Here is a 56,688-nt window from a genome sequence, read left to right as displayed (position 1 = left end):
ACCTTTCCGTCGGTGCGATTGAAAACCGACGCATAATCACTGGAATTCAGTAAGCGCGAAGACTTGGGAAACCCGAGTAAGGGGCTTGAAGTGAGAATTTCCGATGATTGGGCGGAATCTGTCAAAGGTAGAGGAAGAGAGTGGCTGCATGCGGGACTTGCGACTAAACAAATCCCGCAATCAATCAGGCTGCCAGGCTCTTGCGGCCCTTAGCGCGACGTCGTGCCAGAATCTTGCGGCCGTTTTTGGTTGCCATGCGGCTTCTGAATCCGTGTGTACGTTTGCGTTTCAGTACGCTCGGCTGAAAAGTACGTTTCATTTTTCAATCCTGCCCTGTGTCGTCGATGAGAAAACTTGCGATGCCCGCCCGGCGCAAATTGCTCTCGAAGGTGGCGGGTACAAAAATGAGGCGCGAATTCTAATTAATTTTGCTCTTCAACACAATTGTTTCTGCATGTAATTTGTTGAAATTTTAGTCGGTGTTGTGCGTCTATATAACCAACAAGTTACAACCAGTTTATTAAAAATTTTTCCACAGACTTATGCACAGGTGGTTGTGGGTAAGATGTTCCGGAAAAAAATTTTCCGATTAATTGATGCCGTATATTTCCATTAAGTTATTGAAATATAATAATAAGTTGGTTTTATATTAGTTTTCCCCAATGTAATATTTTTGTGGATAAAACTGATAATGGGGGTAGAATAAGTACGTTCCGTTTTATTTTTTGCTGAATTTCAACATCGATGATTTTTTGATTATCGTAATTGGAAGGGGGAGATTTTGTCCGAAGCAGTCTGGAAAAAGTGTGCTGACTTGCTTAAAAGTGAGCTGCCTATTCAACAATTCAATACCTGGATTCGGCCGTTGAAGGTCGATACAGACTGCCCTGGTAACAACTTGAAGTTGCTGGCGCCGAATCGTTTTGTTCTCGATTGGGTCAACGATAAGTTCCTGGGAAGAATTCAAGAGCTTGCAGGTGAATTTGGCGAGCAGAGAGGCCTTTCTGTTGAAGTGACAGTTTCAAGCAGTCAGTCACCTGCGCGCTACTATCGTCGCGAAAGTCAACAGCGGCCCGATAGGTTGTCCTCAGCGACAGTGGGAGCTTCATCGGTATCACAAGAATCCGGCGCTTTGGATACCTCGGTCAGTGAGTTGGTCAGTCCAAGTTTGGATCCTTCTACGTCGATCGAAAAAGCTCCAATCAGTCGCGCAGCTCCGGCACCTAGGGTTACCGCGGTAGAGGTGGAGGGTGGTTTAAAGCACCGTAATTACCTCAATGAGAGTTTTACATTTCCCAGTTTTGTAGAAGGTAAGTCAAACCAACTTGGATTGGCTGCTGCACGGCAGGTCGCTGAAAATCCCGGTGGAGCTTACAACCCTCTATTTATATACGGTGGTGTTGGTCTTGGAAAGACGCACTTGATGCACGCTGTAGGAAATGAGCTGGTAGATCAAAACCCCAGCGCGAAGGTTGTCTATTTGCATTCTGAGCGTTTTGTAGCGGATATGGTAAAAGCACTGCAGCTGAACGCGATCACCGATTTTAAACGCTATTATCGATCTGTAGACGCGCTCTTAATCGATGATATTCAGTTTTTTGCAAATAAGGAAAGGTCACAGGAAGAGTTTTTTCACACCTTTAATGCGCTTTTGGAAGGTGGCCAACAGATCATCGTTACCTGTGATCGTTTTCCAAAAGAGATCAACGGTCTGGAAGAGCGTCTTAAATCTCGTTTTGGCTGGGGGCTGACGGTTGCGATTGAGCCGCCTGAGCTGGAAACCCGCGTTGCAATTCTTATGAAGAAGGCAGAGCAGTCGAATATGTTTCTGCCCAATGATGCCGCATTTTTTATCGCTCAGAGAATTCGGAGTAACGTCCGTGAGTTAGAGGGCGCGCTGAAGCGGGTTATCGCCAGCGCGCATTTCACAGGGCGTCCCATTGATGTTCCTTTAGTTCGAGAGGCGCTTAAAGATTTATTGGCGCTTCAGGACAAGCAGGTCAGTATTGATAATATTCAGCGAGTGGTCGCGGAGTACTACAAAATCAAAGTCAGTGATTTGCATTCTAAGCGCCGAAATCGATCGGTTGCCAGGCCGAGGCAAGTAGCTATGGCGTTAGCGAAAGAGTTGACGAACCACAGTCTGCCAGAAATTGGTGATTCCTTTGGTGGGAAGGACCATACAACAGTTTTGCATGCCCATCGAAAAATCAAAGAATTGAGGGAGGAGGATGCAGATATTCGCGAAGATTGGAAAAATCTTATGCGCTCCCTAACCACCTGATCCGTACCATTCGTCAGTCGACCGTTGGTCTATCTTCTTTATATAGTTACTTAGCGATAGAGATTGTTCATGAAATTTACCGTATCCAGAGAATCATTACTTCGACCTCTGCAATTGGTTTCTGGTGTCGTTGAGCGGCGCCAAACACTTCCGGTTTTGGCAAACGTACTCATAGAGCTGGACAGTCATTTCCTTTCTTTAACCGGTACGGATTTAGAGGTGGAAATTAGAGCGTTGATTGGCGTTGAAGACTCTGGACTGGATATTGGCTCAGCGAAGATGGGACGTATCACAGTACCAGCAAGGAAGCTGCTCGATATCTGTCGTTCGTTACCCGATGATTCCGATATTCATTTTTCTGTTGATAATCAGAAGGCTCTGGTTCAGTGCGGGCGTAGTCGTTTTACTTTAACCACGCTGCCGGCTGACGATTTCCCTAAAGTCCAACCAAGTGAAGAGGATTTTACATTTGTATGTCCTCAGAAAACGCTGAAGCGATTGATCGAGCGAACCAGTTTTGCAATGGCGCAGCAGGATGTGCGCTATTACCTCAACGGCATGTTGTGGGAAATTAACCAAGGTGGATTAAGAGTTGTTGCAACGGATGGCCACCGTCTAGCGATGTGCACGAACGATATTGACGTCTCAGAGGATATCAAAAAGCAAGCAATACTGCCTCGTAAGGGCGTTTTAGAGTTGTCTCGTTTGCTGGCGGAAGAGGGCGATGCAGAAGTTTCTCTTGGTTCTCATCACATTCGAGTGAACAGCAACGAATACATTTTCACATCAAAATTAGTGGATGGAAAATTCCCCGATTATGAACGCGTGCTTCCCGTTGGAGGGAATAAGCTGGTATTTGCGAACCGTGATCTGTTGAAGCAAGCGTTGGCTCGAGCATCCATTTTATCCAATGAGAAGTATCGTGGTGTACGTTTGCTGGTGAGTAAAGGGCTTCTAAAAATCGTTGCGAATAACCCGGAGCAGGAGCAAGCAGAAGAAGAAGTGGTCGTCGACTATAGTGGTTCAGAGATAGAAATTGGCTTCAATGTTAGTTATCTACAAGATGTTGCGAATGTTCTCTCCTCAGAAAATGTTCAGATCTCACTTTCCGATTCAAACAGTAGTGCTCTTCTACAGGAACCCGATGAAGACAGTGATTCTCTTTATGTTGTTATGCCAATGAGGCTGTAACTTTTTAGGCCTGCAGGAAGTTTTTTTCTGTAGGCCTCACCTCTGATTTTATGCATCTTAAAACCCTATCTATTTCAAGCTTTCGTAACATCTCCCATCAGAACTTCGAGTTCAGCCCTCAGTTAAATCTAATTTTCGGTGCTAACGGTAGTGGTAAAACCAGCCTTCTTGAAGCTGTAAATCATATCGCTACTGGTCGTTCTTTTCGTACTCGAAAAAACAAGTCAATCATAAATTTTCAGTCGGATGCTTTCAGTTTATTTTCAAAAACTGTTTCGCAGTCTGGCTCCGTGATACCTGTCGGTATTCAGAAAGCAAAAGATGGTTCAACTATAATAAAAAAGGCGGGGAAAAAATGTTTGTCTTCCGCTGAATTGGCGATAGATTTACCCATTCGTTTGTTAAATGAATCATTGTTCGACTTGGTTAGTGGTGCTCCAGCGGTTCGGAGACAGTTCTTAGACTGGTTAGTGTTCCACGTGGAACATGAGTTTCACAAAGAGTGGGTTGCCTATGAGGGCGCGTTAAGACAGCGTAACTCTTTGCTTAAAAGTGATAAAATATCCTATAGGCAACTGGAACCATGGGACAAGACGCTGGCTCTGGCTGGATTAGGTATCACAGAAAAGCGCCTAAGGCGTTTTTTAGAGCTCCGAGATGCCTTCTCAGCCTTGGCTGGCGTACAAGACACCGTATCTGACATCACATTGGAATTTGAAACTGGATTTGGTAGAGCTTTAACTGCTGATGCCGTGAAACAACTTCGGGAGCTTTCACAGTCGGAACAACAAAGAGTTTATCTCGAGTTGTTTAGGGAAGGCTACGAGCAGGATCGAGCAAAAGGCTTTACCGGAAAAGGTCCCCATAGATCAGAATTCAGAATTAAATACCAAGGTGTACCTGTCGTAGATTCTCTATCGCGAGGGCAGCAAAAGCTCTTTGTCTGTGTGCTTCTCTTGTCAAAAATCAAAGTTTTGACAGAAATGACGAGTAAGCGCTGTGTGTTGTTAATCGATGACCTGTTGGCTGAGCTCGATGATAATTTAGCGCAGATGGTTGCTCGATGGTCAATGGAAACCAAATGCCAGGTGTTTTGCACTGGGATTGAGTCGGCTAGATTACAAGAGATATGGCATCTAGCCCTAGGATTAGAAAATAGTTTGGAATCAAAGTGGATTCCCAAAATGTTCCACGTGGAACATGGTCAATTTAACCCTGTAGAGTGGAGCTTCTCCTAACTACACTTATTAGCTTCTAGCTGGAGTGGAAAATATGTCCGATACCCCTACTTACGATTCGTCCAGTATTAAAGTCCTGAAAGGGCTGGACGCGGTTCGTAAGCGCCCGGGAATGTATATTGGTGACACAGACGATGGTACAGGTCTTCACCATATGGTATTCGAGGTCGTGGATAATTCTATTGATGAAGCCCTCGCAGGTTACTGTACGGAAGTGAAAGTCACCATTCACACCGATGAATCAGTCTCTGTATCGGATAACGGAAGAGGAATTCCTACCGAAATTCATGAAGAGGAGGGGGTTTCCGCTGCAGAAGTAATCCTTACTGTCCTGCATGCGGGTGGTAAGTTTGACGATAATACGTACAAAGTATCTGGCGGATTGCACGGTGTAGGTGTCTCCGTAGTGAATGCGCTGTCTGAGCACCTACAGTTGGAGATTCGGCGAGGTGGAAAGGTGTTTGAGCAGGTGTACCGTCATGGTGTCCCTGACGAGCCTTTAAAAGTGGTTGGGGAAACAGAAGCAACAGGCACAAAAATCCGCTTTAAACCCTCAGCTGAAACCTTTTCGAATATTGAATTCCACTTCGAATACCTGGCGAAGCGTTTGAGAGAACTGTCATTTTTGAATTCTGGTATCAAAATTCAATTAAAAGATGACCGCAGCGGTAAGGAAGAGATCTATGAATATGAAGGTGGTTTAAAAGCCTTTGTAGAACATCTAAACAAAAACAAAACTCCGATTAATAAGGTAATGCACTTCACTCGAACACGTGAATCTGAAGATGGAGTCGCCGTTGAAGTTGCCTTGCAATGGAATGATTCATTCCAGGAAAACCTGTTTTGCTATACAAATAACATTCCTCAAAGAGATGGCGGTACGCACTTGGCAGGCTTCCGAGCAGCATTGACGCGTAGTCTGAATAGTTATATCGAGCGCGAAGGCTTGGGGAAAAAAGAGAAAGTTGCGACTACCGGAGATGACGCCAGAGAAGGGCTTACTGCTATTATTTCCGTGAAGGTGCCCGACCCTAAATTCTCTTCGCAAACAAAAGACAAGCTGGTTTCTTCAGAAGTGAAGACTGCAGTTGAACAAGAAATGAGCGCAGCCTTCAACGATTACCTACTTGAGAACCCTCAAGAAGCAAAAATGATTGTGGGCAAAATGCTTGAAGCCGCTAAAGCGCGTGAGGCCGCTCGTAAGGCCCGTGAAATGACGCGAAGGAAAGGCGCCCTAGACATCGCTGGATTGCCTGGAAAGCTTGCTGACTGCCAGGAAAAGGACCCTGCGCTATCAGAGATATACCTCGTGGAGGGTGATTCTGCAGGGGGGTCAGCCAAGCAGGGCCGCGCCAGAAAAACACAGGCAATTCTTCCTCTGAAGGGCAAGATCTTAAACGTCGAGAAAGCTCGGTTTGATAAGATGCTGTCCAGTGCAGAAGTCGGAACGTTGATTACTGCTTTAGGGTGTGGCATTGGCAATCAAGATTTTAATCCGGATAAACTTCGCTACCACAGCATTATCATTATGACGGATGCGGACGTTGATGGTTCTCATATTCGAACGTTGTTGCTGACCTTTTTCTTTCGTCAAATGCGAGAGCTTGTCGAGCGTGGGCACATTTATATCGCTCAGCCACCTCTTTATAAAATCAGTAAGGGAAAGCAGGAGCAATATTTAAAAGATGACGAAGCTCTTACAAATTACCTGACTCAGGTGGCTTTGCAAGGCGCTGCACTTCACGTGAACCAAGAGGCGCCTCCAATTATCGGAGAAGCTTTGGAAACCTTGGTAACCGAGTACCGGACAGTGATGAATCGTATTGATAAATTATCACGAATTTATCCTGCCGATATGTTGGAGCATATGATTTACCTTCCGAAGCTGGAAGAGGGAGATCTCGATAATCGGGAGCGTGTGTCGCAATGGAGTGAAAAGCTGCTGGCCCGATTAACCCTAAATGCGGTCGGTACACACAGATATGAAGTTGAAATTCACGAAGACTCAGAAAGAAATCTCTTCTTACCTGTTGTCAAAGTTACTCTACATGGCGTGCCGAATAATTACATTCTCAACCGAGATTTCTTTATCTCAACAGACTATCGGACCCTCGTCGCACTCGGTCAAAAATTAGAAAATTTGATCGAAGAGAGCGGTTATGTTCAGCGTGGAGAGAAAACCTTTGAAACGACCAGTTTCAAAGCAGCTCTCGAATGGCTTTTGTCTGAGTCGAAGAAGGGTTACAACATTCAGCGCTACAAAGGCTTGGGTGAAATGAATCCAGAGCAATTGTGGGAAACCACTATGGATCCTGAAACCCGACGCATGCTTCAAGTAACCGTTGAAGACGCGATCGCGGCGGATCTTATTTTTACCACGCTCATGGGCGATCAAGTAGAGCCTCGTCGAGACTTTATTGAAACAAATGCTTTGGCCGTAGCGAATCTCGACATTTAACCTATGCTCAAAGCTAGCTGGAGTAATAGGACTCTCTAGTTAGATGATGAGGCAAAAACTCTGTGAGGGTGACTTCACAGAGTTTTTTATGTGTATAAAAAACAGCATGGCATTACGCCAAGTGCTTTCTATTGATCCTTCCATTTTGCATCAAATTATCAATCTTCTATAGCATCCGCTCGTCAATTCCAGAGCGCGAAATCGCCCAGTTTGAACTAGTATTAAACGATGTGAATACAACACTCTAGTCGTTTAAAACACGCGATGATACGTCATCGATTCCTGCTACCCCTCAGTGAATAATTAAATTGAGGCATACATGTTCAACAAAAAATTGAAGTCTGACTATAAGGCAGCGCTCGAACAACTCGACGAAGTTAACCAGATTTATAAGAGCTTAAAGTCAGAAATGATGCACTGGGAACTGGATGGCTCCGGGGTTATTCGTTCCGCCAACAACTTGGTGGGGCAGGAATTGAACATCAGCGCAGGACGAATGACAGGCGGGCATTTCACTGAGCTAGTGCCCGATGCCAATAAATCTACGAATCATTTTCGCGAGATGTCTTCGGCAATTCAAAGCCAGCGACATTGGAGCGGCGCGGTAGAAATGGCGATGGGCAAAGACATCGCTTGGGTAAGAGTTATTGTTCAACCGGTGGTTTCTGAAACGAGTGGATGTAAGCGTATTGACGTGTTCGGTAACAACTTAACACGCACCATTTCAAACTCGCGTGAAAACGAGGATATTCTCGGGGCTTTGAATCGCTCTATGGCGGTAATTGAATTCTGGCCATCAGGTAATATTGTAACTGCCAACAGCCTCTTTTTACAGACGGTTGGGTACTCATTAAGTGAGATCGAAGGACAGCATCACCGTATTTTTTGCTCTCAGGAGGAGGCAAACAGTGCGGGTTATAAGCAGTTTTGGGAGCGTTTAAATCGGGGGGAGTTCTTTTCTGATCGCTATCAACGATATGACAAGCATGGCCAATCACTATGGCTGGAGGCGTCTTATAATCCGGTTTTCGATAAGCAGGGTCGTTTATACAAGATCGTGAAATTTGCTACCAATATTACTCGCCAGGTTGAACAAGAAAAACGCGTTGCTGAGGCTGCTCACCTTGCTTCAGAGATGTCTAAAGAAACTGGGCAGTACTCCCAGAAAGGCAAGCAGTTGATGATGGAAACCGTGAGTTCGCTGGGTGATCTGAGTAATCAAATGCAAATGGCCTCGGATAAAATCGGTGCGTTAGAGGCTCAGTCAGGGGCCCTCAGTCAAATGGTAAGCGCAATCAGTGCCATTGCAGATCAGACTAACTTACTTGCTTTAAACGCCGCTATTGAAGCAGCTCGAGCGGGTGAACAGGGTAGAGGGTTTGCCGTGGTCGCCGATGAGGTTCGAGAGCTGGCGTCGCGAACGACGCAGTCGACTAAAGAAATTATGAAGGTCTTTTCGGAAAACGATAATTCCACGAAAGATGCGGTGATTACGATTCGAGATGGTTTGGCGATCATGGAAAAAGTCAGTGCCCATATCGAAGAGACCAAGCACTCAATCGTTGATATTGAATCCGGATCCAGACAAGTTATCGAAGCTGTCGAAAAACTCTCTTTTGGCTAAGTTTAATGGATGGAAAGCGAGGCCCGAAAGGGGCCTCCATCGTCCCTTAATTTGCGCTGGCGAGATACGAGATATCAGCAATATCAAGGAACATTGCACGTAAGCTACTCAATAAGCGCAGCCTGTTATTTCTGACAGTGGTATCGTCAACCATGACCATGACTTTATCAAAGAACTGATCAACAGGGTCTCTCAAACCTGCCAGCAAATTGAGGGCACTTATGTAGTCGCCTTTGGCAAGTAGGCCTGAAAAACTCCCACGTACTTCCATTAATGCATCGGACAACGCCCGTTCTTCGTCTTCGCTAAACAAGCTTGTATCGAATTCGCCTGAGAAGGCTGAACTGTCCTGCTTTGCCAGAATATTAGAGACACGCTTATTGGCTGCGGCAAGTGCAGCGGCTTCAGGTCGTTGTACAAACTGATTAACTGCCTGAATGCGACGATCGACATCTGAGGGACGAGTTAACTTTAAAGACAATACTGATTCGTAGACGCCAAAACTAATACCTTTCTCGTCATACCAGTTGCGAAGACGATCAAGTATGTAGCTGATGCCATCGGTCACGGCTAGCTCTCTGTCTATCGTTTCTCCGTGTAGATTTGCTGAAGCTTCCAGAAGGCCCTGGAGATCGATGTTGAGGTCTTTTTCGATGATTAGGCGCAACACACTGACGCTGGCACGACGTAGCGCAAAGGGATCTTTAGAGCCGGTTGGCTTTTGTCCCAACCCCAGAATACCAGTAATGGTATCTATCCGATCACAAATAGCGACAATACAGCCGGGCATGGATTCCGGTAGGTCATCACCCGCATACTTAGGCAGATAGTGTTCTTGAATACCCGTGGCGATCTCGTCGCTGAGTCCCTGATTTCGTGCGTAATAGGCGCCAGCGATGCCTTGCATTTTATCAAACTCACCAACCATAGAAGAGACCAGATCAGCTTTGCAAAGTTTGGCCGCCTCCGTTGCAACTCGTTGGTCACAATCAAGCTCGTTTGACAATTTACTGGCCAGTTGACTCACCCGTTCGGTTTTATCGTAAACGGATCCAAGCTTTGCCTGAAATACGACGGTTTTCAGACGTTCACGGAAATCGTAAAGGCTGGTCTTTTTATCGGTTTCAAAAAAGAATGCGGCATCGCTCAGGCGCGGGCGAATCACTCTTTCATTTCCGTCAATGACCTGTTGAATATTCTTACTATCGATATTCGAGACGGTGATAAAGTTGGGAAGCAGACTGCCGTTCTCATCGAATACAGGAAAATATTTTTGGTGCTCCTGCATGGAAGATATCAAAGCTTCCTGAGGAACTTCCAAAAACGTTTTATCGAAATTCCCTGTGATGGCAACGGGCCATTCGACCAAAGAAGTCACTTCTTCAAGAAGATCCTCATCAATCTGTGCGACACCGTTAATGTTCTTAGCCTGTGTTTCGACCTGTTCGCGAATCATCTGTTTGCGTTCGTCATAATCGGCAATCACTTTACCTTGGTCCTTTAGGAGACTCAGGTATTTTTGTGCGTTATCGATTACGAGTTTTTGGTTGAAATGAAAACGATGTCCAAGGGTGGTATTCGAGGACTGTAAACCAAGAATTTCTGCGTTCACAACGTCTCCGCCATACATCATCACCAGCCAATGTACCGGTCTTACAAACTGAGTGCGGTTGGCACCCCAACGCATGCGCTTGGGAATAGGAAGTTGATCTAACGAATCACTGATGATCTGGGGAAGTATTCCCGTAGCCTGGTCGCCACCCACCTGAGTGCGGAACAAAAGCTTGTCCACCTTGCCGTCATTTTCGTGTGCTAAATCGGCCAGTTGGACGCCATTCTTTGCGGCAAAAGCTTCTGCTGCGCGGGTTGGGTTGCCGTCTTTATCAAAAGCAACTTTGAGAGGCGGCCCCCATATTAATGCCTCGTCCAGAGGGGTCTTTTCTTCCAGCGCGGAAATAATGACGGCTAGGCGCCGCGGCGAGGCAAAGCCTTTGGCGGAGGCGTATGCCAATTTGTTTTTATGTAGCCCTTCAATAATGCCGTTGGTGAAGGCATTCATCAGATCCTTCAGGGCCGTTGGTGGTAACTCTTCGGTTCCCAATTCGACGATAAAATCCTGGGCCATGTTATTTATCTCCTTCCAACGCTGCCAGTACCTGGGCTTTTACCGAATCTTCCGCGAGAGGAAATCCGAGTGACCGGCGCGCCGCGAAATAACATTCAGCGACACTTCTGGCCAATGTTCTGACTCTGAGTATGTATCGTTGACGTTCGGTAACAGAAATCGCGTTGCGGGCATCTAGGAGGTTAAATGCATGAGAGGCCTTCATGACCAATTCATAAGCAGGTAGCGGCAGGTTGTTTTCAACCAAACGCTGACATTCTTTTTCGCAGGTATCGAAGGTCTGCAGATAAAAATCAACGTTGGCGTATTCGAAATTAAAGGTGGACATTTCCACCTCATTTTGGTGAAAAACATCACCATATGTGACCGGCTTGCCGTCGGGATTATATGTCCAGATAAGGTCGTAGATCGAATCGACCCCTTGGAGGTACATGGCAATGCGCTCAAGGCCATAGGTTATCTCGCCGGTTACCGGGAAACACTCCAATCCGCCCACTTGTTGAAAATAGGTGAACTGAGTGACTTCCATGCCATTGAGCCAGATCTCCCAGCCCAGGCCCCAAGCTCCCAAGGTTGGGGATTCCCAGTTATCTTCAACAAAGCGAATATCATGAACCAAGCTGTCGATACCGAGTTCTTTTAATGAACCAAGATAGAGTTCTTGAAAATTGTCCGGAGATGGCTTGAGTACGACCTGAAATTGATAGTAATGCTGAAGCCGATTTGGATTTTCACCATAGCGACCATCAGTAGGGCGGCGACTGGGCTGCACGTAAGCCGCATTCCAAGTTTCAGGCCCAATGGCCCGAAGGAATGTAGCAGGGTGAAAGGTTCCCGCACCAACTTCCAAATCCAGTGGCTGCAGTACGACGCAACCTTGACGAGCCCAGTAGTTTTGCAGTGCGAGTATCAAGCCTTGGAACGTAGAAACATCTGGCGTATTGGTTTCGGACACAGCCTCGAAATCCTCTTGGTTGTGGTCTAAGGTTCTGCAAGCAGAATCCCTTTAACCCGTAAATTTCAGGGGCGTGATTATAGCGTTCGCAGGCATTCATCTCCATGTTTGCCGGCTGATTACCGGATAAGTCGGTGACGTTTTTGACAAGTGTTGAGGGCAACATAGCCTTTCTATAAGCTCTGCTACTTCTACAATGCTGCCGGATATCCGATGACTGTTCATCAAATCGAGTCGATTAAAGAAAAGCTCGCCGTTGGGTTACTGCGAGCCAGTGCGCACTTGCCTTTGGGGGTAGCTCGTTGCATCGGTGCAGCAATCGGTCGGCTTAATGCCCTGTTACATACTCAAATGTATTGGGTAACCCTGGAAAATCTTGAGCTTTGCTATCCAGAAATGTCGGCATCAGAGCGGCAGCGACTCGCGGTGAAGAGCTTGCGGGAAACCGGCAAGTTGCTGTGCGAGACAGGGTCAATTTGGTTGCGAGATTATCAATGGACGGCAGATCGGATTCTTGAGGTTAAAGGGGAGGCCAAAATTACCGCCGCACTCGAGAGCGGAGAAGGACTTCTGGTATTGGCACCTCACATTGGCAACTGGGAAGTGCTAGGACTCTATCTCGCTAAGTTAGGTCCTATCGTAAGCCTATATCAACCTCCTGATATGGCAGCGTTTGAAGCCATTATTCGAGGTAGTCGGGAAAAATCCGGCGCCAAGCTCGTACCTACAAATCGCCGTGGTGTGACAGAACTATTAAAAACATTAAAGAGTGGCGGCTTTACCGGTATTCTGCCGGATCAAGTGCCTGACAAAAATGCTGGCGGGGCATTTGCTCCCTTTTTTGGTCATCCAGCACTTACGATGACATTGGTTCACAGTTTGAGAAGTCGTGCTAAGTGCCGGGTTTTGACGGCCGTGGCGGAGCGGGTCGATAAAGGTTTCCGTATCCACGTGATGGACCCAGATCCGGGCATTTATTCCGAAGAAGAATCTGAGGCTTTGGCAGGGTTAAATCGCAGTGTTGAAAACTGCATAGACCTGTGCCCGGAACAATATCAATGGGAGTACAAACGTTTCCGTAAACAGCCTGATCAGCGCAAGATGTATAAAAAACGCCGGTGAGTATCAATTCCGCCAGAACATCGGGCTGAATAGAACAAGCAAGGTGAATACCTCGAGACGACCCAACAGCATTGCGAAACAGAGTATCCATTTGGCAGCATCACTGATGTTGCCATAATGTGCGGCAACCTCGCCCAGTCCAGGGCCCAGATTATTGATACAGGCGCCGACGGCGAAAAATGCGGTAATCACATCCAAGCCTGTACCAACCAAAAGTAAAAACATCACCATATAGGCAAACACGTAGACCGACAAAAATCCCCATACCGCATCTACAATTCGATCGGACACACTGGTTTCGCCGAGCTTAATGGGAAAAATACCATTGGGATGAATCAGCCGGTGAATCTCCCGCAATCCCTGCTTAAAAATTAACAAAACTCGAATGACTTTCAAACCACCTGCGGTTGATGTAGCACATCCGCCCATAAACGCAAAATACAGCAACATAAAAGGCAGAATACTGGGCCAGACGCTGAAATTTGTGGTCGAATATCCCGTTGTGGTGAGGATAGATACCAGTTGAAAAACTCCATGAAATAAACTGTCTCGGAAATCAAAGATGGAGTAGTAGTAGAGTAGACCAACCGTCAGGACACAGCCGAGCAATATTGCTGCGATGTAAAATTGAAATTCCGGATCTTTCAAATAGTGGGTAAATTGCTTGGATTGCCAACTGTAGAAATGCAACGCGAAATTCACGCCGGATATAATCATGAAGAAGACAGCAATGGCCATGATCGCTTCATTCTGAAAATAACCGATACTGGCGTCGTGCGTGGAAAAACCACCAATAGCAACGGTACTGAAGGCATGGCATATCGCATCGAACAAGGACATGCCTGCAACCCAATAAGCAATACCGCAGGCGCAGGTGAGGCTGAGATAAATTAAAAAAAGCGCCTTTGCTGTTTCTGTTATGCGGGGAGTTAGCTTGCTGTCTTTTACCGGCCCGGGTGTTTCTGCTCGATACAGCTGCATACCACCAATGCCGAGCATCGGCAGAATGGCTACTGCAATCACAACAATACCGATGCCTCCAAGCCAATTTAATTGTTGTCGGTAGTAGAGAATGGACGGTGAAAGCTCATCCAGTCCGGTGATTACAGTTGCTCCGGTTGTCGTTAATCCTGATAGCGATTCAAAAACTGCATCGGTTACGCTTAAATCCAGATCATTGGAAAATATCAGTGGCAGAGAACCAAAGACGCCCAAGACAGACCAGAAGAGGGCTGTAATTAAAAAGCCGTCTCGAGTTCTCAAATCCTGTGCTTTTCGGTGAACAGGGAACCAAATAATAAGCCCGGTAATAAAAGTAATTGCAAAGGCAAGCCAAAAGGCAAATTGATTTTTGTCTTCGAACCAAATGGAAACAAGAATCGGCGGGAAGAGGGTAAGGCTGAATAGCATCAGCAAGACCCCGAGAATTCTGGCGATAACCGATAGATGCATAATTAAAAGAAGGCAAATCCGACCTGAAAGAGTTTTTCAATATCTTTCGTATGCTTTTTATCGACAAGGAAGACGATTACATGGTCTTCGGATTCGACGACAATATTATCGTGCGCAATAACTACCTCGTTGCCTTTATCACTTTCTCGGACAATTGCACCGATGGTTGCGCCTGCAGGCAGATCAATATCTTCAATGGCTTTACCAACCACTTTGGAGGTTTTTGCATCGCCGTGGGCAATAACCTCAATAGCTTCCGCAGCGCCTCTACGCAGAGAATGCACATTGACAATATCGCCTCTCCTTACATAGGTCAGCATGCTGCCAATAGTCGTTTGTTGAGGAGAAATGGCAATATCGATTTCTCCGCCTTGAACCAGATCCACGTACGCAGGATTGTTAATCAGCGTCATAACTTTGCGAGCGCCTAATCGCTTCGCCAGCATTGATGACATGATATTAGCTTCATCATCATTGGTCAGCGCCAGAAACACATCGGTATCCTCGATGTTTTCTTCCATTAGCAGTTCTTTATCTGAGCCGCTTCCCTGCAGAACAATCGCTTGACGCAAATTTTCGGAGAGGAACTTACAGCGCTCTTTGGTCAGCTCAATAATTTTGACGCGATAATCGGTTTCGAGACTGCGGGCAAGACGATAACCAATATTGCCGCCCCCTGCGATGAAAATATGTTTGTACTGTGTTTCGATTCGTCGCAGCTCGCTCATCACCGCACGGATATCAGTGCGAGCGGCGATAAAGAAAACCTCATCGTCGGCTTCAATGATGGTTGAACCCTCAGGGGTGATGGCTCGATCGCGTCGGTAAATTGCGGCTACTCGTGTATCGACACTTGGCATGTGTTCACGCAAATAACTGAGCTCTTGACCGACAAGTGGACCTCCGTAGTAGGCTTTTACTGCCACGAGTTGTACCTGGCCATCAGCAAATTCGAGTACCTGAAGTGCGCCCGGGTGTTCGATAAGCCTGAAGATATAGTCAGACACCAAACGCTCAGGGCTGATGATAACATCGATGGGAATCGCATCAGGTCGGAAGAGCTCGGGTTTGGCGAGGTAGGCATTTGAACGAATTCGGGCAATCTTGGTAGGCGTCTTATAAAGACTGTGTGCAACCTGACAGGCGACCATATTGAGTTCGTCATCGCTGGTTACCGCAATCAATAAGTCGGCATCTTCGATACCAGCTTGGAGCAAAATGGCAGGATGTGCGGCTTCGCCATTGACGATGCCGATATCGATACGATCAACCAGCTCTCGAAGACGGCTTTCGTCTTTATCAATGATGGTGATGTCATTTGCTTCGTTTGCGAGGTTTTGCGCCAGTGATCCACCGACCTGGCCAGCGCCCAAAATAATAATTTTCATTACTCAGTCAGAACGTTTCCGGTTGGGTGGCAACGACCACACATGAATTTTCAGCAATGAGCTGCTGTCGATCAGCCTTTCCTAAGACAAGCATAATAAAAACCATCGTGACCTGCAGGCACTGGGAAAAGTTGCCTTCCATAGGGTTCTTTTATTCCCCACGGAGCATCTATGGGTTCTTCAATGGCGTCCGTGGTCTGAGTTAAAAACTTTTCGATGACCAGGGCATTTTCAGTCCGAATTATTGAGCATGTTGCATAGACAAGTCGGCCTCCATTTTGAAGCAGCGGCCAAAGTGCTACGAGCAGTTTTAGCTGCAGCTGCGCAAGCTTAGCAATGTCTGTCGCTTTGCGCAGTAGCTTAATGTCTGGATGACGTCTTAATACGCCGGTTGCCGAGCAGGGAGCGTCCAAGAGAATGCGATCAAACGGCTTGCCGTCCCACCAGGATTCAATATCGAGAGCGTCAGCGCAGATAAGCTCAATTTCGGTCGTTCCTGCGTTGGCTTTGAGTCTTTCAAAATTGTCTTCAATTCTTTGAAGACGTCGCTGATCGACGTCAAGAGCAACTAAATTTTGCGAAGATTCTGGAGGGCTACGGCGAGCCATACATTCCAGTATATGTCCGGTTTTACCGCCGGGGGCAGCACAGGCATCTAAAATACGCTGGCCACCATCGGCGACCAGTAAATCGGCAGCCAACTGTGCAGCTTCATCCTGTACGCTGCAACTTCCCTCGAGAAATCCAGGTATCTCACTGACGTTACAGGGTTCGCTAAGCAATAATCCATAGGGAGAATAGGGAGTTGTCTGGCTGTCGATCCCTACGGCTGAAAGTTGGTCTTGGAGTTGCTCTCTGGAGTGCTGCTGAAGATTTACCCGCAGGGTCATTGGCGGTTGTTGATCATTGCCAGAAAAGAGGGCGTCAGCGTGTGACGGCCAATCCTGGCTGATTTGCTTGCGCAACCAATTGGGATGATTGCTGGTGAATGCTGGACTGCTTTGGAGTTCTGTTTCTAGAGCCTTGCCGTCCCGTTGGTAACGTCTCAAGACTGCATTTACAAGCTTCGCCGCCCAGGGTTTATTGAGCTGGCGACAGAGGTCGACACTGGTGCTGATCGCCGCGTGATCCGGTGTCCTCAACTCCCTCAATTGGAGCAATCCTAAAATGAGGACCCATTCAATATCTCTGTCTTTCTCTTTGAGCGGTTTGTCTACTAATCGCTTCAAAATAGCGGTAAGCCTTGGATACCAGCGGCAGGCCTCATAGCAAAGATTTTGCAGATGAGCGCGTTCGTCCTGTGGCACTGTATCTAGGGCAGGCGGAAGTAGTGATGCCAATGAGCCCTTGCCGGATGTCAGTGCCTGCAGAGTTGTAACGGCTGTGAGCCGCGCATTCGTCACAGATTAATCCGCCTGAGTGGCAATGGGTTGGCCGATAACAAAGCGATCTCGGTAGCCATTGACAATGGTAGCCACCGGTTGACTCTTTTTGCCGGGCATTTGCAGCGCCTGAAGACGAACAAGACCGTCACCTGTGGCGACGTCAATTCCTGCGTCTGTGATGTTTACGATGGTTCCAGGTAATGCGCTGGTCGCTTCGTTTAAGAGACTGGCCTCCCAAACTCGGATGGCATCTTGTTTCTGTTTAAAAAAGGCGACAGGAAAGGGGTTAAACGCTCTGATTTTCTGCTCGATCGTGATTGCCGGTTGTTGCCAGTAAATTTCGGCCTCGGCTTTCGTTAGTTTCGATGCATAGCAAGCCTTTGTATTGTCTTGATTACTCGCCTGTAATGATCCTGTTTTCATCAACGATAGGGTTTCCAGCAAGGCTGGAGGCCCTAATTCTGCGAGCTTGTCTTCCAATGAAGACGAGGTTTCCTGTGGCTCGATCGCGCATTCCTGAGTCAACAGCATAGGGCCGGTATCAAGACCTGCTTCCATCTGCATGATGGTGACACCGGTGGAGGTGTCGCCGGCTTCAATGGCACGCTGAATTGGAGCAGCCCCACGCCAACGCGGTAGTAATGAGGCATGCACGTTGAGGCACCCATGCTTGGGAATATCGAGAACTGCTTGCGGTAACAGCAGCCCGTAGGCGACTACGATCATGACGTCAGCATCGTAGCTCGCCAATTGATCCTGTGTCTGCGCATCTTTTAATGACACCGGTTGTTCAATACTGATGCCTTGCTGTTCTGCCAGTTGCTTTACCGGACTGGCAAGAAGCTTCTTACCGCGTCCAGCACGTCGGTCTGGTTGCGTGTAAACCGCAATAATCGTGTGGGAACTGTCTATTAAGCTGGAGAGGTGTTTCGCAGCAAATTCAGGTGTGCCGGCGAAGATGATACGCATAATGGTTTTCAGATTTCTGCAGGTAGTAGGGGCAAGGGGCGATTGCAGAGAGCAATGCCCGCTGATCGAGATTTAGGCGCGCTGACGCTGAGATTTTTCCAGTTTCTTACGAATACGCTGACGTTTGATGGGCGATACATAATCCACAAACAATTTACCCGCGAGGTGATCCATTTCGTGTTGAATACAGGTTGCCAGTAAGCCATCTGGCTCCAACTGGAAGGTGTTCCCGTCTCTGTCCAGAGCCTCAACGATGATATTGGCTGGTCGCTCTACGGTTTCATAGAATCCCGGTACTGACAGACAGCCTTCATCATAAGGGGCTACAGACTCGTCCAGTACGGTAATTTTGGGGTTGATGAAAACCAGGGGATCGCTTTTATCCTCTGAAATGTCCATCACGATCACTTGTTTGTGAACATTGACTTGTGTCGCCGCCAAGCCGATACCAGGGGCGTCGTACATTGTTTCAAACATGTCGTCGACCAATTGACGGAGATCATCATCGACCTCATCCACGGGAGTTGCGACGGTGCGCAGACGGGGATCGGGGAATTCGAGAATTGTTAGGATCGACATAAGTTTGTGACCGATTTCTGATATTTGCCGGTAATGATTGATTACCATTCCCTGACTCTGGCCGGTAATTTCCTTCTGCTTATGGAATAGCAAGGGAAATTTTCGCTGACCTGTCTATATGCGACTACTATTAAAGTGGCAACACTTCCGGAATGGTTGTCTGTGACATTCGGGTCGCCATGAAGCGGAATTCCATGGGTTGCCAGCACAGGATTTGAACATTATACCTTTTTCGGCGAGGACACGCCGAATAAACAGGACGGGTTTCTATGAAAAAACTGATGGTCGCGCTCTTGTTCTCGGCGCTGTCCCTGTCGTCGCAGGCAGAAGAGCTGCGTTTGAAGCAGTCTCATCCGGACGAATATACAGTCAAGAAAGGTGACACTCTCTGGGATATTTCTGAAACATTTCTGCAAAATCCCTGGATGTGGCCCGAGATATGGCATGTTAACCCTCAAATTGAAAATCCTCACCTGATCTATCCCGGTGATAGAGTGCGTTTGGTGTATATGGATGGCAAACCACGTCTAATGTTGGACCGTGGCACGCGCGTCGTTAAGTTGTCTCCACAGGCCCGTGAATTGCCATTGGATCAAGCCATACCGGCTATTCCACTTGATGAGATCGAACACTTTTTGTCGAAAAGTCGTGTGGTCACCAATGCGGAAATGGACGCGGCGCCGTACGTATTGACGGGTTCAGAAGAGCATCTGATCGTTGGTGCTGGTGACCAGCTCTACGCTCGAGGCGACTTCAATAATACGATCAATACTTTCGGTGTCTATCGAGGCGGACAGCAGTTTATTGACCCTGAAACCAAGGAAGTGCTTGGCCTGCAGGCGTTGGATATCGGTACCGTTAAAAAACAGGCTGAAAATGGCGATGTGGGTACGTTTGAAGTAACCCGCACAACAGAAGAAATTCGCATCAGTGATCGCCTACTTCCTCGTGAAGAGCGCGCCATTGAGACCGTTTTTTATCCCTCCAGTCCAGATCAGCAAGTTGAAGGTGTCATTATGGCTGTTGAGGGTGGAGTATCTCAGGTTGGCCCGATGAACGTGGTCGCGATCAACCGCGGTACTCGTGAAGGGTTAACGGAAGGTAATGTGATGGCCATTTTCAAAGAGGGTGGTGTCGTGAAAGATCGCATTGCTGGCGATGTCGTTCGTCTGCCAGATGAGAGAGCGGGTTTGCTGATGGTCTTTCGTACGTTCGAAAAAATGAGCTTTGCTCTGGTCATTGAGGCGTCGCGCCCGCTGGCCGTAGATGATCGCGTTAAAAATCCCTGATTAGTTCCTTTTAGGCTCAGGGATGAGGTAAGCAGCTGTGGGTGAGTATCAACTAAACTCGCCGTTGCTGATCCTTTTTCTACTGTCATGTCCCAGATTTGGTGTGCGCAGTTATTGGAAGCTGCGCAAACACTTTCCTCAGTTACAACAAATTTTTTCACAGCCTGATGATGCTTTGGCATTGGTTCCCGCCGCCTCCCGTTCGCGTATCCAAGGTCTTTTGACTCATGGTGATGCGAGTACTGACTGGCGCCAGTTGGTTGAGCAGACGCAGGAGCACCTCTCTGACGGGGTAACATTAATCAGCCATGAGCAGAATTCTTACCCACCTCTCTTGCAACAAATTTCTGATCCACCGCCTTTTCTATTTCTGCGCGGTGCTGTTGGTGTACTGCAACGACCGCAGCTGGCATTTGTCGGTAGCCGTAATGCCAGTCCTGGCGGCCTAAAAAATGCCCATAACTTTGCACGCGCTCTTGCCGCTGCGGGTCTAGTGATCACCAGTGGTCTCGCTCTTGGGATTGATGGTGCTGCTCATGCAGGAGCATTGGCCGCGGGAGGGCAAACCGTCGCGGTGATGGGGACAGGTATCGATCGTATTTATCCTCGCAGGAATCACCGGCTTGCGCAGGAAATTGTCGCAACGGGTGGGTTGTTGGTATCAGAATTTATGCCGGGTACCTCGCCAGTAAGCGCTAACTTTCCAAGAAGAAATCGTATTGTGAGCGGCCTTAGTCTGGGTGTCTTAGTGGTTGAAGCGGCGCTGAAAAGTGGATCTTTGATCACGGCGCGATTGGCGTTGGAGCAAAATCGGGAGGTATTTGCGATCCCGGGATCTATTCACAATCCCCAGGCCCGCGGTTGCCACGCACTGATTCGTGACGGAGCAACCTTGGTGGAATCCGCGCTTGATATTGCCCAACAGCTAGGTCATTGGACGGAGGTTGAGATTGCTGCGACGGATGCTTCACAAGCTTCTGTGGATAAGTCGCCATTGCTGGATTCCGAGGCCGAGAAAACCCTGTGGCCACAGCTGAGTTTTGATCCTCAAAGTGTTGATGAACTGGTTGAACAGACGGGGCTTGGCGTTGGTGATGTTATGGAGTGTCTAATGGGGTGGGAACTGGAAGGGTATCTGATTCAAACCGACTCGGGCTATACGAAAGCTTGAGACAGTTGAGTCCCCTAGCACTATGAGTTAATTTCCTGCTCTTTTTGAAGAGTTTGCAGAGATGACAGTCCATCAATGGTTAGATAATGCACGAGCTCACCAAGCGGCGCAGAGTCTTCTTCGGGGAGACGTTATTGCTTATCCAACAGAAGCTGTCTGGGGGCTGGGATGTTTGCCAGAATCTGAGAGTGGTATTCGCACAATCCTGTCGATGAAAACGCGGGCACCCAGCAAAGGATTGATAATGGTTGCCGCTCATCAGCGGCAATTGGGCGCTTTGTATTCGGATCTGACGGATGAGCAGAAATACCGTTTGGATTCGTCTTGGCCTGGCCCGAATACCTGGCTGATTCCAGATCCGAAGAACCGTGTATCTCCGTGGATTAAAGGGGATCATTCAGCTGTTGCAGTGAGGGTAAGTGCTCACACTTTTGTGGCCGCTCTCTGTATTTTGGTTGGTGGTCCCATTATATCGACGTCAGCAAATCCTCAAGGCGCCAGTCCAGCACGCCATCAATGGCAGGTAATGCGCTATTTTCGTCAGTTTTTAAGATCCGGCGAATTGAGTGTTGTGGCGCCAGGTCGAGTGGGCAGCTCGTCCAGTCCGTCGCAGATTCGTGATCTTGTCTCTGGGGATTTGATTCGACCGGGCGGGTAAATTCGCCATAGGTTGTTAGAGCGTCTCTGCGTTAAAGAACCTCCGACTTTCCTGAATCTGCTATCATTTGTAGCCGTTTTTACGCGACCTTGTGACCAGGGTACTTCTAAAAGCTCATCGTTGAATGTCGATGCTGATACTGCTGGAGATTAATTAAGCTGTGGATTTTCCCGATAAACATTTAGTGAGTGAGTACTTGCTTTCGCTGCAGGATTCAATATGTCAGGGGTTGTCTGACGTAGATGGTGAAAAGGGCTTTGTTGAGGAAAACTGGCAACGACCAACGGGAGGCGGTGGACGCACGCGAGTCCTCAGTGATGGCGGGGTGATCGAGAAAGGCGGCGTTAATTTCTCCCATGTTAGTGGTTCGGCGTTGCCAGCTTCTGCGACGGCAAATCGACCAGAATTAGCAGGGCGCTCATTCGAGGCGATGGGCGTATCTTTGGTTATTCATCCGAAGAATCCATACGTACCCACGAGCCACGCGAACGTACGTTTTTTTATCGCCGAAAAAGAGGGTGCGGATCCAGTATGGTGGTTTGGCGGCGGCTATGATCTTACACCTTACTATGGTGATGCTGACGACTGCCGTCACTGGCACAGAACGGCGAAAAACGCCTGCGATCCTTTTGGTGATGGACTTTACGGTCGTTTCAAAGAGTGGTGCGATACGTATTTTTATTTGCCGCATCGTCAGGAAACCCGAGGCGTTGGAGGGTTGTTTTTCGACGATTTCAATGAATTGGGTTTTACTGAGAGCTTTAATTTCATGAAGTCGATCGGCGATAGCTATTTGCCAGCCTACCTGCCAATCGTGACTCGGCACAAAGAGAAAGCTTTTGGAGAGCGCCAGCGGGATTTTCAGCTTTACCGGCGAGGTCGCTATGTTGAGTTTAACCTTGTCTATGATCGTGGCACGTTGTTTGGTCTTCAGACCGGCGGACGTACCGAGTCGATTTTGATGTCTCTGCCGCCCCTGGTCCGCTGGGAGTATAACTGGACTCCCGAAGATGGCTCCGAAGAAGCCGATTTACAGGCCCTTTTTTTGGGTGCCAGAGATTGGCTGTCAGAGTCGTTAGATTAAGGGGTAGGCGTTATGGACCGCTATCTTGTGGTGGGAAATCCTATTGCCCACTCCAAATCACCGCTGATTCATTCGCTTTTTGCTCAGCAAACCCAGCAGCAGATGCACTATGATCGACTTTTGATTGAGCCGGGCGAATTTAACGAAGACGTTCGCCAACAGCTTGCAGCAGGGTGTCTTGGCTTGAACGTGACTCTGCCGTTTAAACAAGATGCTTTTACTTTGGCAGATAGTTTAAGCGAGGCCGCGCGACAGGCCGGTGCAGTTAATACGCTTTCGCTATCTGACGATAATCGTCTGTTGGGCCACAACACAGACGGCATTGGTCTGGTTATGGCCCTACGCCAATTGCACGGTTGGCAGATTTGCGGGCGTAAAGTGTTGATTATTGGTGCTGGAGGTGCTGTTCGAGGTGTCTTGGGGCCACTTCTTGCTGAGGCGCCATCACTCTTAACAATCGTCAACCGCAGCGAGGCGAAAGCCGAGCAATTGGCTGAAACTTTTGCATCGCCCACTGTATCCTCGGCTGGCTTTCAGAGCCTGGGTGCTGACGTCTATGATCTGGTCATCAATGGCACTTCCGCCAGCCTCAGTGGAACTCTGCCGGATCTTCCTTCTTCTGTCATTGGTCCATATACCTGTGTATACGATATGGTCTATGGGGATGAACCCACCGTATTTTTAAGGTGGGCAGAAAGTTGCGGTGCCGTTTCTGTTGCCGATGGACTGAGTATGCTTGTCGGACAGGCTGCAGAATCTTTCCATATTTGGCGGGGTGTACGGCCGGAAATTCAGCCGGTTGTTAATGCGTTACGTCGACACGCCGATTGATGAATCAAGATATTGGTCTTTGAGTTTGACGTAATTGTTCGCTGAATAGGTGAAATAAGAAAGTTCTGATTCCTTCAGGGCTCGCGCCTGCTTGCAGGGTTGACCGATGTAAAGATAGCCACTGACGAGTCGTTTGCCTGGCGGGACAAGAGTACCGGCGCCTATGACGACATCGTCTTCGATTACGGCACCATCGAGAACAATGGACCCAATTCCGATCAGTACACGGTTGCCTATGCTGCAACCGTGCAGCACTGCCGAGTGGCCGACCGTGACATCGTCACCAATCGTCAGTGGCCAGCCTGCTTCGTTATAGGGGCCGGCGTGGGTAATGTGCAGTACGGTATTGTCTTGAATACTGGTGCGGGCCCCGATCTTGATTCGATGCATATCTCCACGGGCTGCAACTTGCGGCCAAACGGAACTGTCGTCACCAATAGTGATATCGCCGATCAATCTGGCACTGGGATCCACAAAGACTCTCTCCCCGAGTGTAGGGGTTTTGCCGTTAAAGCTCTGAATGGCGGGCACGTTGGTTCTCCTTGGCAAATCACACCTAGTGTCTGAACAAATGAATTTTCCGGCAAGGTAACTTGAAGTTGGGAAAACTGTCCACACCTGTAAATAAATATGTGTCTGCCGTGTATTATGAATACATGACTCTAGAAAAGGTTTTTGTCCATGGATAATCCGTTGTTACAGGCCTCTGTCCTGCCTAAATTTCAGGCTATTCAAGCCGATCATGTCGTACCTGCGATAGAGAAACTCATAGCAGACTGCCGTGCAAAAATGTCTGAAGTCATTGCTGCCAATCAGAATGAAGACGTCAGTTGGGAGACCCTGGTTGCGCCTTTAGAAGAACAAGGCGACCTTCTCAGTAAAGCCTGGTCTCCGGTCGGCCATCTGAACGCCGTTATGAACAACGATGATTTGAGGGACGCCTACGAAAAGGCCGTGGCGATGATGACCGCCTACGGCACCGAAGTTGGACAAAACGCTGACTTATATCGTGCTTACCAAGCGCTTCAAGAAAGCGACTCTTTTAAAACGTTAAGCACTGAGCGAAAAACTGCCGTGGAACAGGAGTTGAGAGATTTCAGGTTAGCCGGAGTCGATTTACCGACCGCAGAGAAAAAAGAATACGCGGACATTCAGCAACGCTTGTCAGAATTGAGTACACGATTTGCCAATCAGGTGATGGACGCGACTCAAGGTTGGACCAAACATGTAACAGACGACAGTGCTCTGGCCGGCCTTCCTGAAAGTGCGAAGGCGCTAGCGGCTCAAGCGGCTCATAGAAAGGATTTGCAGGGGTATTTGGTGACACTGGATATTCCGTCTTATTTGGCGATTATGAAATATGCTGACAATCGCGCGCTCCGTGAAGAAGTTTACAGTGCCTACGTCACCCGAGCGTCGGACCAGGGGCCAAATGCTGGGCAGTGGGATAATTCCCCGCTGATTGATGAAATTTTATCCCTGCGACATCGAGCGGCCAAATTGTTGGGATTCAACAATTACGCTGAGCGATCGTTGGCGACAAAAATGGCGGAGACACCAGAGCAGGTCGAGACATTTTTGTTGGAATTAGCGGCAAAAAGCCGCGCGGCTGCGCAAGAGGATATGGCGGAGCTTACTCAGTTTGCAAAGCAGGAAGACGGACTGGAAGAACTGCAGGCTTGGGATGTGAGTTATTACAGTGAAAAATTAAAACAGGAGAAATATTCTGTTTCTCAAGAGGAATTACGTCCCTATTTTCCTGTTGACCGGGTACTAACGGGTTTGTTCGGTATCGTCGAAAAATTGTTCGACGTATCAGTGGTTCCGGCGAAAGCTGAAGTTTGGCACCCAGATGTAAAATTTTTCGAGTTGCAGCGAGATGGGCAGACCATTGCCAGCTTTTATTTTGATTTATTCGCCAGGGAGAATAAGCGCGGTGGAGCCTGGATGGATGAGTGTCGTAATCGCCGGCGAACCGAGGAGGGAACACAGCTGCCTGTCGCTTATATGGTGTGTAATTTCGCACCGGGCACAGGTGATCAGCCGGCATTGTTGACTCACGATGAAGTTCTGACGTTGTTTCATGAATTTGGGCATGGTTTGCATCACATGCTAACGCGTATTGAAACCTCGTCGGTGAGCGGTATTCATGGTGTTGCCTGGGACGCGGTGGAGTTACCCAGTCAGTTTTTGGAAAACTGGTGTTGGGAGGCGGAAGCTCTGGCGTTAATCAGTGGTCATTTTGAAACGGGTGATCCTCTGCCTTCAGAGATGCTCAACAACCTCTTGAAGGCTCGTAATTTTCAATCGGGAATGATGATGCTTCGGCAGTTGGAGTTCGCCTTGTTTGATCTGCGTTTGCATCGCTTTTATAACCCGGAAGCGCCCGAATCACCTCAATCGGTGATTGATAACGTACGTAGCGACGTGGCCGTCAGTATTCCTCCGTCGTTTAATCGCTTTCAAAACAGTTTCACTCACATTTTTGCCGGTGGTTATGCGGCTGGATATTACAGCTACAAGTGGGCGGAAGTTCTTTCGAGTGATGCATTCTCAAAATTTGAAGAAGAGGGGATCTTTAACCCGGATACCGGCCGGAGTTTCCGTGAGGAAATTCTCGAAAAAGGCGGTTCTGAGGATGCCATGTCACTGTTTATAAATTTCCGTGGGCGTTCACCAAGTCCCGATGCGTTATTGCGCCACAGTGGTATCGCAGGGGAGTGATTGATGTCTGATTTGCCAGTACGTAAACGGTTTATTGCCGGGGCGGTGTGTCCGAAATGTGAAGCGATGGACACGATTCGCGTCTATCAGGAAGAGCAAAAAGATTACCGAGAGTGCGTCCAGTGTGGCTTTACGGATCGCTTACATTTTCAGCCACAAGTAAGAGAGCTGGAAACGCGCGTTAATCAGACAGAAGAGCAACGCAAAGAAGCGGTACAAATATTGGAATTACAACCCCTCTCTAAAAAAGCTGATTCTGACAAAGGTAACGAGTAATTTAGAGGTAAGGCAGGATGCAACCTCATTAGTGAATGGGGTTGTGACTTCCGTCGGTGTGATCATCTAGATGGCCAAACTCAAGGGTAATGGCCAAATCTTCTGTAAGGCAAGGCCACTCATCGAGTTCTTTGCTCCAGCCCTGAGATTCCCGTTGTTTGGCGTATTCCTGAAACTGCTGTGACTCGAAAATTTTTTCTTTTTCGATACAGAGTTCTAAGGCAAATTGCACCGCCATATCTAACTCATTGGCGTAGGACTCACCCAATACGCTATGTACAATTAGATTGGCTCGTGTCATGTCCATGGGTGCTAAAGGGATGCCCGCCTTTCCTAGAAAGCGATCGTTGATTTCTTCCATCAACCGGTGTGCCAGATAGGCTTTACCCAGTAGCGCAATCATGCCACTGTTGGCTTCCAAAGATTCGGGGGGATTGACAAAAAAATCCTCAGCAATTTTCAGAAAGGTATCCGTATAGTCGGATATATTTGCCTGTCGGGTGACATCGATAATGGCCTCCATAAACATGGGGACCAAGTCGATATACCGGGTGACAAATTCAAAAAGCGCGACGGCTTCTCGATTGGCAGGCAAGTGTATGGAACCATGCAGTGTTGGTGCCAAATGTTGTAACCTGTGGGTCAGCTGTTGCGTGTCACGCTCCTGGGTTTTGGCAAGCTGGATCGTGTCGCGCAATGCCGTGAGATTTTGAGTATCCATAGATCAGTTACTGGCTCAAACAAATAATCTCTGGCGCACACCTGCAAATAAACTGGCTAACGTCATACTTCAAGATTCCCTAACTCTACGCTAAATCAAACTTTGATTCCATCGTATGTAACTATAGATGCCAAACAGCATGCCGTATACTTCCTTTTCATTTCAATGTGTATATTTGCTTTTCAGTGGCGGCAATTTCATTTATGGCAAATTAGCCATGCTTTTTTATTCGTGTGTAGGTGTACGACTTTTCAGTATGTTTTCAAATATTTGGAATGTTGGCCGAAATGGACAGAACTGAATGAAATAAAAGCGTTGACTCCAGATCGACCTTGTAGCTACTCTAGTAGACGAAAGGGTGGGAGGAAGCGCAGTTTCCAGGCTTCGAAATTTGCAAGCGGATACGTGGATAACGATGTACCTTGCAGAGATCAATAATAATAGAAGTAGCCAGTTTCACCGTTGATCCTTTAACGTATTCAGCCGTATGTCACAGCCAGTCGTGCTGTGCCCGCAGGCATATCTTGCAGAGTGATTCTGCCCCGACGTTGTAGAACTATTAGAACCATAAAAAGCGTTATCTACACGGAGATCTGTGCCGATGTTCACCAGAGTAGGACAGCAGCTTGCCTGTCTGCTGTGTTGTTGCGTTGTGTTTGGGGCGGAGATGGCGATCGCTGCAGAGAGCGGTGGTAGCTGGGGGATGAACATGACCGAGGGGGTCACCCCGGTCAGTCGGGAAATCTATGGCCTGCATATGAATATTCTCTGGTGGTGTATTGCCATCGGAATAGTCGTATTTGGCGTCATGTTTTACACGATGATTGCCCATCGCAAATCTGTTGGCGCAAAAGCGTCAAATTTCCATGAGAGTACCACTCTCGAAATCATTTGGACGATCGTCCCGATTTTAATATTGGTCATCATGGCGATCCCCGCGACAAAATCTCTTCTTAAAATCTATGACACGTCTGAAGCCGATATGGATATCGTCGTAACCGGCTATCAGTGGAAGTGGAAATACGAATATCTGGGTGAAGACATTTCTTTTTTCAGTAACCTCAGTACGCCGCGTGGTGAAATCGAAAATGTCGAGCAAAAAAACGCGAACTATCTGCTTGAAGTCGATGAGCACCTAATCATACCCGTTGAACGTAAGGTCAGATTTTTGGTTACTGCCAGCGATGTTATTCACTCCTGGTGGGTACCAGATCTTGCCGTAAAACGCGATGCCATTCCTGGTTACATTAACGAATCCTGGACCTATGTGGAAAAGCCCGGAATATATCGTGGTCAGTGCGCAGAATTGTGCGGTAAGGATCATGGTTTTATGCCAATTGTCGTTGAGGCTCTACCTCAAGATGAATACGACCAGTGGCTTATGGCCAAGAAGGAAGAGGTTGCAAAAATGAAAGCTCTAACCGAAAAAGAGTTTTCTTTCGACGAGCTCTATGCCCAAGGCGAATCTGTCTATAACCGAGTCTGTGCTGCCTGTCATCAAATTAATGGTGAGGGCGTGCCGCCAACATTTCCTGCGATGAAAGCAAGTCCGATTGCTACGGGTGATATTAGCGCGCATCTGGATATGGTCGTTAATGGTAGTAAAGCAAATCCAGCAATGCAGGCATTTGGTGGTCAACTTTCCGAAGTGGATCTCGCCGCGGTCATCACATACGAGCGCAATGCCTTTGGCAACAATATGGGTGATTCAGTTCAACCAATCGATGTTCTCAAGTTCAAAGAGGGAGGACAGTAAGATGGCGCATGGTCCTGCGAAAGGTGTAACCCGTTGGTTGTTTACGACAAACCACAAAGACATAGGAACGCTTTATTTGTGGTTTAGCTTTTCGATGTTTTTATTAGGTGGGGTGTTTGCGCTTGTCATTCGGGCAGAGCTCTTTGAACCTGGACTGCAGATCGTTCAGCCAGAGTTCTTTAATCAAATGACTACGATGCATGGCTTGATCATGGTTTTTGGCGCGGTTATGCCGGCGTTTGTAGGTCTCGCGAATTGGATGATTCCGATGATGATCGGAGCGCCAGATATGGCATTGCCAAGAATGAACAACTGGAGTTTCTGGATCCTCCCTTTTGCGTTTGCCATGCTGGCGTCAACCTTACTGATGGAAGGTGGAGCTCCGAATTTTGGGTGGACCTTCTATGCACCTCTTTCCACCACCTACGCGCCCCCGAGTGTCACCTTCTTTATCTTCGCGATTCATATCATGGGTGCCAGTTCGATAATGGGCGCAATTAATATCATCGCCACAATATTAAATATGCGTGCGCCGGGCATGACCATGATGAAAATGCCATTGTTTGTCTGGACATGGTTGATCACCGCCTACTTGCTAATCGCGGTTATGCCCGTGCTGGCAGGTGTCGTTACCATGATGCTAATGGACATTCATTTTGGCACCAGTTTCTTCGATGCGGCTGGTGGTGGCGACCCTGTGCTGTTCCAACATGTTTTCTGGTTTTTTGGACACCCAGAAGTCTACATCATGATCCTCCCTGCGTTTGGTATCGTGAGCCAAATCATTCCGACATTCGCTCGGAAGCCCCTATTTGGTTATGCGTCTATGGTTTACGCCACCAGCTCCATTGCATTTTTAAGCTTCATTGTATGGGCGCATCATATGTTTACGGTAGGTATGCCCATTGCTGGAGAGCTGTTTTTTATGTGGGCGACAATGGCAATTGCTGTGCCGACGGGCGTTAAGGTTTTCAACTGGGTAACGACCATGTTCCGCGGGTCGATTACTTTTGAAACACCGATGTTGTTTGCAGTGGCCTTTGTTATTTTATTCACCATCGGTGGGTTTTCAGGGTTGATGTTGGCAATCGCACCTGCGGATTTCCAATACCACGACACCTATTTTGTCGTAGCACATTTTCACTATGTATTAGTACCTGGTGCGATATTCTCGATTACTGCTGCGGTCTACTACTGGCTGCCTAAATGGTGCGGCAACATGTACAACGAATTGTTGGGTAAAACGCATTTCTGGATCGCGTTTATTGGTCTCAACGTCACCTTCTTCCCAATGCACTTTGTTGGGCTTGCGGGAATGCCACGGCGAATTCCAGATTACAACCTTCAATTTGCAGACTTCAATATGATCAGCAGTGTTGGTGCGTTTATGTTCGGTGCCGCACAGCTGTTATTTTTATACAACGTGATTTCCACAATTAGAAAAGGTAAACCGGCTTCTGATGAAGTTTGGGAAGCGCCAGAAGGGCTTGAGTGGACGGTTGCTTCACCGGCACCGTACCACACTTTTAGTACACCACCTCGCGTTGCCTAGAGAGATTGAGTGATGCAAGCGGCCCATAGAGGTGTGGCAAAGTTAATTACCTTAGCTGTGGGAATGTTTCTGTTTTCTCTTTATGTTATGCCGCCTCTCTATAATTTATTTTGTGAGGTGACTGGGCTCAATGGCAAAACCGGAGACAAATATACTGCGGTCAACAGCTCCATTGATAAAAGCCGATGGGTAACTGTGCAATTTGTGGCGAGCAATAACGAAAATATGCCTTGGTATTTTGCGCCTGCTATTCAGAGCATTCGAGTTCACCCGGGAGAGGAGCAGGAGATTCGATATGCTGCTCGTAATACCACAGGTTCGACGATGGTGGGGCAGGCGATACCCAGTCTTATACCATTTAAGGCAACGGACTATTTTCATAAAACTGAATGCTTTTGTTTTAACCAACAACATCTTTTGGCTGGCGAAAGTGCAGAATTACCCCTTAAGTTTATTGTTGATCGAGATATTCCAAAGCACATTACGACCATCACATTAGCGTATACGATATTCGATGTGACCGAGAGGTTCGCGAATTCTGGAGGCTGGAAAAGCGCGGAATTGGTACAGTGGTAGTTAGTCGACACCGCATTGCTTAAGAGAAAAACGTTGTAGAGATACCTTCGTCCTTAGTCACAATGATAACAGGTAAACAAAAATGGCGAGTCAAGGAACCTACTATGTACCGGAGCAGAGTAAGCTTCCAATTTTCGCGACGATTGGACTCTTTCTGATTGTCTTCGGATTGGCAAATTGGTTAAACGGAAACGACCGAGGGCCAATGTTCTTTTTTGCTGGCGGCCTCTGCTTTGCTTTTATTCTTTGGCAATGGTTTTCGGCAGTAATCGATGAAAATTTACAGGGATTGAACAACGCACAGCTCAAGCGATCCTATGTGTGGGGAATGGGATGGTTTATCTTTAGTGAGGTAATGTTCTTCGCGGCTTTTTTCGGCGCGTTATTTTACGTGCGCCATATTTCTCTGCCGGAACTGGGTGGTCAGACGGAGTCAATGACCAACGAAATTCTCTGGCAGGGGTTTAATGCCCAGTGGCCGCTAATGACCACTCCTGATGCAGCGGTCAGTGGAGATGCCGCTAAATTTTCCGGCCCAGATGAGAGTATGTCGTTTTCAACCGCCGGATCTTTATTTGGGTGGCTTCCCTTTTGGAACACCCTCATCTTGCTGTCTTCCTCCGTCACTGTCCACATCGCTCATTTGGCGCTGAAAAATGACAATAAAAAAAGATTCAATCAATGGCTGGCGGCTACGGTATTCCTAGGTGTGGCATTCGTATTTCTACAAATTGAAGAGTACATGGAAGCCTACCACCATATGGGATTAACGTTGGAATCCGGAATTTATGGCAGCACCTTCTTTATGTTGACTGGGTTTCACGGTGCTCATGTAACACTGGGAACGTTTATGTTGTTGGTCATGCTTCTGCGATCCTATCTTAAAGGTCACTTTAAGCACGATAACTGTTTCGGGTTTGAGGCCGCGAGTTGGTATTGGCACTTTGTGGATGTCGTCTGGGTAGGGTTGTTTTTATTTGTTTATATTCTGGGATGAAACTAACGGGTTTATTGATTTAAATGCGGACCACTATCCCAGGGGGCTGAGCTGCTGAGGCGGCCGGTTTGTAAGCCAAAAAAGATGGTACCCAATAGCAGAGTGGCGAGCACAATACGAATTCCTAACGCATAGACAGTGCGTTTGGAGTCGTTGCCGACATCTTTTAATAAAAAAAATAACGCACTGCTCAAACTGGCTAGGACAGAAAAAAACAAAATTACAATAATAACTTTGAGAATCATAGAGTCACCTTCTCGATTGATCGAACTGTGCAGGACAAATGATTCATGTCTTCTGACATAGCAGTAACTCACAGCATATCACTTTCGCGAAATTGGAAGTTGCTTTTATTTGGTTTGATTTTTTCCCCTCTCTTTATTCTGTTGGGCTTTTGGCAACTTGATCGAGAAGAGGAAAAAAAAAGTATTGTCGCTCGGTTAGAAAATACAAATGACAGTTCTATTGATACTCAAGAGTTAGTCAACGTTTTTAATCCCGAGCTGCAATACCAACGAATTCAACGATATGGACGGTTTCTAAAAACTAACTACTTGTTAGATAACAGGATTATGAATGGACGAGTGGGCTATGAGGTTATTTCGCCATTCATAGATTCCTTTGGGCAAGCGTGGTTGGTTAATCGAGGTTGGGTTGAGGCGCCCAGACTTCGAAAGGATTTGCCTGTCATTACGACGCCAAACAATGGTAAAGGCCTCATTCTTTCGGGAAGACTGGTTCGTCCTAGTATCAACCCTATGGTTCGCAATTTGGATGTCAGTGAACATTGGCCAAAGCGAATTCAGCAAATTGATATTGCCAGTATCCAACAGGATCTTTCTTCTGACTTTGCTCATTGGGTTATTAATATCGATCGCGACGATGATGTCGCACTAAACACAGATTGGCACTACAGCATAGTGTCTCCCGAGCGGCATAGAGCCTATGCCATTCAGTGGTTTGCTATGGCGGTAACGCTGGTTATTGCTGTTTTTATAGCCTGTTTTAGAAAAACAAAAATAAAATGACACACAGGATCATAAATTATGAATGCAGAAAATCATCGGTTTTTTGTCGTTCCACCCGAAAAGCGGAAAAGCAATTTCGTCGGCTGGTTGATTTTGGCAACGCTTCTTGTTCCTATGATTATTGCCTACGCTATGTTCAAAGGGCAGTGGGGAATACCGGCAGGAACAACAAATAAAGGCGAGTTAATACAACCGGCTCAACAGATTGGTGAACTACCATTAGTGTACGGTCAATCACTATCGGGGGTTATCGGTGACAGCAACGGTCATTGGCGTATTGTCATTGTTGGTACCAACCACTGCGACGATTTATGCCGACAACAGCTCTATTTAACACGACAAGTTCATACTCGCTTGGGTGAAAAATCGAAACGAGTTGAACGTTTTTATTTAAACGTTGACCCGTCTTTCTCTGAAGATCTTAAAGCGGAATTGTTGCGACATGACCCTCGTTTGAAGTTGGCCAGCGTCAACATCATTGAATGGCGTAAGGTCGTGAAAAATGATGGTGCAATTAATGAACTCAATGGACACAGCGTTTTTTTAGTCGATCAAGATGGCTTCGCCATGATGCGATACGGCCCGGGCGTAGCAGGGGCTGATTATCTCAAAGACTTAAAACGATTACTTAAATATTCCTACGGCGAGGAAGTCTAGCCCCATGACTCGTCATAGAATTTTTTCTCAATATTTCTTATCGGCATCACTTCTATTGGCCTTTGTAGTGATCGGTCTTGGTGCTTTTACCAGATTGGTCGATGCGGGACTTGGATGCCCGGATTGGCCCGGTTGCTATGGCCATTTAACCTGGCCGGAAACCCAATTGGAAATTGCTAGGGCAGAGAATCTATTTCCTCACGCTCCGGTTGACCTGGATAAGACATGGCCGGAAATGGTACATCGGTATTGCGCCGGGATTTTAGGAATACTCGTTCTGTTGCAATTTTGTATAGCCTGTCATTCAAAACAACAGAAAAGCATCTTTTATTCAGGCGTCCTTTTGCTGGTGATTATTGCTCAAGCGTTATTCGGCATGTGGACGGTGACACTCAAGTTATGGCCGCAAGTTGTTACAGCACACCTACTAGGAGGGTTTGCCACCCTGTCCATGATCTGGTTGCTTTTGTTGAGGCATAGGAGACAACGTCAATCCGAAGAGAAAAGCACAAAGCACTACCCAATCTCCCAGCATTTTTTGTCGACGAGAATTCTAGCCGGCGCAGCTCTGATAATCGTTTTGTGCCAAATTAGTTTAGGGGGTTGGACATCAGCAAACTACGCAGCGGTAGCTTGTCTGGATTTTCCAACGTGCCACGGGGAGTGGCTACCATCGGTTGATTTCGGAAAAGGTTTCGACTTGGCTCAATCCGTTGGACCGAGTTACCTAGGAGGGCGGCTCGACAGTGATGCGCGGACGGCGATACATATTGCTCACCGGACCGGCGCTTTAGTTGTTGTTTTGATAACGCTTTTACTTTCAGTACGGCTTTTTGTAGAGCCTGCCTGGCAAGACAGTAAAGCACCTATTGGTATGATCTTGGCGCTTGTTGTTCAAGTCGGATTAGGGATTACCAATGTGCTTGCGGTTATTCCGTTACCTGTTGCGGTCGCACACAATCTGGTAGCAGCGTTGCTTTTGTTATTTATGGTTTCGGTTAATTATCAGCTGTATCGTATCAGTGATCTTGCGGTACCGACAATTCGTCTGAAAGGGAGGGCATCAGATGGCGAACTCAAATATGCCAACAGCTAGAAAATATTTTTTTGTTGATCGAGTTGAATGGCGGGACTATTTGGAGTTGTGTAAACCAAAAGTTGTTGCCCTGATGATTCTGACGTCTGTCATAGGAATGCTATTAGCCAGTGAAGGGCAGCTACCGGTAGGGGCGTTGATATGGGGCAACCTAGGTATTGCACTGTGTGCGGGATCGGCAGCAGTGGTGAACCATGTTGTCGATCGCCACGTCGATATTAAGATGTTACGCACCCTTAATCGCCCTGTTGCCAATGGTCGAGTCACACCACAACAAGCATTAATTTTTGCGGCGTTCGTTGGTTGCTTGGGAATGGTCATCCTTTTCGTCTTTATTAATAGCGTTACAGCCTGGTTAACCTTTGCCTCTCTGTTAGGGTATGCATTGATTTATACACTGTATTTAAAACGCAGTACGCCACAGAATATCGTGATCGGTGGGCTGGCGGGCGCAGCACCCCCGCTGTTGGGCTGGACATCAGTGACAGGACAAATTGACGGTCATGGTTTGTTATTGGTGCTTATAATCTTTGCGTGGACACCACCGCATTTTTGGGCGTTAGCGGTTTATCGTAAGGATGAGTATGCGAAGGCGGGTATTCCGATGTTACCCGTGACACATGGTGACTTTTATACCAAGCTACATATTCTTTTTTACACAATTATTTTACTGCTGGTATCTCTCTTACCCTACGCAACGGGAATGCTGAATTGGCTTTATGCGCTAGGGGCTATTTGTTTAGGGGTTGGCTTTCTTTACTGGGTGGTCAAATTCCTATTCAGTCAAAATCGAAAAGTTGGTTTGGACACCTTCAAATACTCTATTGTTTATTTGATGGCACTGTTTGTGGTTATGTTGCTGGATCATTATTTGATCCCTGCCAGCAGTTTGATGAACCGACTTGGATAGCGTTATATGGCCGATCCTATTTCAGCAGAATACGTAAATGCAGTGTCAAACGATAAGGCTCGTCGCGGTGTTGGTAGAACACTTGTCGTTATAGTCATTTTTATAGCGATGGTGTTGGGGTTGTTCGTTCATAAAATTTTGACACCACGTTACCTAACAGAAACGGAATTGCGAGTTAATGGCACATTTGTTTTTGAGCAGCCCAGAAAGATAAGTGAATTCTCATTGCAGAATCACACCGGAGAGCCTTTCACATTAGCCGCATTAAAGGGACATTGGACCTTAATGTTTTTCGGATTTACGGCGTGTCCGGACGTCTGTCCGGCAACGCTTTCCGTGCTAAAAGATGTCAAGAGCCAGTTGCCGTCAGACGTATCCAATAATATTCGATTTGTTTTGGTTTCAGTTGATCCGGCGCGCGATAGCGTTGAACAGATGTCGCAGTACGTAACTTATTTTGACCCGGAGTTTGTCGGTGTAACCGGTGAATTTTTGGATATAAAACGCCTGGCGAATCAATTGAACGTGGCCTTTATGAAAGTGAGTACGGGGAACGCTAGTGATGAATACACGATCGATCATACTGCTCACTTAGCGCTGATCAATCCCAATGGTGATTTCCATGGGTTTGTGAAGTCTCCCCCGGATCAAGCGCGTTTAACCTTGTCTCTCTCGTCGATCCTCACCCACAACACCTATTAAAGGTTAGCAGCGTCATTGGGGCTGCCTTCGAAATAGGGTCAATAGGAATACCCCCGTGGCACAAATCACAGCGGATGGGCCTGCCGGTGTATCTAGCCAGAACGAGAGGGCAAGGCCTCCGGCAATTGCCAGTGCGCCAATGATGCTGGCAACAAAGGCCATTTTGGAAGGGGTATTCACTAGGCGCCGGCTGGCTGCGGCAGGAATGATAAGCAGAGCGGTGATGAGCAATACACCGACGATTTTCATCGCCATGGCGATTACCAGGGCCATCATGGACATGAGCAGTGTGCGAATGGCATTAACAGGTATGCCTTCGACACGGGCCAATTCTTCATGTACGGTTATCGCCAGTAGCGGCCGCCAGAAGATAACCAGTAACGGTATTACGATCGCGACGGTGATATAGATGGTATAAAAGTCTTCCCAGGTGGCGGACAGGATATCACCAAACAGATACGCATACAGATCGATGCGAGTCTCTGCAAAGACACTTACAACAACCAGCCCAAGCGCGAGCATTGAATGAGAGAGAATTCCCAGCAGTGTGTCGGTCGCCAGTGTGCGGTTGTTTTGTAAAACAACCAGCAATAACGCAATAAATAAGCACACCAGGGTGATCGACAGATTCAGATCCAGTGAAAACAACAGCCCAAGTGCGACCCCGGTCAATGCTGAATGGGCCAATGTATCGCCAAAATAAGCCATCTGCCGCCAGACCGCGAAGCAGCCTAAGGGACCTGCCAGCAAAGCAACCCCAATACCACAACCCAGGGATAGAAGAATAATTTCCAGCATAATTGGTTTTCTGTTTTAACTATCGACCGGCACCGTGTTCATGGGTAGGTTCGGGTCCGTCGTGGGTGTGATTATGATGATGGGTGTATAAAGCGATGTTCGAAGCGGTACCGCGACCGAACAGCTCCAGGTAGGCAGGGTGTTCACTGACAGAATGGGGATGGCCCTCACAGCATACGTGCCCATTAAGGCAGACAACATGGTCTGTTGCGGCCATTACAAGATGAAGGTCGTGGGACACCATGAGTACACCGCATTGGCGATCTTCACGAATCGTTTGAAGAAGTTCGTAGAGCTTTGCTTGCCCAACAACATCGACTCCCTGCATGGGTTCATCCAGTATAAGGATCTCTGGATTGCGGGTCAGTGCTCGAGCGAGGAGAACCCGCTGAGTTTCTCCGCCGGAAAGAGAATGCAGAGGTTGGTGTAGCAGATGTTCTGCACCACAGAGAGAGAGGTTACTGGCGATCGACGAGGTGTCTCGGCTGGCAAGAGCCAAAAAATGAGCCACATCCAGAGGCATGCTGGAATGTAATTGCAGCTTTTGAGGCAGATAGCCCACTTTAAGGTCTTTCTTTTTTACCAGAATTCCTGCATTCGGAGATTGCAGCCCTAAGATGATCCTCAATAGAGACGTCTTGCCAGCTCCGCTTGGCCCGATAATCGTTACAATTTCACCGGGTTTGACCGTCAGATCCACATTGTGAAGAATCTGCCGGTCCCCATAATTCAAACCAAGCTTTTCGGCGCTGATCAATGGCTCTGAATTCATGGTGTTTCCTCGACGGCGCTACTATCCAGGCAATTTTGACAAAAGCCTGCCAATTCAATCGCCTGAGTATCAACTTTAAAAGCGAATTTCGACGCAATCGCTCGGATACTCTCTTGAATTTGCGCATCGGTGAATTCAATCGCAATACCGCAATTGCGGCAGATGAGAAAATTGTCCGCGTGGCTCGCCCCCGGGTGAGTGCAGCCGACGTAGGCATTGAGTGTATTGATGCGATGTATGAGTCCCTGTTCTAACAGGAACTCGAGGGTTCGATACACGGTTGGCGGGGCGATCTGACGTGTGGCAGATTCGGCCAGCATGGCCATCAATTTATACGCGCCAAGTGGTTTGTGACTCTGCCAGATCAATCGCAAAACCTCTTCGCGTAGTGCTGTCATTCTCACGCCATTGCGCTGGCAGATCGACTTAGCGTTCTGCATGGCATTGGCAATGCAGTGGTCGTGATCATGTGCTTCTGAAGCTATTGAAGGTGTCGTATCCATAATCGCGGGCTGGCGTTGATTTCGTGTTATTATATAACATTGCTCCATATGGCCCTAGCAGTGTATTCCATGAAATCCTGGTATCTTTTATTGCTGTTGACTTTCTCCAGTGCCCTGTCAGCGGATACTCTCAATATTGTCGCTTCCGTGCGTCCGTTGGCGTTAATGGCCTCGGATATCCTCGGCCATAGAGAGGGTGTCAGTACGCTGCTCGGAAAAGGTGAAAGTCCTCACGATTTTGCCCTGACGTTGTCTGATCGCAAGCGATTGCAAGACGCCGATCTGGTTCTGTGGGTGGGTCCAGATATGGAGCCCTACCTGGAGGGGATGGTCGATGCTTCCCGGTCCCTATCATTGGCCGATGTCGGGAGTGTCGAAGCGGACAGTCTTGACCCTCACTTGTGGCTTAGCCCCGAAATTGCCAGTGAAATGTTGCAGGTTCTGGCGAAAAGATTGGGAGAGTTGTTGCCGGAGCATGCCGATGAGTTTGCCGAGAGAGCTGCAGCAGAGAGCCAAGATATTGAAAATATGTTGATTCGTGTCCGCGCGCGAATGCAGCCTTACCAGTCGGCGGTGTATCTTGCAGACCATAATGCCTATGCGCTTCTGGCGAATTCTATCGGTGTAGCATCTCCATTGCTGGCGACTCAAAACCCGGAAATCGCACCGGGGTTACGTAGATTGGTGGAACTGGAGGCTCAGTTACCCAAGGGCAGTTGCTTTCTTGTGGATAAGTCGCACCGCGTGCGTTGGGTGACGTCGGTGACTCAGCGTCTAGATCTTAAAGAGTCTCCCGTCGATATCATGGGAGACTTTAACGAACCCAGCAGTTATTACCTGCTGTTACGGCAGCTGCTGATCAGCTACTACGATTGCTTAAGGCCAGCCTAAGCCGTTTGTACGCAATAAAAAATGCGCCAGTCAAATGGGAGGAGTACATCTTATCGACTGGCGCACGAGAAAACGGTTGTAGCGGGCGAGTATCTGTTCGCCCGCATTCGCTTTTAGTTGTTTAGAGACGACTCCAACATACCTGCGAAGCGTTTTTCCATCTGAGAATTCAGACGCTCGTTGACTTCCGCAACTCGCATTTCCAAATTCTTTTCTGATTGACTCTTCAGGTCGTTTTCGATTTTAGCGTTGCTATAAGCCACAACCATTGGCGTTTGGTCGACCAATGTAAAGCTTGCTGGATTAATAGATGCCTCATCTGCATTCGCAGCAGATCCGAACATAATGAGCACGAGTGCGCATAGTTTTTTCATTGTGTATTCCCTCTGATTTGGCCCCACTTTTGTGTGTGTGGGTATTTGTTACCTTATGTTACATATGGTAACACTGCATTAAATGTTACGCTACCGAATGAACTGCCAAAAATGTCTCAGAAACATTAATGTTTTGTTAACTTGTTGTAATTAAATAGAAATATTGTGATTTGCATCTCAAATCATTTTGTGCAGTCAAATAAGCATAGTTGTTAATTCTGTTACTGTGCGAGATGGGGTGACAAATTTTCAGATGCTTTCGTTTGAGGTCGATGAAGCGATATAAGAAAATAGAGATTCACTACTCCTGAACTCTGATCTAGCCCAAGTTGGTCCTTAATGTCTCAGCCTCTCGTTCTTGTCGATGGTTCTTCATACCTATATCGCGCCTTTCATGCGCTACCCCCGTTAACCAACTCCAAAGGTGTGCCGACGGGCGCCGTAAAAGGTGTTATCAACATGATTCGGCGCCTGCAAAAAGATTATTCCGGCTCAGTGATCGCCGTCATTTTTGATGCCAAAGGTAAAACCTTTCGCGACGAGTTGTATGCAGACTACAAAGCTCAACGCCCGCCAATGCCCGATGATCTTCGTGTTCAAGTAGCGCCTATCCATAAGATCGTGAAAGCCATGGGATTGCCCTTGCTCATTATTGAAGGGGTTGAGGCGGATGACGTCATTGGAACACTGGCGACTCAGGCGACAGCAGGTGGGGTCGACGTTGTGGTGTCCACTGGTGACAAAGATATGGCTCAGTTAGTGAGTGATCACGTCACGTTGGTGAACACGATGACTAATACCGAGTTGAATCCAGAAGGTGTGAAAGAAAAATTTGGTGTTCCGGTTGAGCTTATCATCGATTTCCTGGCTCTGATGGGAGACAAGGTCGACAACATTCCCGGCGTGCCAGGCGTTGGTGAAAAGACCGCCGTAGCGCTTCTCAATGGTGCTGGTGATCTTGATGCCATTTATGCCGATCCGGAAAAAGTTCGCACTTTGGATTTTCGCGGAGCGAAAAAAATGCCGGAGAAACTCATTGAAAACAAAGAGATAGCTTTTTTATCTCGGCAATTGGCGACGATTAAGACGGATGTAGAATTACCTTATGGAATCGATGATCTCGCCCTTGGAGAGCCAGATTCAGAGGCACTACTGAGTGTGTTTTCAGAGCTGGAATTCAAAAGCTGGGTGTCAGACCTACAAGAAGACTCGGTTGAGCCAAAGGATTCGGCGAGTAATGACAATGTATCTGCAACGGCCGCAGAGTACGAAATCATTACCACTCAAGAGCGCTGTTTGGATTGGATCGATAGATTGCGTTCGGCGCCACTTTTTGCGTTCGATACTGAAACCACCAGTCTTGATTATATGGCCGCCAGAGTGGTTGGATTTTCTTTTGCCGTCAACGCCAATGAGGCAGCGTATTTGCCGTTCGGACACGATTACCCGGAGGCGCCGGAGCAGTTGGCGGAAGAGTGGGTCATTGAGCAGTTTAAACCTCTGCTAGAAGATGCTGACGTTGCCAAAGTTGGGCAAAACCTGAAATACGACAAGAACGTGCTTGCCAACCACGGCATTAATTTGCGGGGCATCGCATTCGACACCATGTTGGAATCCTACGTGCTCGATTCTGTCGGAAGCCGACACGATATGGATACCCTGGCAGACAAATTCCTAAGCCATAAGACGATCAAGTTTGAAGAGATTGCTGGTAAGGGAGCAAAGCAGCTGACGTTTAATCAGATACCTTTGGAGCAGGCAGGTCCATACGCTGCTGAAGATGCTGACGTTACCCTGCGATTGCATCAGGCAATTTATCCTCAGTTGCAGGCGACGCCGAGCCTGGAAAAGCTGTTCCAGGATGTTGAGTTACCGCTGGTCCGCGTGCTCTCAAAAATTGAAAGAACCGGGGCGCTGATCGACTGCGATCTCTTGCAAAAACAGAGTGACGAGATAAGTGAGCGCTTACTTTCTATTCAGTCTGAAGCCTATGATATCGCAGGTGAAGAATTCAATCTTGCGTCGACAAAACAGCTTGGGCAAGTTCTGTTCGAAAAGCTGGGTCATCCGATCCTCAAAAAGACGCCTAAGGGTGCTCCATCAACGGCAGAGGAAGTCCTGCAGGAGTTGGCGTTGGATTATCCGCTGCCAAAGTTACTGATGGAGCATCGCGGTCTGTCTAAGCTCAAGTCGACCTACACGGATAAGCTGCCAAAAATGGTGAGTGCGGATACTGGGCGAGTGCATACCTCCTATCACCAGGCGGTGACGGCGACGGGTCGTTTATCGTCGTCAGATCCGAACTTACAAAATATTCCAATTCGAACGGAAGAGGGGCGTCGTATCCGTAAGGCCTTCGTTGCGCCGCAGGGATCGCGCCTGGTGGCAGCGGATTATTCCCAAATTGAATTGCGGATAATGGCTCACCTTTCGGGAGATAAGAGTCTGCAAAACGCCTTCTCAGAAGGGCTGGATGTCCATCGAGCAACAGCCGCAGAAGTGTTTTCATGCAGTTTGGAGGAGGTCACTGATCAGCAGCGTCGCAGCGCTAAAGCCATCAACTTCGGCTTGATCTATGGCATGTCGGCGTTTGGTTTGGCAAGGCAGCTCCATGTCGGCCGCAATGAAGCGCAGGAATATATCGATCTCTATTTTGAGCGGTATCCCGGTGTTCGGGAGTATATGGAGAAAACCCGATCTCAAGCCGCTGAAAAAGGTTACGTTGAAACGCTTATGGGGCGTCGACTTTATCTGCCGGAGATTAATTCTCGCAATGGAATGCGTCGCCAGGCAGCAGAGCGCACGGCGATCAATGCCCCTATGCAAGGAACCGCAGCAGACATAATCAAGCGGGCGATGCTGGATGTGGATCAATGGCTGACTGAATCCACAATTCCGGCAAAGATGATTATGCAGGTTCACGACGAATTGGTGGTCGAGGTGCAAGAGGCTTCGGTTGATGAGCTGTGTGATGGCCTGCAAAAGCGGATGGAGAACGCTTTCACGCTGAGTGTGCCACTCTTGGTGGAGACTGGCGTCGGTGCTAATTGGGATGAAGCCCACTAGGTTTTGCAAAGTAGGCGGGTATTTACTAAGCAGCTGGGCGTTGCACCGCTTTTGTTAACAAGCGTAAGCGATCGGTGGCATAAAGGTTTATAAGTGCAAATTTGAGCGAAAATCAACGTTTTTTTTTCGCGTGCGCTGAACTTTGGCTGTTCCCGTGAGTCTCAAGAAGCAAGATATTTCATGGTGTCTTGCTCTCCTTACTAAGTGGCTTAAATAGCCAAACAGCTTTTACTTAGAAGCGCCCTGACTCCCATCAGGGCTTTTTTTTGCCTATCTAATGCCCTAGCTCTTACTGAGAGTCATTTTGGAGAGAGCCATTGGCCTAATTTTGCCGCTAGAGTCTCTTTCCCGTCTTTTTTTAACGACGAAAATGTCTGCACACTTAATGTGCGAAGTTCTGGGTCGTGTTCCCGAAAGGCTTTTTCAACGCTTAACAACTGATTTTTGGCGGCTCCGCGCTTTAATTTATCGGATTTTGTCAGAATGGCGTGGAGTGAAATTCCCTTCTCTTGAGACCAGTTTACGAAATTCATATCATAATTCTGTAGTGGGTGCCTGATATCCATTACAAGAATCAGTCCTTTTAGGGATTTTCTTTCATTAAGATATTCAATCATTGTCGCTTCCCAGGCCCGTTGCAGTGCCAGAGGTACTTTTGCGAAGCCATAACCAGGGAGATCAACCAGCCTGGACTGATCGGACATGCTAAAGAAATTGATAAGCTGTGTTCTGCCTGGTGTTTTACTGGTTCGGGCTAAACTTCTTTGGTTGGTAAGGCAATTAATAGCGCTGGACTTGCCAGCATTGGACCGGCCGGCAAAAGCGACTTCGGCGCCCTCGTCAGTTGGGCATTGAATCATTTTAGCCGCACTGATTAAAAATTGTGCGGTGCCGAAATTTGGCGTCTGCTTGACCTGTTGCAAAAGATAACCCTTTATAAATAATGAGATTTCGCAGCGTTAGTATATAATGTCGCCGCTTTTGATCACCAGAGCACGCCCATAGGGATCTCTTGTGGCTTCAGGGTGACAGGCGACCGGGTCCAGGAAACGACAAATATCGACAGATTTACGGATTAGCCAATGAACAATTTTATTAAAACAGCGGTAGTTGTCGCCGCGATGTTACTAGTAAATCAGGGAGTGTCGGCTGAAGGAGATGCCGCTGCTGGTGAAGGTAAAACGGCTGTATGTGCGGCCTGCCATGGGCCGGATGGTAATAGCCCTGCGCCGATGTATCCTAAGCTCTCCGGTCTTGGGGAAGCTTACCTGCTAAAACAGCTTCAAGATATTAAATCCGGCGATCGTGTCATCATGGAAATGACAGGTCTTCTTGACAATATGTCAGACCAAGACCTTGAAGACATCGCCGCCTATTTCGACTCTAAGTCTCTGCAGCTCAGTGGTTCCAAAGAATTGACCGTAAAGTTGAACGACGGTTCCGAAGCGAATGGTTTGGAATTGGGTCAGACGCTGTATCGCGGGGGTAATCCTGAAGTGGGCACGCCAGCCTGCACAGGCTGTCACTCGCCTCGAGGACAAGGCAACGAGCCTGCCGGGTATCCGAGACTCAGTGGCCAGTATCCAGAGTATATCGAGAAACAGCTTAAGGCATTTCGTGCGGGCGAGCGCATGAATGACGGTGATCAAAGAACCATGCGTCTGGTTGCTCAATATTTGAGTGACGCGCAGATCACTGCTTTGGCCAATTACATTGCAGGCCTTAACTGACGGTCAAGGCCCGGCGATGACTGGTATAGTGGGCGATTGCCAGCTAATATCTGTGTATTATGCAGACTCGAAAAGTTTGTTGAAATCATCGGTTTGCAGTGAAAAAAGCGGCTTATAGGCCGCTTTTTTGTGGGCGAACTTTTTTGGCTTTATTCTCTCAAAGCCTAGATTCGGTCAGTTAGCCGTATTTCTGTTCAACCTGGGTTCAGTATGCGTAGGTTTGAATAGTGAATTCTGGAATCACATAAGTTGTTCACGATCGAGAATTCAACCACAGTTTTGTTCTGGTAAGGAGATCTTCATGAAATATATTCTCGCGACGCTGGCGCTGCTGCTTGCTGTCACTGTTCAAGCACAGGAGACCTATCGGGAGGGTAAGGATTATCAGGTACTCGCCAGCCCTGTCCGCACTCAGGATCCCAATAAGATTGAGGTGACAGAGGTTTTTTGGTACGGCTGTGGGCATTGCTTCCACTTTGAGCCGGTCATTGAAAAGTGGGCAGAGACTCTTCCAGATGATGTCGATTTTCAGCAGAGCCCTGCGATTTGGAACGGGCTGATGGAAGTCCACGCTCGAGCTTACTATGTCGCTAAAGCGCTGGGTGTGTTGGATAAGGTTCATACGCCAATTTTTAAAGCGCTGAATGAACAAGGCAAGCGTTTGGCGAATGAAAAGGCTCTGGCGGATATTTTCGCAGAAAATGGGGTTGACCGAGAGACCTTCACCAAAGCCTATAACTCGTTTGGCATTAACAGTCAGGTGAAGCAGGCAGATGCTCGTGCGCGGAGCTATAAAATCGAAGGAACTCCGGAAGTTATCGTCGATGGGCGCTATCGTGTCAGTGCCCGTATGGCTGGTAGTCAAGAGGGCATGTTAAAGGTTGCTGACTTCCTCGTAGATAAGATCCGCTCCGAAAAGTAAGGTGGCGGTTGATTGTGCCGGTATCAGCTGACCGATACCGGCATTTCTCTCAGAAAGCCTCGGGTCATAATTGACCACTGTTCTTCCCACCCTTGCGTTGGCGACTTCTTAAATTCACTGCGCACAAACTGAGCTATACGGCCTTCTGCGGTCGCCATTAGCAAGTTGGCCGCTGTAGAAATTTGCAGCACCGGCCGTACACTCTCGCGTATTTCCGCCTCTCTTAGCACCTGTCGTATCTGAGTTTCCAGCCGATCGAATAACTGGACAATACGAACACGCAACCGCTCATTTTCCCCGGTGAGGGCGTCTCCTGTCAGAATCCGCGTGATACCTGGGTTTTTTTCCGCAAAGGATAGGACCACCATCAGAGATCTTTGGCACTTTTCCAGGCACGGAATACGCTCACCGCAGATCGTGTTTACGCGACTGAAAATGGTTTCCTCGACAAACTCAATTAAGCCTTCGTACATTTTGGCTTTACTGGGAAAGTGCCGGTACAGTGCGGCTTCAGATACGCCTACCTGGCGGGCAAGGGCTGCGGTGGTTATACGCACACCAGGTGAGGATTCCAGCATCTGTGCAAGGGCCTGTAAAATCTGTTCACGACGGCTCATTTTTGCGTCTGGCTTGCTCACTTAGCCAATACTCCTCAATTTATCATCCCAGCTGAAATTAAAGGAAAATGGCGGCGGTTGATATTCCCATTTGGTCGCAGGTTTTGTCAGCCAATGTTCAAACTGCGGTTGGAAATGAGTGTGCCGACACCTTCATCCGTGAAAATCTCCAGGAGAACAGCGTGATCGACACGGCCGTCAATGATATGGGCGCTGGTTACGCCGCCTTTTACCGCATCTATCGCGCAGGCGATTTTCGGCAACATTCCGCCGTAAATCGTGCCATCTTCGATCAGCGCATCTACTTGTCGTGTGGTAAGGCCGGTAAGGATATTACCTTCCTTATCCTGTAGCCCAGCGACGTTCGTCAACAGCATGAGTTTCTCAGCCTGCAGGACCTCGGCGATTTTACCGGCAACTAGGTCGGCATTAATGTTAAACGTTCTTCCGTCGCGACCAACGCCTATGGGGGCGATAACCGGGATGAAGTTGCTGTTTAACAGCATATGTATAACGGCGGTGTTGATAGAGGCGACTTCGCCAACATGGCCAATATCGATGATCTCTGGCTCGCTCATATCTGGTGTTTGACGCGTCGCTTTTAGCTGGCGAGCGTTAATTAACTGGCCATCTTTACCGGTGATACCGATGGCTTGACCGCCGTTTCGATTGATCAAACTGACAATCTGCTTATTGACGGTGGCGCCCAGCACCATTTCTACGACATCCATAGTCGCATTGTCAGTCACCCGCATACCATCGATAAATTCGGACTGGATATTGAGTTTATTCAGCAGGTCTCCAATTTGGGGACCTCCGCCGTGCACGACAATTGGATTCATTCCGACCAGCTTCATCATGACAATATCTCGGGCGAAGCTGTTTTGCAGAGCTTCGTCTGTCATGGCGTTGCCGCCAAACTTAACGACTATGGTTTTTTGTGTGAAACGCTGGATATAGGGCAGGGCCTCGGTGAGGACCTGAGCAATGTTGGTGGCTGCAGCGCGATCTAGTGACATGGCATTTCCTTACTGAAAGCGTACTTCTATCGATGTCTTAAAAGGGTATTTTAAGATCCGGATCGATTTTTCGTAACTCTTCTTTGAAAATTGCCTGAATTGATCGTAAATGCTCTTCTGTTTCTGCTTCAAATCGTAGGGTCAGAGCGGGTGACGTATTCGATGCACGCACTAATCCCCAGCCGTGTAGAAACTCGACGCGCAAGCCGTCGAGATTGTTGACTCGTCCGTCGCCAAACTGGGCTCGTTTTGACAAGGTGTTCATCAATACAAATTTCTCGTCCTCGCCGGTGTAGATTTTAATTTCAGGTGTGGATGGCAGGACGGGGAAAGAAGCAAAAAGTTCGTCGATGGACTGGTCGCGAAGTGTCATGATTTCCAATAGTCGTGCGGCGGCATACATCCCGTCATCAAAGCCATACCACCGGTCTTTGATAAAAATGTGACCGGACATTTCGCCACCAACTAACGCGCCTGTCTCCTTAATTTTGCTTTTCATATTGGAGTGCCCGGTTTTCCACATAATCGGGCGGCCGCCGTAGCTGCTGATGAGCGCATTGAGTTCCCGGGTTGATTTGACGTCGAATACGACGTCTGCTCCCGGATTTCCCGAAACAATGTCTTTGGCAAAGAGCATCAGCAGCCGATCGGGCCAGATAATCTCTCCTGCTGGTGTGACAACGACTACTCGATCCCCATCACCATCCAAGGCGATACCTAGGTCTGCACCGGTACTTTTTACTCGCTCGATCAGGGGGGTAAGATTGGTTACTACTGTGGGATCTGGATCATGGTTGGGGAAGTGTCCGTCGATCTCGCAGAACAAAGGATCTACCCGACAGCCGAGCTCTTCAAACAACCGCGGTGCAATGCTACCCGTGATGCCATTGGCTGCATCGATCACGAGATTTACATTACCGGCAAGGGCGATGTCTGAGAAAATACGCTCGATGTAAGAGGGGGCTATATCGACGCTGGTTTCGTTACCTAAGCCCATATCAAAGTTGCCGTTTTCCATTCGGGAACGTATGCGCGCGACATCCTGCTCAATCAGTGTGTCGCGCCCCAGAACCATCTTAAAGCCGTTGTATTGCGCGGCATTGTGGCTTGCCGTCACGATGATGCCGCTGTCAGCATCTGGCAGCTCATGAGTTGCGAAGTAGAGTAATGGGGTCGGTACGGCACCGATGTTTATGACATGGCAGCCCGTGCTGAGAATTCCGTCGACCAGAGCATTAGAGAGCTTCAGGCTGTCGTTGCGTCCGTCTCTGGCGACAATAAGGCTAGTTTTGCCTGCAGCCAGAGCTTCACTGGCAAACGCCTGGCCGAGAAGCCTGGCAAATTCTAGCGTTATCTCATATTCCGATTTTCCGCGGATATCATAGGCTCTGAACACATGAGAAGGAATTTCCGGCCCTTCTGGTTGGGCCTGAGGCACTTTGTTGTGTGATTTGTGGCGGGTTTCGTCTCGGTTATCCAGTAAGAGGTGTTCTTCATCCGCGGAGAGATCTATGTCGAGAATGTCGTCAAAGGCTTCTGATGAGGACGGTGGTTTTTTGTCAACGGACATTCGGAAAGGATCATTTGAATCCTGAGTTTTCTGGCGCCGGGGATCGAGTGGAGCTATGGCAAACCAGCAGAGTGCTGCGAGCAATACAGACGCCAAAAGGCTAATCGACCAGAACGGCAGTGAGTTTCTCAAGGCGTTGTCCGCTAGATTTTCTCCACCGACAAATCGCACTGTCCAAAAAGACTGAGGTATGTCTTTTTCAGCCGTGTGGATACTATCGCCCTGGCCACTGCTATAGACCGTGATCGGCTGTCCAGGCGCCTCCCTGAGCAATGCCAACCTCCCTTTACCGTCACTTTCCCGATCGATAATGGCGAACAGCTCATTGGCGTCAAAACTCAACAAGATCGAACCAATCGTGGGTGAGGCCTGGTCTTTACGGACGGGGGCAGCAAAAAACAATTGCCACGTATCATCGCGCTTGAGAGCTTCCGGATAGACCGTTTCACCGCGTTCTGCGCGATTGATCATGTCCAGTTCGGTAAATGAGAGTTCCGTGGTCTGATTGCTGAGCTTTTCCTCCCGATCCAAGCCAAATATGCGGATAGCTCTAGCATTATTGAAGGTGTTGTTTAAGCCCTGCAAGGCCGTCGCTCGCATGGCGTCACTGGGTTCGGAAATGGATTTCAAGATCGAACTGCGGCTGGCGAAGGATGAAACCTGACGATTCTTTTCTTCGATAAACCGCTTGATGGCGTCAACCTGTTGAACCACCTGTTGCTCGGCTGCGACTTCCAGAGCGTTAGAATTGAAACTTGAGATATAACGGTGGTGTACAAAGACTGCGGCAACAAGTACGACAATAACGACGATTCCACTAGCACTCAGAGACAGTACAGGCAGTTGAGCGGATTTGGGTAATGCAATTTTTTTCATGGGGGAATCGTGAGCAATCTAAAACGTCTTTTTTGACAAGAATCTTAATAGAGACTGTGATCCTGAAAAACAGGAATTGTTACTGAAATTGTAGCCTTCTACGGGGAAAAGGTTAGGCATTTATTGCTTGGTGTATCACACGGGCGCACATTCTTTGCCAATTTTGCCGAGTTCAACGGCAATTTGAGTCACAATATCTTGAGCGATGGCTGCTTTACTGGCGACAGGGAGGCTCTGGTGCCCCTCGCGAGTAATAATGACGACGGCGTTATTGTCACTATTAAATCCAATATCGCTACCTGACACATCGTTGGCAATGACCATATCCAGATTTTTTCGATGCAATTTATCGGTCGCGTAAGTCAAGAGATCACTCGTTTCCGCAGCGAAGCCAACGCAGAATGGGCGTGGTTCTGACGCTGCAACATCGCGAATAATGTCCGGGTTTTTGATGAGTGACAGTGTCATGGTGGAATTGCTGTCGGTTTTCTTGATTTTGCTCCCGGCGATGGTATCTGGTCGAAAGTCAGCTACGGCCGCCGAGCCGATAAAAACATCGCAATGGCCGATGGTGTCGAGGCTTGCCTTATGCATTTCCGTGGCGCTCTGAACAGATATAAAGGAATGGCATTCTGGTGGTGGCAGAGCCGTCGGCCCGCTAATGAGGTAGACCTCGGCACCGGCACGGGTTGCGGCTGCAGCGAGGGCATAACCCATTTTTCCGGAGCTGTGATTGGTGAGATAGCGTACCGGGTCAATGGCTTCGCGGGTTGGTCCTGCGGTGATGACGACGCGCTTACCCGAGAGCAGAGGCTCAACACAACGGCTTTCTAATCTGTCGACCAACTCCAAGGGTTCAAGCATTCGCCCGAGACCAATATCTCCGCAAGCCTGAGCTCCGGCCGCGGGGCCAAAGATCGACACGGCGCGGGCTTTGAGAATTGATAGGTTGTCCTGGGTAGCCGCATTAGCCCACATAGCCTGATTCATAGCGGGGGCCACGCAAATGGGTTTATTTGTGGCGAGACATAATGTTGTTAACAAATCATCGGCGAAACCGCCTCGAAGTCTGGCAAGGAAATCCGCAGATGCGGGCGCAATTAAAATATCGTCTGGCCAGCGTGCAAGTTCGATATGTCCCATGCCAGCTTCGGCAGCTGGATCTAATAAATGTGTATGGACTGGGTTTCCTGACAGCGCTTGTAGGGTTAACGGGGTTATGAATTCCTGTGCGGCGGCGGTCATAACGACACGAACTTCTGCACCACGTTCTTTTAGTTTGCGGACCAGATCCGCGCTTTTATAGGCTGCTATACCACCGGTAATTCCGATCAGAACCTTTCTTTGGGTGAGTCGCGTCATGCTTTTTACCGGCTGGTGGAGGGCTTGGTGGCGCTTTAAACTGGCACCGTTCCTGACAATTAGGTCGGGACCCTAAATGAAAATCTTGCGCATAGTATAGGAAATACAGGACTTTGATCACAGGGATGCAGAAATGAGTATTAAAGAATGGCCAGCGGCTGAGCGTCCAAGAGAAAAGCTGCTGGCTCAGGGAGCTGGCGCCTTGTCGGATTCGGAACTGCTGGCTATTTTTCTTCGCACGGGAAGTCGTGGGCGATCTGCGGTCGATCTTGCTCGAGATCTATTGCAGCGATTTGGAGGCCTGCGCCAGATACTCGAAGCCGATCAGGATCTGTTCTGTAACGCCAACGGGCTCGGGATCGCTAAATACACACAACTGCAGGCTACGTTGGAGATGGGGCGGCGTCACTTGGCGCAAACGCTGGCCGCCGGTGCGGTATTTCTCAACCCGGATACCGTCAAAGCCTATCTTTCCAGCGAACTCAGGCACGCGCAGCGGGAGATTTTCAGTGTGCTGTTTCTTAATGCGCAGCATGCGTTGATCGCTTATGAGGAGCTGTTTCACGGCACCATCGACGCAGCTTCAGTATACCCTCGTGAAGTGGTTAAACAGGTGCTTTTTCATAATGCGGCTGCCGTTATATTTGCCCACAATCATCCGTCGGGAGTATCTGAGCCAAGCCAGGCCGACCGAAGTATTACAGAGCGATTGTCGCGGGCATTGAATTTAATTGATGTTAGAGTTCTGGATCACATGGTCGTCGGAGACGACAACGTCTACTCATTTGCGGAAAATGGACTGCTTTAGGCAATATTGATTGCTATTCAATCAACCTTCTGGTATAAAACGCGGCTCTTTGAGGGAGGCAAAGCCCTGGTCCAGGTCAGATCCTGCGACACTTCTCCAAACGAGTGATAAAGGGCGCCTCAAATTATGACTTTTACACCAGCCGTTGCACTTGTTGTTTTGACCGTGGGCGGCGCGATCTAGGGGCCAGAACATGTCCAAGGTATGCCAGGTAACCGGAAAGCGGCCGATTACCGGAAACAACGTTTCACACGCTAAGAATCACACAAAAAGACGCTTCCTGCCAAACCTTCATACTCACCGTTTTTGGGTTGAGTCTGAAAAGCGTTTTGTAAAATTGCGTGTTTCTTCTAAAGGTATGCGTGTTATCGATAAAAAAGGCATTGAGTCAGTTTTGTCTGATATCCGTGCTCGCGGTGAAAAGATTTAGGAGTTTAAGCAATGGCCAAAGGTGTTAGAGAAAAAATCCGCCTGAATTCAACTGCAGGCACTGGACACTTCTATACTACGGACAAAAACAAGCGTAATACGCCTGAAAAAATGGAGATTAAAAAATACGATCCCGTTGTTCGTAAGCACGTTGTCTACAAAGAAGGCAAAATCAAGTAACTTGGTTTTCGCTTTAAAAAGCCCGGCACAGTCCGGGCTTTTTTGTGCCTTGCTGTCGTCAGTAAATTGATGGGCGTTTTGCGCCGCTACTGTCCCATCCCCAGTTCATTTCACTATGCCAGAACTACCTGAAGTTGAAACGACCCGTCGCGGGATAGAGCCCCATGTCGTTGGGCGCCAAATATCCAATGTTATTGTGCGAGATTCCCGTTTGCGCTGGCCTGTGCCAGAGGGGCTGGCGGAAATTCTTAAAGGACAAGAAGTCAGGTCTTTGCACCGCCGAGGAAAATACTTGCTGGTTGAATTTCCCTTAGGGCATCTGTTAATTCATCTTGGTATGTCCGGTTCATTGCGCATGGTGGGTCCTGAAGATACTTTGAAAGTCCATGATCATGTGCAATTTGATTTTAACAGTGGGCTGTCGCTTAGGTTGCATGATCCCAGACGATTTGGGGCGGTTTTATGGACAGAGCTGCCCTTAGAGGAGCATCCTCTATTGTCGCATTTGGGGCCTGAGCCACTAGAGGCAGGGTTTACTGCCGAATACCTTTGGTCCAAAGCGCGCCGACGTAAACAGCCGATTAAAACTTATATCATGGATAGTCGGATTGTCGTTGGCGTCGGTAATATTTACGCTAACGAGTCTCTTTTTCGGGCAGGTATCCGTCCGACATTAGCCGCTGGTAAGGTGTCGTTAAAGCGTTGCGAACGTTTAGTCGAAGAAATCAAATTGACGCTATCAGAAGCGATCACCCAGGGTGGAACGACGTTGAGAGATTTTGTCGGTGGTGACAGCAAACCAGGTTACTTTAGTCAAAAACTGTTGGTGTACGGACGTGAAGGCAAAGCTTGTCGCGTGTGCAAAACACGCTTAAAGGAAATCCGCCTCGGGCAGCGTTCAACGGTGTATTGCACAAAGTGTCAGAAATAAGTCTAGACTCTTAAGCAGGTTCATTCGTGTTTCACATCGCGCCGATTGAAACGCTTAATTGAGGAGTCTGCCATGATTGGCAATGTTCGTTGGCTGCTTTGCAGCATTCTGTCATTTGTACTTATTGTCAGCCCCGTTGCCTATGCTGCGGACACGAATACGGTGGAAGAATCACCATCTGCATTGGCGATGACCACAGATTTGGTTGTCGTGCGACCGGTCATGTTTGCGACTACGGTCGTTGGTTCTGCACTGTGGTTGGTGGGATTACCATTCTCTGCAATCGGGGGAAATGTTAAAGAATCCGCCGATACTCTGGTGGTAGAGCCGGCCAAGATGACATTCTATCGCTGCTTGGGTTGTACATCGACTGGTCGTACAACACCAGTCAATGAAGACTAATTCGGGTAAAGCAATTACTGGTCAGAAAACTTGTTGGCAAGTTTGGCTACGACAGGCTCTGGAACAAACTTGCTGACATCGCCCCCCAGCGAGGCGATTTCTTTCACCAGTGACGATGAAATATAAGACAGGTGCTCCGAGGGGGTTAAAAAGACACTTTCCATTTGGTGCGACAGTGCGCGATTCATGTTGGCGAGCTGAAATTCGTATTCAAAATCAGAAACCGCTCTCAAGCCCCGCAGCACTGCATTGGCCTTCACTTTATCCACAAAATGAGCCAGCAGAATGTCAAACCCAATGACCTCAACGTTGTCAATATGAGAGAGCACTTCTTGTGCAAGGGCGACGCGCTCGTCCATGGGAAAAAGCGGGTTCTTGCGAGTGTTGGCCGCGATCGCCAAAGTGACTTTATCGAACAGTCGGCAGGCTCTTTCCACAAGGTCAATATGCCCATTCGTAATCGGGTCAAATGTGCCGGGATACACCACATGTTTCATTGGGTCGGTCTCGTCAAAAGTTAAATGGCGCGTAATGCATTGATCGCTGTTTCTGATAGTAACAATAATTCGTTTGGTAACAAACTGTCGTCAAAGGCTGGGTTTATCCAAACGCCATTTTTTTATGGATGTGGTTATTTTTCGGTATAGATGTAGACGCTGTAGTTTATTTTGCCGGCTTCTTTCTGGCGCCATTGGTGGCAGTTCTTTGGAAATGCTAAAGGCGTTTCGATGGGGGATTCAACATAAATCAGCGCATTTTCAGCGAGCCAGTTTTTGCGCAGAAGGCCCTCAAAGACGGGTTGCCACAGTTGCGCGGCAAACGGCGGGTCGATGAATATTATGTCGAAAGGGCATTTTGGTTGAGTTTCCTCAAGCCATTTCAAGGCATCCATGCAAACAAGGTCGTAGTCGGCAGCGGCCAATGCTGTCAGGTTTTTACGAAGGCATTGTGCCGCCCCCGTATCCTTTTCAATAAATGTTGTGTGATTGGCTCCCCGCGACAGAGCCTCTATTCCGAGAATTCCCGAACCGCTAAAGCAGTCGAGACAGTAGGCGCCCGCGACATCTGCCATCAACCAGTTGAACAAGGTTTCCCGAATGCGATCGCCGGTCGGGCGAAGCCCTGGAACATCGGCGAAGTCAATGCGTCGGCGCCGCCACTTGCCACCAATGATGCGGACTTCCCCGGTAGGGCGGTGTGTGGAGCGGGGCGAGTTTTTAGTCATTGTGAAAATTACTTGATTGCTGTGGATAAATCTCTACTGAAAATTGCCGCGATGTTGTGCTGCAAGTCACTTATTATGCCGGTAAAATGCCGTGCAAATGATGTTTTTCAGACGGTTACAGTCAGAGAGATTGCGGGAGCCTTGTAGGCTCGTCAAGATGGTTTGAATTTTAGGGCGTACAAAATTTGTGAGCAGTGAACATAGTGGCAGCTCTGCCAATACAGCGGAAGACTCCAAGGGACGAGGCTTTTTCCAACGCCACTTTCCAGTTTGTCTGCGCATACTGACGTTTTTATTTGGCTGGTTGTTTAAATCGTCGTCTTCATCCCCCGAGCAGGACAAGCAAAAATTGGATGATGACGCCGCGCCAGTCGTGGTTGTGGAGCAGAGTCTCTGGGCGAGAATGCGTCAGGGGTTGGCTAAAACCCGAGGTGGTCTTGCCGAGGGGTTAGCAGGTCTTTTATCGGGTCGCCAGGCGGTCGATGATGAGCTTCTTGAAGAGGTTGAAGGCCAGCTTTTGATGGCTGACGTGGGGCTAGATGCATCGACTCGGGTCATTGAAGAACTCAAAGAACGGGTTCGTCGTCAGCCGCCGCAAAATTCGGATGCGCTATACCGTGTTTTGCAGGAGTGTCTGCAGGACATCTTGGCGCCTGCCGAGCAGCCTTTGGTGTTGCCAGAAGCCAGTAAACCCGCGGTGATACTTGTCGTCGGCGTCAATGGGGTAGGGAAAACCACGACCATTGGAAAGCTGGCAAAACGGTTTCAACAGCAAGGAAAGTCGGTAGTCCTGGCCGCGGGTGATACATTTCGCGCGGCCGCGGTAGAGCAGTTACAGGTGTGGGGTGAACGTAACAATATCCCGGTGATTGCCCAGCATCAGGGAGCAGACAGCGCTTCTGTCATTTTTGATGCCATTAAATCGGCTAAGGCGCGCAAGGCTGATATTTTAATCGCCGATACGGCGGGTAGATTGCACAATAAAAGTAACCTGATGACAGAGCTGGCTAAGGTCCGTCGAGTTATGCAGCAGATTGATCCAGAGGCGCCCCATGAGGTGCTATTGGTTCTCGATGCAGGTACGGGACAAAATGCAATCAATCAAGCTTCGGAATTTCGCGATGCTGCCGGTGTGACCGGCATTGTGCTGACGAAATTGGATGGAACTGCCAAAGGCGGTGTTATTTTCGCACTTACCGAAAAATTTGGCCTTCCCGTGCGATTTATTGGGGTGGGTGAGCAACTTGATGACTTACAGCCGTTTTCTGCACAGCGTTTTATCCAAGCCTTATTTGGCAAGGAGGGCAATTAAGCCCGTATGATTCGCTTTGAGGCCGTAAGTAAGCAGTTCGCCAACGGACACCTGGCGCTTGATGATGTCAGCTTTGAGGTAAACCGGGGGGAATTGGTGTTTC

The 56,688-nt window shown here is 48.2% G+C and carries 56 protein-coding genes and 1 pseudogene (2 of these 57 running past the window's edge); 34 read left to right on the top strand and 23 right to left on the bottom strand.

Annotated elements, in window-relative coordinates:
• Together rnpA and rpmH are read right to left on the bottom strand one after the other, a co-directional pair.
• Positions 1 to 125 carry the 5' end (the start) of a ribonuclease P protein component gene (gene rnpA, locus ACXAFR_RS14165; protein WP_475177976.1) on the bottom strand. Its footprint begins 283 nt before the window's first position, so only the first 125 of its 408 coding nucleotides appear in the window; the start codon lies at positions 123 to 125; its stop codon lies off the left edge, out of view.
• Between the two features lie 59 nt (positions 126 to 184).
• Complete coding sequence (gene rpmH, locus ACXAFR_RS14160; RefSeq protein WP_475177974.1) at positions 185 to 319, bottom strand: 50S ribosomal protein L34; 135 nt, start codon at positions 317 to 319, stop codon at positions 185 to 187.
• Positions 320 to 781: 462 nt separating this feature from the next.
• Here rpmH and dnaA point away from each other — a divergent pair, with 462 nt between their 5' ends.
• The 6 genes and pseudogenes from dnaA to ACXAFR_RS14130 all read left to right on the top strand — a co-directional run bounded on the left by dnaA (position 782) and on the right by ACXAFR_RS14130 (position 8,795).
• Positions 782 to 2,284 (top strand): chromosomal replication initiator protein DnaA, encoded by a 1,503-nt coding sequence (gene dnaA / locus ACXAFR_RS14155; protein WP_475177972.1) that lies wholly within the window; start codon positions 782 to 784, stop codon positions 2,282 to 2,284.
• Between the two features lie 69 nt (positions 2,285 to 2,353).
• The gene (gene dnaN, locus ACXAFR_RS14150) at positions 2,354 to 3,475 is read left to right on the top strand and encodes a DNA polymerase III subunit beta (protein WP_475177970.1); all 1,122 of its coding nucleotides are present in this window, start codon (positions 2,354 to 2,356) and stop codon (positions 3,473 to 3,475) included.
• 50 nt (positions 3,476 to 3,525) lie between these two features.
• Complete coding sequence (recF, locus tag ACXAFR_RS14145) at positions 3,526 to 4,713, top strand: DNA replication/repair protein RecF (RefSeq protein WP_475177968.1); 1,188 nt, start codon at positions 3,526 to 3,528, stop codon at positions 4,711 to 4,713.
• Between the two features lie 34 nt (positions 4,714 to 4,747).
• Positions 4,748 to 7,171 (top strand): DNA topoisomerase (ATP-hydrolyzing) subunit B, encoded by a 2,424-nt coding sequence (gene gyrB, locus ACXAFR_RS14140; protein ID WP_475177967.1) that lies wholly within the window; start codon positions 4,748 to 4,750, stop codon positions 7,169 to 7,171.
• Positions 7,172 to 7,490: 319 nt separating this feature from the next.
• A pseudogene (locus tag ACXAFR_RS14135) lies at positions 7,491 to 8,264 on the top strand (PAS domain-containing protein); the annotation flags it as partial.
• A gap of 42 nt (positions 8,265 to 8,306) precedes the next feature.
• Positions 8,307 to 8,795, top strand: coding sequence for a methyl-accepting chemotaxis protein (locus tag ACXAFR_RS14130; RefSeq protein WP_475178383.1), 489 nt, complete (start codon positions 8,307 to 8,309; stop codon positions 8,793 to 8,795).
• Positions 8,796 to 8,841: 46 nt separating this feature from the next.
• Here the strand turns inward: ACXAFR_RS14130 and glyS are convergent, their stop codons facing one another.
• Together glyS and glyQ are read right to left on the bottom strand one after the other, a co-directional pair.
• Positions 8,842 to 10,920: a glycine--tRNA ligase subunit beta gene (glyS, locus tag ACXAFR_RS14125; RefSeq protein ID WP_475177964.1), complete on the bottom strand. Its 2,079-nt coding sequence runs from the start codon at positions 10,918 to 10,920 to the stop codon at positions 8,842 to 8,844.
• A gap of 1 nt (position 10,921) precedes the next feature.
• Positions 10,922 to 11,875 carry a glycine--tRNA ligase subunit alpha gene (gene glyQ / locus ACXAFR_RS14120; protein WP_475177961.1) on the bottom strand — a complete coding sequence of 318 codons (954 nt, stop codon included), beginning with the start codon at positions 11,873 to 11,875 and terminating at the stop codon, positions 10,922 to 10,924.
• Positions 11,876 to 12,088: 213 nt separating this feature from the next.
• On the opposite strand from glyQ, the gene ACXAFR_RS14115 reads away from it, so the two are divergent.
• Complete coding sequence (locus ACXAFR_RS14115; RefSeq protein ID WP_475177960.1) at positions 12,089 to 12,997, top strand: lysophospholipid acyltransferase family protein; 909 nt, start codon at positions 12,089 to 12,091, stop codon at positions 12,995 to 12,997.
• A 3-nt stretch (positions 12,998 to 13,000) separates the two neighbouring features.
• Here ACXAFR_RS14115 and ACXAFR_RS14110 read toward each other — a convergent pair whose 3' ends face one another.
• From ACXAFR_RS14110 to def, 5 genes are all read right to left on the bottom strand, one after another.
• Positions 13,001 to 14,449, bottom strand: a complete 1,449-nt coding sequence (locus ACXAFR_RS14110; protein WP_475177958.1) for a TrkH family potassium uptake protein — start codon at positions 14,447 to 14,449, stop codon at positions 13,001 to 13,003.
• Positions 14,450 to 14,451: 2 nt separating this feature from the next.
• Complete coding sequence (gene trkA, locus ACXAFR_RS14105) at positions 14,452 to 15,837, bottom strand: Trk system potassium transporter TrkA (RefSeq protein WP_475177956.1); 1,386 nt, start codon at positions 15,835 to 15,837, stop codon at positions 14,452 to 14,454.
• Positions 15,838 to 15,908: 71 nt separating this feature from the next.
• A complete protein-coding gene (gene rsmB / locus ACXAFR_RS14100; protein WP_475177954.1) occupies positions 15,909 to 17,240 on the bottom strand; it encodes a 16S rRNA (cytosine(967)-C(5))-methyltransferase RsmB in 1,332 nt (443 codons plus the stop codon).
• 3 nt (positions 17,241 to 17,243) lie between these two features.
• Positions 17,244 to 18,191 (bottom strand): methionyl-tRNA formyltransferase, encoded by a 948-nt coding sequence (gene fmt, locus ACXAFR_RS14095; protein WP_475177952.1) that lies wholly within the window; start codon positions 18,189 to 18,191, stop codon positions 17,244 to 17,246.
• 72 nt (positions 18,192 to 18,263) lie between these two features.
• Positions 18,264 to 18,770, bottom strand: coding sequence for a peptide deformylase (def, locus tag ACXAFR_RS14090; RefSeq protein ID WP_475177949.1), 507 nt, complete (start codon positions 18,768 to 18,770; stop codon positions 18,264 to 18,266).
• Positions 18,771 to 19,039: 269 nt separating this feature from the next.
• Between def and ACXAFR_RS14085 the strand changes: the two genes are divergently transcribed.
• The 5 genes from ACXAFR_RS14085 (at position 19,040) to aroE (ending at position 23,803) form a co-directional block, all read left to right on the top strand.
• A complete protein-coding gene (locus tag ACXAFR_RS14085; RefSeq protein ID WP_475177948.1) occupies positions 19,040 to 20,059 on the top strand; it encodes a LysM peptidoglycan-binding domain-containing protein in 1,020 nt (339 codons plus the stop codon).
• 37 nt (positions 20,060 to 20,096) lie between these two features.
• Positions 20,097 to 21,230, top strand: coding sequence for a DNA-processing protein DprA (gene dprA, locus ACXAFR_RS14080; protein ID WP_475177946.1), 1,134 nt, complete (start codon positions 20,097 to 20,099; stop codon positions 21,228 to 21,230).
• A 61-nt stretch (positions 21,231 to 21,291) separates the two neighbouring features.
• Positions 21,292 to 21,888 carry an L-threonylcarbamoyladenylate synthase gene (locus tag ACXAFR_RS14075; protein WP_475177944.1) on the top strand — a complete coding sequence of 199 codons (597 nt, stop codon included), beginning with the start codon at positions 21,292 to 21,294 and terminating at the stop codon, positions 21,886 to 21,888.
• A 160-nt stretch (positions 21,889 to 22,048) separates the two neighbouring features.
• Positions 22,049 to 22,972: an oxygen-dependent coproporphyrinogen oxidase gene (hemF, locus tag ACXAFR_RS14070; RefSeq protein WP_475177942.1), complete on the top strand. Its 924-nt coding sequence runs from the start codon at positions 22,049 to 22,051 to the stop codon at positions 22,970 to 22,972.
• Positions 22,973 to 22,984: 12 nt separating this feature from the next.
• Positions 22,985 to 23,803, top strand: coding sequence for a shikimate dehydrogenase (gene aroE, locus ACXAFR_RS14065; protein WP_475177940.1), 819 nt, complete (start codon positions 22,985 to 22,987; stop codon positions 23,801 to 23,803).
• Here the strand turns inward: aroE and ACXAFR_RS14060 are convergent.
• On the bottom strand, positions 23,783 to 24,334 hold the full coding sequence (locus ACXAFR_RS14060) for a gamma carbonic anhydrase family protein (protein WP_475177938.1): 552 nt from the start codon (positions 24,332 to 24,334) through the stop codon (positions 23,783 to 23,785). The two genes, aroE and ACXAFR_RS14060, sit on opposite strands and share 21 nt — an antisense overlap.
• Before the next feature lie 150 nt (positions 24,335 to 24,484).
• Between ACXAFR_RS14060 and prlC the strand changes: the two genes are divergently transcribed.
• The gene (gene prlC, locus ACXAFR_RS14055) at positions 24,485 to 26,527 is read left to right on the top strand and encodes an oligopeptidase A (protein ID WP_475177937.1); all 2,043 of its coding nucleotides are present in this window, start codon (positions 24,485 to 24,487) and stop codon (positions 26,525 to 26,527) included.
• A gap of 3 nt (positions 26,528 to 26,530) precedes the next feature.
• Positions 26,531 to 26,803, top strand: a complete 273-nt coding sequence (locus ACXAFR_RS14050) for a YheV family putative zinc ribbon protein (RefSeq protein ID WP_475177934.1) — start codon at positions 26,531 to 26,533, stop codon at positions 26,801 to 26,803.
• Positions 26,804 to 26,831: 28 nt separating this feature from the next.
• Here ACXAFR_RS14050 and ACXAFR_RS14045 read toward each other — a convergent pair whose 3' ends face one another.
• On the bottom strand, positions 26,832 to 27,524 hold the full coding sequence (locus tag ACXAFR_RS14045) for a hypothetical protein (protein WP_475177931.1): 693 nt from the start codon (positions 27,522 to 27,524) through the stop codon (positions 26,832 to 26,834).
• Between the two features lie 667 nt (positions 27,525 to 28,191).
• Here ACXAFR_RS14045 and coxB point away from each other — a divergent pair.
• The 4 genes from coxB to ACXAFR_RS14025 all read left to right on the top strand — a co-directional run bounded on the left by coxB (position 28,192) and on the right by ACXAFR_RS14025 (position 32,405).
• Positions 28,192 to 29,280: a cytochrome c oxidase subunit II gene (coxB, locus tag ACXAFR_RS14040; RefSeq protein WP_475178382.1), complete on the top strand. Its 1,089-nt coding sequence runs from the start codon at positions 28,192 to 28,194 to the stop codon at positions 29,278 to 29,280.
• A 1-nt stretch (position 29,281) separates the two neighbouring features.
• On the top strand, positions 29,282 to 30,832 hold the full coding sequence (gene ctaD / locus ACXAFR_RS14035; RefSeq protein ID WP_475178381.1) for a cytochrome c oxidase subunit I: 1,551 nt from the start codon (positions 29,282 to 29,284) through the stop codon (positions 30,830 to 30,832).
• A gap of 12 nt (positions 30,833 to 30,844) precedes the next feature.
• Positions 30,845 to 31,408: a cytochrome c oxidase assembly protein gene (locus ACXAFR_RS14030; protein ID WP_475177930.1), complete on the top strand. Its 564-nt coding sequence runs from the start codon at positions 30,845 to 30,847 to the stop codon at positions 31,406 to 31,408.
• An 82-nt stretch (positions 31,409 to 31,490) separates the two neighbouring features.
• Entirely contained in the window at positions 31,491 to 32,405 is a 915-nt protein-coding gene (locus ACXAFR_RS14025; RefSeq protein WP_475177928.1) for a cytochrome c oxidase subunit 3, read from the top strand.
• An 11-nt stretch (positions 32,406 to 32,416) separates the two neighbouring features.
• Here ACXAFR_RS14025 and ACXAFR_RS14020 read toward each other — a convergent pair whose 3' ends face one another.
• Complete coding sequence (locus ACXAFR_RS14020) at positions 32,417 to 32,650, bottom strand: DUF2909 domain-containing protein (protein ID WP_475177926.1); 234 nt, start codon at positions 32,648 to 32,650, stop codon at positions 32,417 to 32,419.
• Positions 32,651 to 32,695: 45 nt separating this feature from the next.
• On the opposite strand from ACXAFR_RS14020, the gene ACXAFR_RS14015 reads away from it, so the two are divergent.
• The 5 genes from ACXAFR_RS14015 to ACXAFR_RS13995 are packed head-to-tail and all read left to right on the top strand — an operon-like array spanning position 32,696 to position 36,798.
• Complete coding sequence (locus ACXAFR_RS14015; RefSeq protein ID WP_475177923.1) at positions 32,696 to 33,433, top strand: SURF1 family protein; 738 nt, start codon at positions 32,696 to 32,698, stop codon at positions 33,431 to 33,433.
• A gap of 18 nt (positions 33,434 to 33,451) precedes the next feature.
• A complete protein-coding gene (locus tag ACXAFR_RS14010; RefSeq protein ID WP_475177922.1) occupies positions 33,452 to 34,090 on the top strand; it encodes an SCO family protein in 639 nt (212 codons plus the stop codon).
• Between the two features lie 4 nt (positions 34,091 to 34,094).
• Positions 34,095 to 35,186, top strand: coding sequence for a COX15/CtaA family protein (locus ACXAFR_RS14005; protein ID WP_475177920.1), 1,092 nt, complete (start codon positions 34,095 to 34,097; stop codon positions 35,184 to 35,186).
• Positions 35,158 to 36,096, top strand: coding sequence for a heme o synthase (cyoE, locus tag ACXAFR_RS14000; protein WP_475177919.1), 939 nt, complete (start codon positions 35,158 to 35,160; stop codon positions 36,094 to 36,096). Before ACXAFR_RS14005 ends, cyoE begins: the two co-directional genes overlap by 29 nt.
• Before the next feature lie 6 nt (positions 36,097 to 36,102).
• Complete coding sequence (locus tag ACXAFR_RS13995) at positions 36,103 to 36,798, top strand: SCO family protein (protein WP_475177917.1); 696 nt, start codon at positions 36,103 to 36,105, stop codon at positions 36,796 to 36,798.
• A gap of 12 nt (positions 36,799 to 36,810) precedes the next feature.
• On the opposite strand, the gene znuB is transcribed toward ACXAFR_RS13995, so the two are convergent.
• From znuB to ACXAFR_RS13980, 3 genes are read right to left on the bottom strand one after another with little or no spacing between them, the layout of a single operon-like run.
• Positions 36,811 to 37,596 carry a zinc ABC transporter permease subunit ZnuB gene (gene znuB / locus ACXAFR_RS13990; RefSeq protein ID WP_475177915.1) on the bottom strand — a complete coding sequence of 262 codons (786 nt, stop codon included), beginning with the start codon at positions 37,594 to 37,596 and terminating at the stop codon, positions 36,811 to 36,813.
• A 19-nt stretch (positions 37,597 to 37,615) separates the two neighbouring features.
• On the bottom strand, positions 37,616 to 38,368 hold the full coding sequence (locus tag ACXAFR_RS13985; protein WP_475177913.1) for an ATP-binding cassette domain-containing protein: 753 nt from the start codon (positions 38,366 to 38,368) through the stop codon (positions 37,616 to 37,618).
• Complete coding sequence (locus ACXAFR_RS13980; protein ID WP_475177911.1) at positions 38,365 to 38,766, bottom strand: Fur family transcriptional regulator; 402 nt, start codon at positions 38,764 to 38,766, stop codon at positions 38,365 to 38,367. Before ACXAFR_RS13980 ends, ACXAFR_RS13985 begins: the two co-directional genes overlap by 4 nt.
• 174 nt (positions 38,767 to 38,940) lie before the next feature.
• Here ACXAFR_RS13980 and ACXAFR_RS13975 point away from each other — a divergent pair, with 174 nt between their 5' ends.
• Entirely contained in the window at positions 38,941 to 39,762 is an 822-nt protein-coding gene (locus tag ACXAFR_RS13975) for a metal ABC transporter solute-binding protein, Zn/Mn family (RefSeq protein WP_475177910.1), read from the top strand.
• A 113-nt stretch (positions 39,763 to 39,875) separates the two neighbouring features.
• On the opposite strand, the gene ACXAFR_RS13970 is transcribed toward ACXAFR_RS13975, so the two are convergent.
• Positions 39,876 to 40,136, bottom strand: a complete 261-nt coding sequence (locus ACXAFR_RS13970; protein WP_475177906.1) for a hypothetical protein — start codon at positions 40,134 to 40,136, stop codon at positions 39,876 to 39,878.
• Between the two features lie 339 nt (positions 40,137 to 40,475).
• Here ACXAFR_RS13970 and polA point away from each other — a divergent pair, with 339 nt between their 5' ends.
• Positions 40,476 to 43,202 carry a DNA polymerase I gene (gene polA, locus ACXAFR_RS13965; RefSeq protein WP_475177902.1) on the top strand — a complete coding sequence of 909 codons (2,727 nt, stop codon included), beginning with the start codon at positions 40,476 to 40,478 and terminating at the stop codon, positions 43,200 to 43,202.
• 299 nt (positions 43,203 to 43,501) lie between these two features.
• On the opposite strand, the gene yihA is transcribed toward polA, so the two are convergent.
• Complete coding sequence (gene yihA / locus ACXAFR_RS13960; protein ID WP_475177899.1) at positions 43,502 to 44,125, bottom strand: ribosome biogenesis GTP-binding protein YihA/YsxC; 624 nt, start codon at positions 44,123 to 44,125, stop codon at positions 43,502 to 43,504.
• A gap of 159 nt (positions 44,126 to 44,284) precedes the next feature.
• Between yihA and ACXAFR_RS13955 the strand changes: the two genes are divergently transcribed.
• Positions 44,285 to 44,932 (top strand): c-type cytochrome, encoded by a 648-nt coding sequence (locus ACXAFR_RS13955; protein ID WP_475177898.1) that lies wholly within the window; start codon positions 44,285 to 44,287, stop codon positions 44,930 to 44,932.
• Positions 44,933 to 45,233: 301 nt separating this feature from the next.
• Positions 45,234 to 45,854, top strand: coding sequence for a thiol:disulfide interchange protein DsbA/DsbL (locus tag ACXAFR_RS13950; RefSeq protein WP_475177897.1), 621 nt, complete (start codon positions 45,234 to 45,236; stop codon positions 45,852 to 45,854).
• Positions 45,855 to 45,877: 23 nt separating this feature from the next.
• Here ACXAFR_RS13950 and slmA read toward each other — a convergent pair whose 3' ends face one another.
• The 4 genes from slmA to coaBC all read right to left on the bottom strand — a co-directional run bounded on the left by slmA (position 45,878) and on the right by coaBC (position 51,298).
• Positions 45,878 to 46,471, bottom strand: coding sequence for a nucleoid occlusion factor SlmA (slmA, locus tag ACXAFR_RS13945; protein WP_475178378.1), 594 nt, complete (start codon positions 46,469 to 46,471; stop codon positions 45,878 to 45,880).
• Positions 46,472 to 46,578: 107 nt separating this feature from the next.
• Positions 46,579 to 47,490, bottom strand: a complete 912-nt coding sequence (gene argB, locus ACXAFR_RS13940) for an acetylglutamate kinase (RefSeq protein WP_475177894.1) — start codon at positions 47,488 to 47,490, stop codon at positions 46,579 to 46,581.
• Positions 47,491 to 47,527: 37 nt separating this feature from the next.
• On the bottom strand, positions 47,528 to 49,936 hold the full coding sequence (locus ACXAFR_RS13935; RefSeq protein ID WP_475177890.1) for a phosphomannomutase/phosphoglucomutase: 2,409 nt from the start codon (positions 49,934 to 49,936) through the stop codon (positions 47,528 to 47,530).
• Between the two features lie 135 nt (positions 49,937 to 50,071).
• On the bottom strand, positions 50,072 to 51,298 hold the full coding sequence (gene coaBC / locus ACXAFR_RS13930; RefSeq protein WP_475177889.1) for a bifunctional phosphopantothenoylcysteine decarboxylase/phosphopantothenate--cysteine ligase CoaBC: 1,227 nt from the start codon (positions 51,296 to 51,298) through the stop codon (positions 50,072 to 50,074).
• A 133-nt stretch (positions 51,299 to 51,431) separates the two neighbouring features.
• On the opposite strand from coaBC, the gene radC reads away from it, so the two are divergent.
• The 5 genes from radC (at position 51,432) to ACXAFR_RS13905 (ending at position 54,048) form a co-directional block, all read left to right on the top strand.
• Positions 51,432 to 52,106, top strand: a complete 675-nt coding sequence (radC, locus tag ACXAFR_RS13925) for a RadC family protein (RefSeq protein ID WP_475177888.1) — start codon at positions 51,432 to 51,434, stop codon at positions 52,104 to 52,106.
• Positions 52,107 to 52,299: 193 nt separating this feature from the next.
• Complete coding sequence (gene rpmB / locus ACXAFR_RS13920) at positions 52,300 to 52,536, top strand: 50S ribosomal protein L28 (protein ID WP_475177885.1); 237 nt, start codon at positions 52,300 to 52,302, stop codon at positions 52,534 to 52,536.
• Positions 52,537 to 52,547: 11 nt separating this feature from the next.
• Positions 52,548 to 52,715, top strand: a complete 168-nt coding sequence (gene rpmG, locus ACXAFR_RS13915; protein ID WP_475177884.1) for a 50S ribosomal protein L33 — start codon at positions 52,548 to 52,550, stop codon at positions 52,713 to 52,715.
• 115 nt (positions 52,716 to 52,830) lie between these two features.
• Complete coding sequence (gene mutM, locus ACXAFR_RS13910; protein WP_475177881.1) at positions 52,831 to 53,646, top strand: bifunctional DNA-formamidopyrimidine glycosylase/DNA-(apurinic or apyrimidinic site) lyase; 816 nt, start codon at positions 52,831 to 52,833, stop codon at positions 53,644 to 53,646.
• A gap of 72 nt (positions 53,647 to 53,718) precedes the next feature.
• Positions 53,719 to 54,048 carry a hypothetical protein gene (locus ACXAFR_RS13905; protein WP_475177880.1) on the top strand — a complete coding sequence of 110 codons (330 nt, stop codon included), beginning with the start codon at positions 53,719 to 53,721 and terminating at the stop codon, positions 54,046 to 54,048.
• Between the two features lie 14 nt (positions 54,049 to 54,062).
• Here ACXAFR_RS13905 and coaD read toward each other — a convergent pair whose 3' ends face one another.
• Together coaD and rsmD are read right to left on the bottom strand one after the other, a co-directional pair.
• Positions 54,063 to 54,545: a pantetheine-phosphate adenylyltransferase gene (gene coaD, locus ACXAFR_RS13900; RefSeq protein WP_475177878.1), complete on the bottom strand. Its 483-nt coding sequence runs from the start codon at positions 54,543 to 54,545 to the stop codon at positions 54,063 to 54,065.
• Between the two features lie 134 nt (positions 54,546 to 54,679).
• Positions 54,680 to 55,273 (bottom strand): 16S rRNA (guanine(966)-N(2))-methyltransferase RsmD, encoded by a 594-nt coding sequence (gene rsmD, locus ACXAFR_RS13895; protein WP_475177875.1) that lies wholly within the window; start codon positions 55,271 to 55,273, stop codon positions 54,680 to 54,682.
• A gap of 283 nt (positions 55,274 to 55,556) precedes the next feature.
• On the opposite strand from rsmD, the gene ftsY reads away from it, so the two are divergent.
• A complete protein-coding gene (gene ftsY / locus ACXAFR_RS13890) occupies positions 55,557 to 56,585 on the top strand; it encodes a signal recognition particle-docking protein FtsY (protein ID WP_475178376.1) in 1,029 nt (342 codons plus the stop codon).
• A 6-nt stretch (positions 56,586 to 56,591) separates the two neighbouring features.
• Positions 56,592 to 56,688: the 5' portion of a cell division ATP-binding protein FtsE gene (gene ftsE / locus ACXAFR_RS13885; protein ID WP_475177873.1), read on the top strand. It continues 581 nt past the right edge of the window; only the first 97 of its 678 coding nucleotides appear in the window; its start codon is at positions 56,592 to 56,594; its stop codon lies beyond the right edge, outside the window.

The sequence above is a fragment of the Pseudomaricurvus sp. ABR4_320 genome, assembly GCF_056159445.1.
Note: the sequence above shows the minus strand (reverse complement) of the source record. Positions and strands in the feature narration are given on the sequence as shown.

Bases quoted from the DNA above. Each gene is read 5' to 3' on its own strand.
- ACXAFR_RS14045 (WP_475177931.1), bottom strand. From the start codon at position 27,524: ATGGATACTCAAAATCTCACGGCATTGCGCGACACGATCCAGCTTGCC.
- trkA (WP_475177956.1), bottom strand. From the start codon at position 15,837: ATGAAAATTATTATTTTGGGCGCTGGCCAGGTCGGTGGATCACTGGCG.
- def (WP_475177949.1), bottom strand. From the start codon at position 18,770: ATGTCGATCCTAACAATTCTCGAATTCCCCGATCCCCGTCTGCGCACC.
- coxB (WP_475178382.1), top strand. From the start codon at position 28,192: ATGGCGATCGCTGCAGAGAGCGGTGGTAGCTGGGGGATGAACATGACC.
- ACXAFR_RS13975 (WP_475177910.1), top strand. From the start codon at position 38,941: ATGAAATCCTGGTATCTTTTATTGCTGTTGACTTTCTCCAGTGCCCTG.
- slmA (WP_475178378.1), bottom strand. From the start codon at position 46,471: ATGAGCCGTCGTGAACAGATTTTACAGGCCCTTGCACAGATGCTGGAA.
- mutM (WP_475177881.1), top strand. From the start codon at position 52,831: ATGCCAGAACTACCTGAAGTTGAAACGACCCGTCGCGGGATAGAGCCC.
- argB (WP_475177894.1), bottom strand. From the start codon at position 47,490: ATGTCACTAGATCGCGCTGCAGCCACCAACATTGCTCAGGTCCTCACC.
- cyoE (WP_475177919.1), top strand. From the start codon at position 35,158: ATGGCGAACTCAAATATGCCAACAGCTAGAAAATATTTTTTTGTTGAT.
- fmt (WP_475177952.1), bottom strand. From the start codon at position 18,191: ATGCGTATCATCTTCGCCGGCACACCTGAATTTGCTGCGAAACACCTC.
- ACXAFR_RS13985 (WP_475177913.1), bottom strand. From the start codon at position 38,368: ATGAATTCAGAGCCATTGATCAGCGCCGAAAAGCTTGGTTTGAATTAT.
- ACXAFR_RS14020 (WP_475177926.1), bottom strand. From the start codon at position 32,650: ATGATTCTCAAAGTTATTATTGTAATTTTGTTTTTTTCTGTCCTAGCC.
- rpmG (WP_475177884.1), top strand. From the start codon at position 52,548: ATGGCCAAAGGTGTTAGAGAAAAAATCCGCCTGAATTCAACTGCAGGC.
- ACXAFR_RS13970 (WP_475177906.1), bottom strand. From the start codon at position 40,136: ATGAAAAAACTATGCGCACTCGTGCTCATTATGTTCGGATCTGCTGCG.
- ACXAFR_RS13905 (WP_475177880.1), top strand. From the start codon at position 53,719: ATGATTGGCAATGTTCGTTGGCTGCTTTGCAGCATTCTGTCATTTGTA.
- aroE (WP_475177940.1), top strand. From the start codon at position 22,985: ATGGACCGCTATCTTGTGGTGGGAAATCCTATTGCCCACTCCAAATCA.
- ACXAFR_RS14130 (WP_475178383.1), top strand. From the start codon at position 8,307: ATGTCTAAAGAAACTGGGCAGTACTCCCAGAAAGGCAAGCAGTTGATG.
- ACXAFR_RS14030 (WP_475177930.1), top strand. From the start codon at position 30,845: ATGCAAGCGGCCCATAGAGGTGTGGCAAAGTTAATTACCTTAGCTGTG.
- ACXAFR_RS13955 (WP_475177898.1), top strand. From the start codon at position 44,285: ATGAACAATTTTATTAAAACAGCGGTAGTTGTCGCCGCGATGTTACTA.
- ACXAFR_RS14085 (WP_475177948.1), top strand. From the start codon at position 19,040: ATGAAAAAACTGATGGTCGCGCTCTTGTTCTCGGCGCTGTCCCTGTCG.
- ACXAFR_RS13995 (WP_475177917.1), top strand. From the start codon at position 36,103: ATGGCCGATCCTATTTCAGCAGAATACGTAAATGCAGTGTCAAACGAT.
- prlC (WP_475177937.1), top strand. From the start codon at position 24,485: ATGGATAATCCGTTGTTACAGGCCTCTGTCCTGCCTAAATTTCAGGCT.
- ACXAFR_RS14005 (WP_475177920.1), top strand. From the start codon at position 34,095: ATGACTCGTCATAGAATTTTTTCTCAATATTTCTTATCGGCATCACTT.
- radC (WP_475177888.1), top strand. From the start codon at position 51,432: ATGAGTATTAAAGAATGGCCAGCGGCTGAGCGTCCAAGAGAAAAGCTG.
- gyrB (WP_475177967.1), top strand. From the start codon at position 4,748: ATGTCCGATACCCCTACTTACGATTCGTCCAGTATTAAAGTCCTGAAA.
- recF (WP_475177968.1), top strand. From the start codon at position 3,526: ATGCATCTTAAAACCCTATCTATTTCAAGCTTTCGTAACATCTCCCAT.
- dnaN (WP_475177970.1), top strand. From the start codon at position 2,354: ATGAAATTTACCGTATCCAGAGAATCATTACTTCGACCTCTGCAATTG.
- rpmB (WP_475177885.1), top strand. From the start codon at position 52,300: ATGTCCAAGGTATGCCAGGTAACCGGAAAGCGGCCGATTACCGGAAAC.
- ctaD (WP_475178381.1), top strand. From the start codon at position 29,282: ATGGCGCATGGTCCTGCGAAAGGTGTAACCCGTTGGTTGTTTACGACA.
- ACXAFR_RS14015 (WP_475177923.1), top strand. From the start codon at position 32,696: ATGTCTTCTGACATAGCAGTAACTCACAGCATATCACTTTCGCGAAAT.
- ACXAFR_RS13935 (WP_475177890.1), bottom strand. From the start codon at position 49,936: ATGAAAAAAATTGCATTACCCAAATCCGCTCAACTGCCTGTACTGTCT.
- ACXAFR_RS13980 (WP_475177911.1), bottom strand. From the start codon at position 38,766: ATGACAGCACTACGCGAAGAGGTTTTGCGATTGATCTGGCAGAGTCAC.
- coaBC (WP_475177889.1), bottom strand. From the start codon at position 51,298: ATGACGCGACTCACCCAAAGAAAGGTTCTGATCGGAATTACCGGTGGT.
- ACXAFR_RS14110 (WP_475177958.1), bottom strand. From the start codon at position 14,449: ATGCATCTATCGGTTATCGCCAGAATTCTCGGGGTCTTGCTGATGCTA.
- znuB (WP_475177915.1), bottom strand. From the start codon at position 37,596: ATGCTGGAAATTATTCTTCTATCCCTGGGTTGTGGTATTGGGGTTGCT.
- ACXAFR_RS14115 (WP_475177960.1), top strand. From the start codon at position 12,089: ATGACTGTTCATCAAATCGAGTCGATTAAAGAAAAGCTCGCCGTTGGG.
- rsmD (WP_475177875.1), bottom strand. From the start codon at position 55,273: ATGACTAAAAACTCGCCCCGCTCCACACACCGCCCTACCGGGGAAGTC.
- ACXAFR_RS14050 (WP_475177934.1), top strand. From the start codon at position 26,531: ATGTCTGATTTGCCAGTACGTAAACGGTTTATTGCCGGGGCGGTGTGT.
- glyS (WP_475177964.1), bottom strand. From the start codon at position 10,920: ATGGCCCAGGATTTTATCGTCGAATTGGGAACCGAAGAGTTACCACCA.
- ACXAFR_RS14075 (WP_475177944.1), top strand. From the start codon at position 21,292: ATGACAGTCCATCAATGGTTAGATAATGCACGAGCTCACCAAGCGGCG.
- ACXAFR_RS14025 (WP_475177928.1), top strand. From the start codon at position 31,491: ATGGCGAGTCAAGGAACCTACTATGTACCGGAGCAGAGTAAGCTTCCA.
- polA (WP_475177902.1), top strand. From the start codon at position 40,476: ATGTCTCAGCCTCTCGTTCTTGTCGATGGTTCTTCATACCTATATCGC.
- ACXAFR_RS14010 (WP_475177922.1), top strand. From the start codon at position 33,452: ATGAATGCAGAAAATCATCGGTTTTTTGTCGTTCCACCCGAAAAGCGG.
- rpmH (WP_475177974.1), bottom strand. From the start codon at position 319: ATGAAACGTACTTTTCAGCCGAGCGTACTGAAACGCAAACGTACACAC.
- coaD (WP_475177878.1), bottom strand. From the start codon at position 54,545: ATGAAACATGTGGTGTATCCCGGCACATTTGACCCGATTACGAATGGG.
- ACXAFR_RS13950 (WP_475177897.1), top strand. From the start codon at position 45,234: ATGAAATATATTCTCGCGACGCTGGCGCTGCTGCTTGCTGTCACTGTT.